This window comes from Candidatus Neomarinimicrobiota bacterium, from assembly GCA_017656425.1.
Taxonomy (GTDB): Bacteria; Fidelibacterota; UBA2242; order UBA2242; family B5-G15; genus JACDNV01.
On record JACDNV010000012.1, the window covers coordinates 1 to 57,671 of the forward strand.

The 57,671-nt window shown below is 33.6% G+C and carries 53 protein-coding genes, 1 tRNA gene and 1 other RNA gene (1 of these 55 running past the window's edge); 43 read left to right on the forward strand and 12 right to left on the reverse strand.

What is annotated here, in order from left to right; all coding sequences use genetic code 11:
• From H0Z29_08860 to H0Z29_08905, 10 genes are all read left to right on the forward strand, one after another.
• Window positions 1–308 (forward strand): hypothetical protein (locus H0Z29_08860; GenBank protein MBO8131608.1); only part of this gene is annotated, 308 nt, incomplete at its 5' end.
• Window positions 301–1,254: a type III-B CRISPR module RAMP protein Cmr4 gene (gene cmr4, locus H0Z29_08865; GenBank protein MBO8131609.1), complete on the forward strand. Its 954-nt coding sequence runs from the start codon at window positions 301–303 to the stop codon at window positions 1,252–1,254. The genes H0Z29_08860 and cmr4, both read left to right, overlap by 8 nt.
• A gap of 1 nt (window position 1,255) precedes the next feature.
• Complete coding sequence (cmr5, locus tag H0Z29_08870) at window positions 1,256–1,669, forward strand: type III-B CRISPR module-associated protein Cmr5 (GenBank protein MBO8131610.1); 414 nt, start codon at window positions 1,256–1,258, stop codon at window positions 1,667–1,669.
• A gap of 3 nt (window positions 1,670–1,672) precedes the next feature.
• Window positions 1,673–2,704, forward strand: a complete 1,032-nt coding sequence (gene cmr6, locus H0Z29_08875) for a type III-B CRISPR module RAMP protein Cmr6 (protein MBO8131611.1) — start codon at window positions 1,673–1,675, stop codon at window positions 2,702–2,704.
• A 449-nt stretch (window positions 2,705–3,153) separates the two neighbouring features.
• A complete protein-coding gene (locus H0Z29_08880; GenBank protein MBO8131612.1) occupies window positions 3,154–3,960 on the forward strand; it encodes a hypothetical protein in 807 nt (268 codons plus the stop codon).
• 482 nt (window positions 3,961–4,442) lie between these two features.
• Window positions 4,443–6,455: a hypothetical protein gene (locus H0Z29_08885; GenBank protein ID MBO8131613.1), complete on the forward strand. Its 2,013-nt coding sequence runs from the start codon at window positions 4,443–4,445 to the stop codon at window positions 6,453–6,455.
• A 107-nt stretch (window positions 6,456–6,562) separates the two neighbouring features.
• Window positions 6,563–8,203, forward strand: a complete 1,641-nt coding sequence (locus H0Z29_08890) for a peptidase (GenBank protein ID MBO8131614.1) — start codon at window positions 6,563–6,565, stop codon at window positions 8,201–8,203.
• A 99-nt stretch (window positions 8,204–8,302) separates the two neighbouring features.
• Window positions 8,303–10,552, forward strand: a complete 2,250-nt coding sequence (locus tag H0Z29_08895; GenBank protein ID MBO8131615.1) for a response regulator — start codon at window positions 8,303–8,305, stop codon at window positions 10,550–10,552.
• An 8-nt stretch (window positions 10,553–10,560) separates the two neighbouring features.
• Complete coding sequence (locus H0Z29_08900) at window positions 10,561–11,238, forward strand: MGMT family protein (GenBank protein ID MBO8131616.1); 678 nt, start codon at window positions 10,561–10,563, stop codon at window positions 11,236–11,238.
• 2 nt (window positions 11,239–11,240) lie between these two features.
• A complete protein-coding gene (locus tag H0Z29_08905) occupies window positions 11,241–13,160 on the forward strand; it encodes a peptidylprolyl isomerase (protein MBO8131617.1) in 1,920 nt (639 codons plus the stop codon).
• 2 nt (window positions 13,161–13,162) lie between these two features.
• Here the strand turns inward: H0Z29_08905 and H0Z29_08910 are convergent, their stop codons facing one another.
• The 6 genes from H0Z29_08910 to H0Z29_08935 all read right to left on the reverse strand — a co-directional run bounded on the left by H0Z29_08910 (window position 13,163) and on the right by H0Z29_08935 (window position 22,438).
• Window positions 13,163–15,925 carry a hypothetical protein gene (locus H0Z29_08910; protein MBO8131618.1) on the reverse strand — a complete coding sequence of 921 codons (2,763 nt, stop codon included), beginning with the start codon at window positions 15,923–15,925 and terminating at the stop codon, window positions 13,163–13,165.
• Entirely contained in the window at window positions 15,922–17,937 is a 2,016-nt protein-coding gene (ligA, locus tag H0Z29_08915) for an NAD-dependent DNA ligase LigA (protein ID MBO8131619.1), read from the reverse strand. Before ligA ends, H0Z29_08910 begins: the two co-directional genes overlap by 4 nt.
• Window positions 17,938–17,955: 18 nt before the next feature.
• Entirely contained in the window at window positions 17,956–18,717 is a 762-nt protein-coding gene (locus H0Z29_08920; GenBank protein ID MBO8131620.1) for a slipin family protein, read from the reverse strand.
• 15 nt (window positions 18,718–18,732) lie between these two features.
• Window positions 18,733–20,061, reverse strand: a complete 1,329-nt coding sequence (locus H0Z29_08925; protein MBO8131621.1) for a nodulation protein NfeD — start codon at window positions 20,059–20,061, stop codon at window positions 18,733–18,735.
• A gap of 71 nt (window positions 20,062–20,132) precedes the next feature.
• Window positions 20,133–21,449: a hypothetical protein gene (locus H0Z29_08930; GenBank protein ID MBO8131622.1), complete on the reverse strand. Its 1,317-nt coding sequence runs from the start codon at window positions 21,447–21,449 to the stop codon at window positions 20,133–20,135.
• The gene (locus tag H0Z29_08935; GenBank protein MBO8131623.1) at window positions 21,446–22,438 is read right to left on the reverse strand and encodes a hypothetical protein; all 993 of its coding nucleotides are present in this window, start codon (window positions 22,436–22,438) and stop codon (window positions 21,446–21,448) included. Before H0Z29_08935 ends, H0Z29_08930 begins: the two co-directional genes overlap by 4 nt.
• Window positions 22,439–22,607: 169 nt before the next feature.
• On the opposite strand from H0Z29_08935, the gene H0Z29_08940 reads away from it, so the two are divergent.
• Together H0Z29_08940 and H0Z29_08945 are read left to right on the forward strand one after the other, a co-directional pair.
• Window positions 22,608–24,023, forward strand: coding sequence for an LptF/LptG family permease (locus tag H0Z29_08940; protein MBO8131624.1), 1,416 nt, complete (start codon window positions 22,608–22,610; stop codon window positions 24,021–24,023).
• A 2-nt stretch (window positions 24,024–24,025) separates the two neighbouring features.
• Complete coding sequence (locus H0Z29_08945; protein ID MBO8131625.1) at window positions 24,026–25,327, forward strand: thymidine phosphorylase; 1,302 nt, start codon at window positions 24,026–24,028, stop codon at window positions 25,325–25,327.
• Between the two features lie 33 nt (window positions 25,328–25,360).
• On the opposite strand, the gene H0Z29_08950 is transcribed toward H0Z29_08945, so the two are convergent.
• Window positions 25,361–25,948: an HD domain-containing protein gene (locus H0Z29_08950; GenBank protein MBO8131626.1), complete on the reverse strand. Its 588-nt coding sequence runs from the start codon at window positions 25,946–25,948 to the stop codon at window positions 25,361–25,363.
• Window positions 25,949–26,044: 96 nt separating this feature from the next.
• Between H0Z29_08950 and H0Z29_08955 the strand changes: the two genes are divergently transcribed.
• Genes H0Z29_08955 through H0Z29_08965 form a run of 3 tightly spaced genes read left to right on the forward strand, consistent with a single transcriptional unit; the run spans window position 26,045 to window position 28,894 of the window.
• A complete protein-coding gene (locus H0Z29_08955) occupies window positions 26,045–27,088 on the forward strand; it encodes a type 2 isopentenyl-diphosphate Delta-isomerase (GenBank protein MBO8131627.1) in 1,044 nt (347 codons plus the stop codon).
• 3 nt (window positions 27,089–27,091) lie between these two features.
• A complete protein-coding gene (locus H0Z29_08960; GenBank protein MBO8131628.1) occupies window positions 27,092–28,183 on the forward strand; it encodes a hypothetical protein in 1,092 nt (363 codons plus the stop codon).
• 42 nt (window positions 28,184–28,225) lie between these two features.
• Entirely contained in the window at window positions 28,226–28,894 is a 669-nt protein-coding gene (locus H0Z29_08965; GenBank protein ID MBO8131629.1) for a LysM peptidoglycan-binding domain-containing protein, read from the forward strand.
• Window positions 28,895–29,273: 379 nt separating this feature from the next.
• On the opposite strand, the gene H0Z29_08970 is transcribed toward H0Z29_08965, so the two are convergent.
• Window positions 29,274–31,370, reverse strand: a complete 2,097-nt coding sequence (locus H0Z29_08970) for a S9 family peptidase (GenBank protein MBO8131630.1) — start codon at window positions 31,368–31,370, stop codon at window positions 29,274–29,276.
• A gap of 265 nt (window positions 31,371–31,635) precedes the next feature.
• Here H0Z29_08970 and H0Z29_08975 point away from each other — a divergent pair, with 265 nt between their 5' ends.
• Window positions 31,636–33,054 carry a hypothetical protein gene (locus H0Z29_08975; protein MBO8131631.1) on the forward strand — a complete coding sequence of 473 codons (1,419 nt, stop codon included), beginning with the start codon at window positions 31,636–31,638 and terminating at the stop codon, window positions 33,052–33,054.
• Between the two features lie 3 nt (window positions 33,055–33,057).
• Here the strand turns inward: H0Z29_08975 and H0Z29_08980 are convergent, their stop codons facing one another.
• From H0Z29_08980 to H0Z29_08995, 4 genes are all read right to left on the reverse strand, one after another.
• Window positions 33,058–34,290 (reverse strand): serpin family protein, encoded by a 1,233-nt coding sequence (locus H0Z29_08980; GenBank protein MBO8131632.1) that lies wholly within the window; start codon window positions 34,288–34,290, stop codon window positions 33,058–33,060.
• A gap of 1 nt (window position 34,291) precedes the next feature.
• Entirely contained in the window at window positions 34,292–34,495 is a 204-nt protein-coding gene (locus tag H0Z29_08985; GenBank protein MBO8131633.1) for a hypothetical protein, read from the reverse strand.
• 330 nt (window positions 34,496–34,825) lie between these two features.
• On the reverse strand, window positions 34,826–35,422 hold the full coding sequence (locus H0Z29_08990; protein ID MBO8131634.1) for a hypothetical protein: 597 nt from the start codon (window positions 35,420–35,422) through the stop codon (window positions 34,826–34,828).
• Between the two features lie 253 nt (window positions 35,423–35,675).
• Window positions 35,676–37,193, reverse strand: a complete 1,518-nt coding sequence (locus H0Z29_08995) for a right-handed parallel beta-helix repeat-containing protein (GenBank protein MBO8131635.1) — start codon at window positions 37,191–37,193, stop codon at window positions 35,676–35,678.
• A 353-nt stretch (window positions 37,194–37,546) separates the two neighbouring features.
• On the opposite strand from H0Z29_08995, the gene H0Z29_09000 reads away from it, so the two are divergent.
• From H0Z29_09000 to recJ, 27 genes are all read left to right on the forward strand, one after another.
• On the forward strand, window positions 37,547–38,578 hold the full coding sequence (locus H0Z29_09000; protein ID MBO8131636.1) for a 4Fe-4S dicluster domain-containing protein: 1,032 nt from the start codon (window positions 37,547–37,549) through the stop codon (window positions 38,576–38,578).
• Window positions 38,579–38,580: 2 nt separating this feature from the next.
• Window positions 38,581–39,408, forward strand: a complete 828-nt coding sequence (locus H0Z29_09005; protein ID MBO8131637.1) for an FAD/NAD(P)-binding protein — start codon at window positions 38,581–38,583, stop codon at window positions 39,406–39,408.
• On the forward strand, window positions 39,405–39,908 hold the full coding sequence (locus tag H0Z29_09010) for a 4Fe-4S binding protein (GenBank protein ID MBO8131638.1): 504 nt from the start codon (window positions 39,405–39,407) through the stop codon (window positions 39,906–39,908). The genes H0Z29_09005 and H0Z29_09010 overlap by 4 nt, the downstream gene beginning before the upstream one ends.
• Window positions 39,905–40,831, forward strand: coding sequence for an NADH-quinone oxidoreductase subunit H (locus H0Z29_09015; GenBank protein ID MBO8131639.1), 927 nt, complete (start codon window positions 39,905–39,907; stop codon window positions 40,829–40,831). The genes H0Z29_09010 and H0Z29_09015 overlap by 4 nt, the downstream gene beginning before the upstream one ends.
• 3 nt (window positions 40,832–40,834) lie before the next feature.
• Window positions 40,835–41,254 carry an NADH-quinone oxidoreductase subunit NuoB gene (gene nuoB, locus H0Z29_09020; GenBank protein ID MBO8131640.1) on the forward strand — a complete coding sequence of 140 codons (420 nt, stop codon included), beginning with the start codon at window positions 40,835–40,837 and terminating at the stop codon, window positions 41,252–41,254.
• Window positions 41,247–41,681 carry an NADH-quinone oxidoreductase subunit C gene (locus tag H0Z29_09025; protein MBO8131641.1) on the forward strand — a complete coding sequence of 145 codons (435 nt, stop codon included), beginning with the start codon at window positions 41,247–41,249 and terminating at the stop codon, window positions 41,679–41,681. The genes nuoB and H0Z29_09025 overlap by 8 nt, the downstream gene beginning before the upstream one ends.
• Window positions 41,678–42,856 (forward strand): nickel-dependent hydrogenase large subunit, encoded by a 1,179-nt coding sequence (locus tag H0Z29_09030; protein ID MBO8131642.1) that lies wholly within the window; start codon window positions 41,678–41,680, stop codon window positions 42,854–42,856. Before H0Z29_09025 ends, H0Z29_09030 begins: the two co-directional genes overlap by 4 nt.
• A complete protein-coding gene (locus H0Z29_09035) occupies window positions 42,857–44,674 on the forward strand; it encodes a hypothetical protein (protein ID MBO8131643.1) in 1,818 nt (605 codons plus the stop codon). It abuts the gene before it with no gap.
• 16 nt (window positions 44,675–44,690) lie between these two features.
• Window positions 44,691–45,239: a DUF4040 domain-containing protein gene (locus H0Z29_09040; GenBank protein ID MBO8131644.1), complete on the forward strand. Its 549-nt coding sequence runs from the start codon at window positions 44,691–44,693 to the stop codon at window positions 45,237–45,239.
• Window positions 45,232–45,681 (forward strand): hypothetical protein, encoded by a 450-nt coding sequence (locus H0Z29_09045; GenBank protein MBO8131645.1) that lies wholly within the window; start codon window positions 45,232–45,234, stop codon window positions 45,679–45,681. Before H0Z29_09040 ends, H0Z29_09045 begins: the two co-directional genes overlap by 8 nt.
• Window positions 45,678–46,025 carry an NADH-quinone oxidoreductase subunit K gene (locus H0Z29_09050; protein MBO8131646.1) on the forward strand — a complete coding sequence of 116 codons (348 nt, stop codon included), beginning with the start codon at window positions 45,678–45,680 and terminating at the stop codon, window positions 46,023–46,025. The genes H0Z29_09045 and H0Z29_09050 overlap by 4 nt, the downstream gene beginning before the upstream one ends.
• On the forward strand, window positions 46,022–47,503 hold the full coding sequence (locus H0Z29_09055) for an NADH/ubiquinone/plastoquinone (complex I) (GenBank protein ID MBO8131647.1): 1,482 nt from the start codon (window positions 46,022–46,024) through the stop codon (window positions 47,501–47,503). Before H0Z29_09050 ends, H0Z29_09055 begins: the two co-directional genes overlap by 4 nt.
• Window positions 47,504–47,506: 3 nt before the next feature.
• Window positions 47,507–48,013: a Na+/H+ antiporter subunit E gene (locus tag H0Z29_09060; protein ID MBO8131648.1), complete on the forward strand. Its 507-nt coding sequence runs from the start codon at window positions 47,507–47,509 to the stop codon at window positions 48,011–48,013.
• Entirely contained in the window at window positions 48,010–48,348 is a 339-nt protein-coding gene (locus H0Z29_09065; GenBank protein ID MBO8131649.1) for a multiple resistance and pH regulation protein F, read from the forward strand. Before H0Z29_09060 ends, H0Z29_09065 begins: the two co-directional genes overlap by 4 nt.
• Window positions 48,341–48,682 carry a Na+/H+ antiporter subunit G gene (locus tag H0Z29_09070; protein MBO8131650.1) on the forward strand — a complete coding sequence of 114 codons (342 nt, stop codon included), beginning with the start codon at window positions 48,341–48,343 and terminating at the stop codon, window positions 48,680–48,682. Before H0Z29_09065 ends, H0Z29_09070 begins: the two co-directional genes overlap by 8 nt.
• Window positions 48,682–49,284 carry a 4Fe-4S binding protein gene (locus tag H0Z29_09075; GenBank protein MBO8131651.1) on the forward strand — a complete coding sequence of 201 codons (603 nt, stop codon included), beginning with the start codon at window positions 48,682–48,684 and terminating at the stop codon, window positions 49,282–49,284. The genes H0Z29_09070 and H0Z29_09075 overlap by 1 nt, the downstream gene beginning before the upstream one ends.
• On the forward strand, window positions 49,274–49,735 hold the full coding sequence (locus H0Z29_09080) for a hydrogenase maturation protease (GenBank protein ID MBO8131652.1): 462 nt from the start codon (window positions 49,274–49,276) through the stop codon (window positions 49,733–49,735). The genes H0Z29_09075 and H0Z29_09080 overlap by 11 nt, the downstream gene beginning before the upstream one ends.
• 2 nt (window positions 49,736–49,737) lie before the next feature.
• Entirely contained in the window at window positions 49,738–51,063 is a 1,326-nt protein-coding gene (locus tag H0Z29_09085) for a HAMP domain-containing histidine kinase (GenBank protein MBO8131653.1), read from the forward strand.
• 173 nt (window positions 51,064–51,236) lie between these two features.
• The gene (locus tag H0Z29_09090; GenBank protein ID MBO8131654.1) at window positions 51,237–52,418 is read left to right on the forward strand and encodes a pyridoxal phosphate-dependent aminotransferase; all 1,182 of its coding nucleotides are present in this window, start codon (window positions 51,237–51,239) and stop codon (window positions 52,416–52,418) included.
• 11 nt (window positions 52,419–52,429) lie between these two features.
• On the forward strand, window positions 52,430–52,768 hold the full coding sequence (locus tag H0Z29_09095; GenBank protein MBO8131655.1) for a 4Fe-4S dicluster domain-containing protein: 339 nt from the start codon (window positions 52,430–52,432) through the stop codon (window positions 52,766–52,768).
• A 16-nt stretch (window positions 52,769–52,784) separates the two neighbouring features.
• A complete protein-coding gene (locus H0Z29_09100) occupies window positions 52,785–53,837 on the forward strand; it encodes a 3-methyl-2-oxobutanoate dehydrogenase subunit VorB (GenBank protein MBO8131656.1) in 1,053 nt (350 codons plus the stop codon).
• Window positions 53,834–55,273, forward strand: coding sequence for a 2-oxoacid:acceptor oxidoreductase family protein (locus H0Z29_09105; protein MBO8131657.1), 1,440 nt, complete (start codon window positions 53,834–53,836; stop codon window positions 55,271–55,273). The genes H0Z29_09100 and H0Z29_09105 overlap by 4 nt, the downstream gene beginning before the upstream one ends.
• A 102-nt stretch (window positions 55,274–55,375) precedes the next feature.
• Complete coding sequence (locus H0Z29_09110) at window positions 55,376–55,759, forward strand: hypothetical protein (GenBank protein MBO8131658.1); 384 nt, start codon at window positions 55,376–55,378, stop codon at window positions 55,757–55,759.
• 150 nt (window positions 55,760–55,909) lie between these two features.
• Window positions 55,910–55,983, forward strand: a tRNA-Val gene (locus tag H0Z29_09115).
• Between the two features lie 106 nt (window positions 55,984–56,089).
• Window positions 56,090–56,902: a hypothetical protein gene (locus tag H0Z29_09120; GenBank protein MBO8131659.1), complete on the forward strand. Its 813-nt coding sequence runs from the start codon at window positions 56,090–56,092 to the stop codon at window positions 56,900–56,902.
• Window positions 56,901–57,307: RNase P RNA component class A (gene rnpB / locus H0Z29_09125), an RNA gene on the forward strand. The genes H0Z29_09120 and rnpB overlap by 2 nt, the downstream gene beginning before the upstream one ends.
• A 15-nt stretch (window positions 57,308–57,322) precedes the next feature.
• On the forward strand, window positions 57,323–57,671 hold the 5' end (the start) of the coding sequence (recJ, locus tag H0Z29_09130) for a single-stranded-DNA-specific exonuclease RecJ (GenBank protein MBO8131660.1). Its footprint extends 1,367 nt past the window's final position; 349 of the gene's 1,716 nt are visible here — the first part of the coding sequence; its start codon is at window positions 57,323–57,325; its stop codon lies beyond the right edge, outside the window.

The window sequence follows — 57,671 nt, forward strand, 5'->3', positions numbered from 1 at the left end:
TTATGTCTTTTTGTGAGGTATATTATATACATGAAGAGTTTGATGATGTAATAGTATTCCCTCCTCTGTTTTATATACCAAAAAATAAAGAGAGAGAACTTCTAGAAATACTTAAAAAGAAAAGCATGGAAGATGATATTAAATATGAAATGTTAGAAAATAAATATTCGAAAGAGATAGAAAGACTGGAACATTATGGACTTATAGTAAGGGAACTGGATAGATCGACGGGAAAATTTAGCAGAATAAATATAACTAATAGAGGAATTTTATACTTAGAACTTACAAAGGAGGAAGGATATGTATAGAAAGTTTTCACCATTAATTTTAATTGCAGAAAGTCCTATCCATGCAGGTAGCGGTTCTGAGTTGGGAATTGTGGATTTACCAATACAGAGGGAAAAATACACAAATTTCCCGAAAATTGAAGGATCAGGACTTAAAGGATGTATAAGGGAGGCTTTTAGGTTTTCTAAAAAGGAAGCAAATGTAGAGTCTTCTCTAGAAAATATGAGTAATGATGATCTTATATCTCTGGTATTTGGTCCAGAAGAGGGAGATGCGCACGCTGGTTCAATTGCTTTTACTGACGCTAAAATTTTATTATTCCCTGTAAAGTCTTTAAAGGGTGTTTTTGGCTGGATTACTTGTCCGATGGTTTTGAATAGGTTTGTTGAAGATATGAAATTTGCTGACAAGGTAGATAGTATAAAGGAATGGAATTTAGAAAAAATCAGGTATACAGTACCGGAAGATTCGGACCTTGTTATTTTTGGAGATAGAATTGTTCTTGAAGAGTTTACTTTTAAAATAGAAAAAAGTAATAAGACAAGCAAAGTAGCAAGCATACTTTCTAATATTGTTTTTAATGAAGATACGGCATATGAGTATTGGAAGGATAAGTTAAGGAAAAACCTTGTAGTACTATCTGACGATGACTTTCAACAATTTGTAACACATTCAACTGAGGTCATTACCAGAACAAAGATTGATTCTGAAACTGGTACTGTTCAAAGTGGTGCACTTTGGACGGAAGAGTATCTACCTCAAGATAGTATTCTTTATTCAATTGTAATGACTACACCTGTTAGAGTTAAAGAAGAGAAGAAAGGGCCCTTTAAAGGAGAGAATCCAGATGAAGAAGCAGAGAAAGTTATGAATTTCTTCAAATTGAAAGTACCTGAGGTCATTCATCTTGGTGGAAACCAGACCATAGGAAAAGGTATTGTAAGAATAAAGCTATTGGAGGATTAAAATGGGTGAGAAAGGGAATATTATATATAAAATTGAAAAAGGGAGAGCGGAGTTTGCTTATAAATGTGTTGAGGATGTTATAAAAAAATCTGATCAAAAGAAGAAAAAAGAATATCAATCTCATGTAAAAAGAATTCCACAGATGATACTTTCAAATGGGCTTGGGCAAACACTTGCTTTTATTAAGGCCAAATCTAAAAAAGGGAATTCTTATGATTTAATTTACAAGCAATTAACTGACTATATGAAAAGTGATTGTACTTCTAGAATATCTATGCCAGATAATGAATCGGATTTAATAGAATGGGTTATCTCTTGTGATTCAATTGATTATAGATATATTACTCAGGAAGTAATTGCATTTTTAGGCTGGCTCAGAAGATTCGTAGAAGGATTGATAAAGGAGGATAATTAAATAATGAATATAAAAAAGAGAATAGAGGAATCCTCTAGGAATTATAAATTTTTTAATTGTAGGGATACATCTGAAATTCTCTATTCTTTGATTAATATGAAAATAGTGCGGAATGGGAGAAAGATAGATTGGTTTTATGAGTTTCCTCAAAGTTTTGAGAAAAATATCCATCTTCTTTTTGGTAGATTGATACCAAAAAGCAGTATTTCTGAAAATGAAAATAAGGATAAGTATCTGGAGCTTGTTATAAGAGAATTTGATAAAATGAAAAATAGTATTATACCCAGGATAGTGGCAAGACAGAAAAGGGTCATAAATCATTTGAAATATTCAGGATATGAGAGTAAGAATTTTGTTCTTTTATGTCCCTGGAGACTTGTCATTGGCCTTGGATCTTCTCATCCACAGGAAACATCTATGACTTTTCATCATATTTATGGAATACCGTATATACCTGGAAGTGCGATAAAAGGAGTTACAAGATATTGGTTATTATTGAAAATTTATGAGGAAATTGGTTTAACTTATTTTGGACAGATAAAATCTCTTGAAAATATTCTTGAATCAGCTGAATTGAATAATAAAGATGAAAGGCTGGATGAATGGGATTTTGAAAAAAAGTTTAGGGTAGAGGAAATCAAAAGGGATAGAGATGAGACATCATTAAAATTTTATGATTTTTTAAAGCAAAGACAGGATTGTATTAAAGAATTTCAGAATATTTTTGGTACTCAGAATCATAAGGGTGAAATAATATTTTTTGATGCTTATCCAATAGAAGAAGTAAACCTTAAAGTTGATATAATTAATCCCCATTATTCAAGCTATTACGATGGGAAAGAACCACCAGCAGATTGGCAGGATCCTGTACCTATTAAGTTTTTAACAGTTGAAAATACGAAGTTCCTATTTCATCTTGCAAGTAAAGAAAATAATTTGCTACAAAAGGCTGAAAACTACCTTAAAGAAGCTGTCAAGGAATACGGAATTGGGGCTAAAACTTCTCTTGGTTATGGAATTTTTAGAGAAGAATAATGCCTACCCCTCTATGCCCCTACAACAGGTTTCCAAAATTTAGAGATTAAGATTGCGTAAAGGTTGTTGTAAGTAGTAATTTAGGCAGTTGGGGGGAGTGTCCATTCAGATGAGAAATTGAAAAAAGCGAGCAAGCTATCAAGCCAGTCTCTATGAGACCCTCCGAAGGAGTTCTATCGAACCTTCGGGGCAAGCCAGCAAGCAAGTAAAGTTGTATTGCTATTTTTGAGGAAAATATAACCAGTGAACAAGCTAACAAGCTTGCAAGCCTTTAAGCCTGCTAGCTATTAATGTTTTAAGCCTACTTATTTTGATTAAAAAAGCAGGGTGTGTAAAACACTGGAGGAAAACTTCATTACCCAATACCAAAGATATAAAATTGTATTATTCTACATGAAAGATTACATTTTGATTGTGAATGTATTTTGGTAAATATAATAGGGGAGGGGATGTATGAGAATCAATTCATCAAATCTTTTTATTTCTTCAATGATTTTTTCCTTATTTTTATGGTATCTTCGTGTTCAATCATAGTGGACTCTGTGATTAGAGGTGTTGAAAAGGGTGTAAGTCAGACAGTTGAAAAGAAAGTTGAAGAAGCTGTTTATTCCGGACTTGCTCCGAAGAGCGATATACCTAAACCTGCGACTGCACAATGGGGGCGATTTATGGCTTTGCAGGCACAGGTGCTTTTTTCATATACCTTTTCACCAGGTGGTTATTGGGTAGGTAAGATAGTATTTAGTCCAGGAGAATATGTTAAATATGAAATGTCTGAAAATGATGGATCAAAGGTTATTATTGAAAAAGCATTTTTAAAGAAACTTGACAATAGAAACCGATGGTGGAGAATTTCGTGGGTAAGCGGTGATGAGACATGGATATATGAAGCTTTACTCTCACCCGCTGAACAAAGAATTGTTCGCCTGAGAGCACGCGATACTAATAGGAATGAGGGTGAGGTACCTATCATCGAAAAGATTGTATATATACAGCCAGCAAAGATTACAGATGAAAGTATACAGGGTGCTACTGTTGGAAAGGAAGTAGTTGAAACGCCTGCTGGTAAGTTTGAATGCGATTATGTGGTATTCGTGTCTGTTTCCAGTGAAGGCAAGATTGAGTGGTGGATAAATGACAGTATACCCGGGGGTGTTATTAAATACATGTTGACTGATAATGAAGGAAAAGTTGCCTGGTCAGCTGTGCTAAAGGAATATGGTAAAGGTGCAACTATTGTTCTGGAATCATATTAGTTATTTCCAAAACGTTATATTATTCTGATGAAATAAATACTGATTTGTGGGTAAAGCTTTTCAATATTTCCATAGAAAATTCAGGATTACATAAAGAACTAAAAAGAATAGTAAAATGGCGAGGGTAATCTGCATACCAGGTGACAATCTTATTATTGAATTTCGTTTTTTTCTTTTCTTCTTTATTTTTCTTCTATTAGAACTTCCATTATCCATTTTAATAAATTTCCCTGCATTTTCTATTTTTAATACATATAAAACTTAGAAAATAAGCCTGTCTAAAAACCATCTTATAATTATTAATATAAAGTGAAAATAACATGTTGAATTTAAAATTATCTTTTAAATATCAAAAGATAATATCGTCTTTTTAAATTAATCGTGGATGTAATCACTTTCTTTATCGATATTATTTTTAATAATTGAAAATATTGAAATATAAGTTTAATTTCACTGTCAATAAAATCATTGTGAGGGAGGCTATGAAGCGAGCGATTTTTTTCATTATAATCTCAATTCTATTATTGATCATATCATGTCCTAAGAAAGAAATCAAAAGTTTTGAAATTGCTCCGGTTTTCTCTGACAATATGGTTCTGCAGAGAAATATGGAAGTAAAAGTTTGGGGTTGGGGTAGTCCAGGTGATAAAGTAGTGGTTGAAATTGCAGGTCAAAGTTATGAGACAGTTGTTAATAAGAATGGTGAGTGGTCAGTAAATTTAAATAGAATGAAGGAAGGTGGACCGTTTGTACTAAAAGCGTTTTGTGGGAAGGATACAATCTCAGTGAAAAATGTAATGATTGGTGAGGTGTGGTTGTGCTCAGGTCAATCCAATATGGAGATGCCTCTAATTGGCTTTCCACCGAAGGATACCATTAAAAATGCTCAAGAAGAGATAAAAAATGCCGATTATCCTGAGATAAGGTTATTGACGGTAAATCGCCATGTATCATTTGCTCATGAATATAAATTTTCAGGACAATGGAAAGTATGTAATCCTGAGAATGTTAGGAATTTCAGTGCCACTGCCTATTTCTTTGGAAGAGAGTTGTATGAGAATTTAGGTGTTCCCATTGGACTGATTAGTTCCAGCTGGGGAGGTACTCCTATAGAAGCATGGACGGGTGCTAATTGCCTATCCAGTGTTGAGGGATTTGAAGATATAGTAGATCGGATTGAAAAAGGCAGCAATGAATATTTTGTGCTGAAGAATTGGTGGGAAAAATTGAAGAAAATAAATGTGCCGTCTGATGATACCTTCTGGGCAAATCTAGACCTTAACTATGAATTATATATCGATGAAAAAACAGAAGGATGGTATGAGATAGATCTGCCCACACTATGGGAGAGTTCCGATCTTGGTGAGTTTGATGGAGTCGTATGGTTTAAGAAAATTGTTAATCTGCCATCAGAATGGATGGGAAAGAAGCTTGTCATTGAACTTGGTCCAATTGATGATATGGATAGGACGTTTTTTAATGGATTCGAGATTGGAAGAATTGAGAAAATGGGATACTGGCAGGAAAAGAGGAGATATGAAATCCCGGCAGATATTGTAAGAAAGAACAATGTAATTGCTGTTAGAGTAATAGATACCAGAGGAGGTGGCGGAATTTATGGTTCAAAGGAAGATATGAAAATATATCCATTAGACAACCCGAATGATTACATTTCAATTAGTGGTGCATGGTACTATAAACCTGTTGCGGAATTTGTGAACAATACCTTATATGTATTTGGTAAGGGAGATAAATCTTTTGAATCCAGACCGAAGTTAACTCTAAATCTTACCCCGTACACTCCATCGACGCTTTTTAATGGGATGATCTATCCTCTTGTAAGATTTCCAATAAGAGGCGTTATATGGTATCAGGGTGAGTCAAATGTTGGTAATGCCAGTAAATATTTTTCACTTTTTTCTACAATGATTAATTGCTGGAGAAAATTCTGGGGTTATGATTTCCCGTTTTATTTTGTTCAAATAGCTCCGTACAACTATGGTGGGGGGTCGCAGTCTCAACTGCTTAGGGAAGCTCAGTTAAAAACAATGCTGGCGGTTGAAAACACAGGTATGGTTGTTACAACCGATATAGGAGATGATGAAAATATCCATCCAGCTAATAAGCAGGACGTTGGAAAAAGACTTGCATTATGGGCACTTGCAAAGACATATGGATTTATGGACATTGTTTGCTCGGGTCCAATATACGAAAGAATTGAGATTGAAGGTGATAAAATCAGAGTATTTTTCAAATATGCAAGGAATGGGTTGATATATAAACCAGAGGATGGGAAATCTTATTTCCAGATAGCTGGAGAAAATAGGGTGTTTTATCCTGCTGAGGTGAAAGTTGAAGGTAACACTTTGATTGTCTTTAGCGATAAAGTCAAGAATCCAGTAGCAGTCCGATATGGATGGTGCAATACTCCACATGCGACTATATTCAATAAAGAAGGGCTACCTGCTTCTCCATTCAGGACAGATAGCTGGTAATATTTTTGTCCGATAACAATTGATTTGTAGTGAGAGGTAATTTTTTATCAAAATAGAGTAGAAAGGAGATTATCGTGTGTAATTTTCTAAACTTAGATAATACTTTTATAAAATCTCTTACGTTAGTATTGATACTAATGTTTTTATTTTCCTGTTCAAAAAAGATAATAACAAGTTTGGCTAAAAGGGAATATGTAGAGCATCAGTTAAAAAGATTGTCACCAGTACATATTAAGTTTGATCGGAATTCGGCTACAGAGAATGATATTAAGGTAATTAGAAAATTAGCTGAAGCTGCAAAAATAATCGATGAGCTATTTCTACTACAGGTTTATGAGAATAATCCAAGGATCAAAGGAGAATTGGAAGGAAATCCTGAATATGCACCTTACCTTGAATTGTTTAATATTATGTTTGGTCCATGGAATAGAATTGATGGGGATAAACCATTTATTAATAATATTGAAAAGCCACTCGGTGCGGCTTATTATCCTGAAGATATGAGTAAAAAGGAATTTCTGAACTATATCAAGGAAAATCCCGATCAGCGAAAATTATTTGAATCCAATTTTACAGTAATCAGAAGGCGTAATGTTATGCTGGTTGCCATACCCTACCATGAATATTACAGAGATAAAGTTGAATCAATTGCAAAGCTTCTAAAAGAAGCTGCAAGCATAACCAATGATTCGAGCTTGAAAAAGTACCTGAACCTGCGTGCTAAAGGGTTTCTTACTGATGATTATTATGAAAGTGATTTAGCCTGGATGGATCTGAATGGGAATCTTGAGGTTGTTATTGGTCCATATGAGGTATATGAGGACAAACTCTTTGGTTATAAAGCAGCTTATGAGGCTTTTATCTGTGTTGTTGATAAAGAAGAGAGCGAAAAACTTAAGATTTTTCAAAATTATATTTTTGAGCTTGAAAATAATCTGCCGATACCAGATAAATATAAGAGTTTTAAAAAAGGTAAATCCTCACCTATAAAAGTGGTTAATGAAGTATTTTCTGCCGGTGATACAAAAGCTGGCATACAAACAACTGCATTTAATTTGCCAAACGATGAAAGGGTACGTAAAGCTAAGGGCTCTAAGAAGGTAATGTTGAAGAATATAGCTGAAGCAAAATACGAAAAATGCTGGATTCCTATTGTTCAGAGGATTTTGGCAGAGAAGCCTCTTCAAAATGTTTCATTTGATGCATATTTTAACCATGTCTTACTGCATGAGATTAGTCATGGGCTGGGACCTGATTATATTAAGGTTGATGGAAATAATCGGATTACCGTCAGGAATAAATTAAAAGAACTGTATCCTATGATCGAAGAGTGTAAAGCTGATGTACTTGGTATATATAATATGATTTACTTAATAGATAAAGGTGTTATCAAGGATATTAGCGATTATCAGGCTTTTTCAACCTATCTTGGAGGTATGTTCAGGTCAATTAGATTCGGTATTGATGAAGCTCATGGTGGCGGAGTGTTGATACAGTTCAATTATCTAATGAAAAAAGGTGCTATAAGTGTCAATAGAAACGGTAAGTTAGATTTTGATATGGATAGAATGAAGGAAGGAATAAGGTCTCTGGCAAATGAATTACTAGTAATTCAGGCGGAGGGTGACTATAACAGAGCGAAAAATTTTATTAATACATACAGGGTAGTTACGCCACTGGTCAAAGATATATTAATAAAGCTTGAAGATCTGCCGATAGATATTAAGCCGATATATCCTAAATTATAGAAGTGCTTACCAGTGTAATAATTGTTTGTGCTATTATATTTAAAAATTTAACTTAAATTAATTTTATTTTTGAAATTGTAGGCATATCAGGAATTATCAATGTCAAAAAGAATTAAAATACTTTTAATAGATGATAATCCTGACGATAGGATTATTGCGCGTAAATATATTATACAGGAACTGAGGGAGATTGAAATTACAGATGTTAGAAATAGGGAAGAATATAAAAAGGCGATAAAAAATTTTGACTATAATGTAGTTATAACTGATTATAAGCTGAACTGGGGAGATGGGCTTGAGGTATTAAAAGAAATAAAGCGCATTAATCCAGATATACCAGTTATTATGTTTACTTCTACAGGTACTGAAGAGATTGCGGTGAGTGCTATAAAAGAGGGACTTGATGATTATATAGTAAAATCATCGAAGCATTTTAAGCGACTTGCTCCATCTATAATTAATGTATTGAAAAGTAGTGAGGAGAGGAAAAGAGCCAGAGAGCTTGAAAGTTTATATCAGGAGTTATTTGAATTTGTCCCTGTTGGATTATTTAAAATCTCACTTGATGGAGAATTTATTGATGTGAATCCAGAATTTGTGAGGATTCTTGGATATAAAGATAAAAATGAATTGATAAGTAAAAAAATCAAGGATTTTCACCTTGACATCAATGATTGGCTGGACTGGAAAAGTGAAGTTGAAAAAAAATCGACTTTGGCGGGAGTTCAGGTTAAATTGCTAAAAAAGGTTGGTAAAGAGATTACAGTTTTGTTAAATGCTAGGCTAATTGAAAGCCAGCGAGGTGAATTATATATTGACGGCAGTATTCAGGATATTACCAAAATTATGGAATACAGCAAAAGATTAGAGAGAAGTGAAAAAAAATACGAAATGTTGTTTAATAATTCTAATGATATAATAATTCTTGTAAAGTATAATGAAGACACAGGAATGCTGGATATTATCGATATTAATGAAGCAGGGAGAAATTTCTTGGGTAATGCTAAAGTATTTAATGACATTGTTGAAGTTCCGTCCCATGTAGATTTGGACTTGGTTATAGATGAAGTATACAAAAATAGGAATGTGATATTTGAAGCAATGCTGAAAGGTACAGGTGACAGAAAAATACCATTTGAAATAAATGCCAGCCTGTGTTTACACGGCTCGGAAGTTTTTGTTTTTATGATCTGTCGTGATATAACCATGCGGGAAATATTAAAACAGGAAACAATTAAGGCTCAGAAACTGGAATCTCTTGGAATACTTGCAGGTGGGCTTGCTCATGATTTCAATAATATTCTTACTGTCATATTGGGAAATCTCTCACTTATAAAGCTGTTAAATAAAGATGAGTCTTTTAAGAAATATATTGCGGATATAGAAAAGTCAGTTACTCGTGCTCGGGAGATCACATCAAAACTCCTCACATTTTCACGAGGATATGCTCCCATAAAAAAGGTAACAACCATTGTCGATATTATAAAAGAATCAGCCGATTTTATCTTAAGTGGATCAAAGTCAAAAGTGGAAATAACATCTAACCAGAATTTATTTCCTGTAGAAGTGGATGTAGGACAATTTCATCAGGTATTCAACAATTTTTTTCTTAATGCTGATCAGGCTATGCCCGAAGGTGGGATTATAAGAGTAGATGTAGATAATGTCATTTTGCCTGTCAGTAGTCAAATACCTTTACCACCTGGTAAATACGTAAAAATTGAGATTGAAGATAAGGGTATTGGTATCCCTGACAATTTAGTCCAGAGAATATTTGATCCATATTTTACTACGAAAAAGAACGGGAGCGGTCTGGGGTTGACCACAGTTTATTCTATTGTAAAAAGTCATGGAGGTCATGTAGAAGTGAAATCGGAGGTGGGTAAAGGGACAACTTTCATTATCTATATACCTGCTACCACCCAAGAGGCGGAGGAGAAAGAAGAGGAGGTTGAGGAAATAGTCAAAGGATCGGGAAGAATCCTTGTTATGGATGATAATATTATGATTAGAAGGGTAGCAGGAGATATTTTGAGGCAACTCGGTTACTCGGTTGATTATGCCAGTGATGGTGACGAAGCTATTTTGAAGTATATAAAGGCAAAAGAGATGCGTAATCCCTTTGACCTTGTTATCCTTGATCTGACAATTCCCGGTGGCAAGGATGGTATCGAAACATTAAAAAATTTGTTGGATTATGATAAAGATGTTAAGGCAATCTTAGCAACTGGATATGCAGATAAGATTTCAAGGGAAGAGGCTGAAAATTTAGGTTTTTGTGACATTATTTTTAAACCATACAGTATCGCCAAGTTGAGTAAAGTGATTAAAAAGATACTCATCGATTGAGTTAAAATATGGGACACATTAGTTCTGAAGGTATTTTGAATATTTTAAATAAAAAATTATCGTTGAAGGATGAGGTAGAATTTTATAACCATTGGAGGAATTGTAATATATGTTTAAAACGAATTTCCAGCTATATGGACAAAATGCTTGAAAAAGGGCTGTATCAATCGGGCAGGAAAGCTAAAGTATTCTTACATTGCTTAGATGTTGATGCTCTGAATATTAAAATTTATATTTATTACAGTGTAGATTTTATATTGGCTATAAGTATAAATAGTAGCTGTTCTTTTTATAAAAGTGCTGTTGATGTAGGAAAAGAAATGTTTATCACTTGCCATGGGGATTTTCTGGATCAACTAAAATCGTATTTTAATCGGGGAACACCTATAAGATATAGTAAGTTTTACCTATATTTTGAAAATAGCGTTCTTGCCAGGAAAATATTATACTTTGTTTTTTTAATTCCCCATTCGATGACATCTTCATATCATGAGGTATCATGTATGGTTGGTCTGGAAAATGGAGCGAGATTTGTTGGTAGGGTTATGTCCAGAAATAGATTGCCCATTTTAATTCCCTGTCATAGGGTAATAAGGAAAGATGGGGCACTTGGAGGGTATTCAGCTGGTGTACAAATAAAAGAGAAGTTATTAGAACTGGAGAAAAGACATTTGGAAAGGGAATAGTGGTGAAAATTCTTAAACAGGGATTGTTTTTTACTTTATTCATTTTTCTTTTTCTGTGTATGTGTGAGCAATCTCAAGATGATCAATTAAAAGAATTATATAAATATTATATAGAAGGGCGGCTAGAGGATAAATGTAAGAAATTTCTTAGCAGCAAATTCCCTGAAGTTAAAAGCAGACTTGCGTATATATTATCGGCTGAGGCTGATACTTGTTATTTGAAAATATTAAGTGAGTTCATAAATGATAAGATAGCATCTGTAAGATTGGCATCTGCTTATAGTCTTGGATATGTTAATTCCTTCGAAGCCAGGAAGATTTTGTTTGAAAGATTTAATACTGAGTGGGATTACGATATAAAAGTGGAAATAATGAAAGCAATTGGTAAAATTGGTACGGAGGCTGATCTGAGATATCTGGTTCTAGAAAATTATCCAGAAGATGATTTACTATTTGAGTCACTTTATTACTTTTTCGCTCGTGGTATATACACCGAAGGAAGAATAAACTTTTTAATAAATACAATTGTAAATGGCTCTTATAATAATAAAAAATTAGCATTGAAGATTCTGTCAGAAGCCAAAATCCCTGGAATAAGTTTTAATCTCAAACCAATATTTAATGAATTGTTAAAAAATGATTTTATGAAATTTTCTCCTCTTATAATCCCTGTCGCAACAAAATTTAACCAGGTTGATAGTAATATTATAAATACTGTTATCTCTATTAGCAATAAGAATAGTTTACTTAGATTTATGAGGTACGCTAATAGCTACAAAAGGTATAAAAAATTCTGGAATTATTGTCTTGGATCTGATGACGAGGTAATAAAATCGAAGGCAATTTACTTTTTATCAAAAAACTGCCGTGATATAGATTTGGAATTAGTAGAACGTATAGAAAATATTTATAATAATTGCGGAAATTTAGATGTTAGATTATCATCTATTCAATTTTTAGCTTCGGTTTATCCTGATAGTTTGTTATTTGTCTTGTATAATGAATGTTTGCGAGAGGATTATTTGCCATATTTTCTTTCTGGACTATCCATCAGAGAGGATAGTCTTGGTTTTTACTTTTTTAAAAAGATATTGAATTCAATCGACAATAGAACTAAATACTTATCTTATAATCTTTTAATGAATTATTTAACTAGAGATAGTTGTAATCAGGAAATTATTTCAAAGTATATCTCTTGGGGGTTGGAGAGAGAAAACCCCATTATCAATCTTATCGCGATTAATTCAATTGGTAAGTGCGGTTACTACAGTAATGAATTAACCCCAATTTTAGTTAATTTAATGAACGAAAACCTAAATAGAGGTTCGAGTTTTCTATTTTTCGCTACTTTATCTGATATTAGTAACTATATAAGTGCCTCAGCTATGTTTTCAATTAATAGGAGGCTATTTAGAGAGAATTTTGGATTATCATATAGAAATATAGAGGAAAAATTTATTGATAAAGATATAGTAAAAAGAATTGTTGATGAAAAAAGTTGTTATTATGTGAAAGTAAAAGCGGATAAAGGAGAAATAGTAATAAAGTGTGAAAGTGATTTTGCCCCTTTTTCTGTAAAGTTTTTTATAGATTCGATAAAAAAAGGTGTTTATAACAATAGTATTATAACCTTAGGCGATGATAATAATACTGTTATTTTCGGGGATACAACTTATGTTGGGTATACTTTCCCTGGAAGGATAATTAAAGTAGAACATTCCCCTTTAAAATTTAGCCGGAACTCCGTTGGACTATTAAATTATAACGGCGTTTATCAGTCTCATCAATTTTTTGTTACTCTTTCTGATAACGCCAACCTGGATATGGAATTTACAAGAATTGGAGAAGTAATAGAGGGATTCGAAGTGTTATACAGATTAAATAATTATGAAAAAATAAAAACAGTAGAAATTATTGATTAGTACTATTTGAGTTTAATATCAGTTGAAATAATAAATCTGGCTTTGAATTTGTTTTCATTTTTCGGTGGATGCGATATGAAGATCGGAGAGAACACGCCTATTTTTATATTTTCAAATAGATTTAATCTAATTCCTAACCCTGCATCAGACATCATATCGTTTATATGTATCTTATTAAACTGCTTCGGGATAATGCCAAAGTCGGTGAAAATAAGAATATCCAGGTCTATCATATTGTATAGAAATAAATTGTATATAAATTCATTATTGGTTGTTAAAATGTTTTTCCCGCTTAGGTTTCTTTTGCCATAACCTCTCATATCACCAGAACCCTTTATTTGGTAAAAATTACTAAGCAATGTATTTTCGAAAGTGTTTTTCCCGAAGATATAAAATAGGTTTTGTTTTGGCACTACACCTATAATATTCCCAAAAAATATTCTGTTAAAGCTCCATATTCTTCGAAATATTTTATATCTAAGCTGTAAGTCCATGCTGTATTTCCTATAATTAAATTTACGGTCATTTATGCATGGAGTAAATTCATAGTTTATAATAAGCATATGCCTGAGCACAATCCAGTTATGGTAATTAATAAATTGTACATTTATTGAATTATATCTTCCTGTTTCCCATTTATTTGCATCTAAATATTTCAATGATTTTACACGGGTTTTGCTGTAAGTTAATAGTAATTTTTTGTACCCATGAATTTTACCGAGAAGCAGATAGCCGATTTCTCCTAAATAGTAATCTGTTGATATTGAAACATTTTCAACATTATTTGTACTTTTAAAATTAAAATCAATACGCGGAGATCCAGGAATTATAGGGATTGCTGTACTGTAGCCTATGCTGTAACCGGGAAGTTTACTCAGTATACCATAGTTAAGATTTATATACCAGTCGTTTCTTTCTTCTGAAGGTAGCAATGGTCTTAAACCAATCCAGTGTGATCCTTTGAATGTAACGCCAATTCGAATATATTCTTTTCTATTGAACTTGATGTCAGGATAAAAAATGATATGATAAGCTTCAGGTTTTGGTATAAGGTAGAATGGAGTAATATGTATTTTCCGTGGCAAGTAATTATCTCTGAAATATACTTCATGGTAGCTATTGTCTGGATTTACTTCAATTGAACTTATGGGTTGTGTAGTAACTACTATTAAGGTGTCTCTATATGGTTTGAAATCCTTAGTTAGGTTAATCTTTTCCTTACTATTTTGTGACTTAATTCTGATATCTATTGGTATAGTTGCATTATAATTTTGACAGACAATAATTTTATTTATGAATTTATTATTTGATTTTTCTACAAGGAGCTTATTTATTCTTATGTTGAACTTTTTATTGCTTTTGAATACCTCATCAATTAAGGACGCCTGAGCTGAATCGCTTATCTGTTTAAAGTACTTTATCAATTCAATATGTTGATTTTTATATGAGTTGGTTGCGAAGTATGAGCTGAGCATACTGTAAAAATTTTTATCTCCTATTATGTTTTTGAATGTTTTTAATTTGTCATAGTATTGTATAGCTATAAGTTCCTTAGTGAAAGGTAGGAGATTTTTGCTTGAAACAAGAGTATGGCTAGTATTAAAGTTATAGAATTTTTCTATATTGGGTATGATGTATGTAAAAAATCTAAATTTCAGCATCGTTTTAAAGTCCTTGGATTTTTTTATAGGGAATTTAGATAAATAGTTCTTTACTAGTAACAGTTTCAAAGCCTCTATTATAAAATTATCCTCACTAGTCTGCATTTTTGTCTTTACATACTGTGTGGTTATATAAAACAGGTAATTTTCAATTGAAGGTATGAAGCTGTTGGTAATTTTTTGAATTTCAGTCTCGGGGACAAATATTAAGCCAGTTTCAAAGTGGTAGTTTTTGTTGCTTACAGGGATTATTATCAAATGTTTCTCATTGAGGTTTATGTTTTTATTAAGCCATGTAACATAATCATTTGTTATTTTAATTAATTTGGTAACAGAACTTGTACGTTGTTTATTTTTATGAAAGTATTTTACAATGTCTGATTGGGTAATTGTCGAAAGCCTTCTTGTTTTTGAAAGAATTACAGTAAAACTTTTTGAAATACACTCTTTGAAATTAAAGATGTTTTTCCTTTCTTCTTTATCAATAATCATTTCAGATGATCCTGCAATACTTACTTTCTTTGGAATTTCTGCCGAGACTTTAAATATATTGAATGTAGGTAATTCTTTCTGATTCCAACGTATATAGGGATAAAATCTGTTTAATATGGTAATATCACCATACTTTACAGGTAATTCTATAATCTGCCCTACAGGTATTTGTATACTGTATTTTATTTTGATACTTATCGTATCGTTGTAACCTCTAGCAGTGATAAAAATGGTCGAATCGTTTAAAAAATTATATGTGCAGGGTTTATTATTTAATAAAAGATCCGTGATTGTGTATTTTATTGGGCTTTCAAGCCGGGATTGGACTTTTTCAAAATATGATGACTTTGTTGATGAATAACTGAAGAATGGGAATGTTAATAAGACTCGATTATGATGAGAATAATAAGATGGCATTTTTATGTATGCCTCTATATCAAGATTGCTTAGTGTTGAATCAATTTTTATAAAAATATAGTAGAGAGGATATTCCTCTGGTGGTGTAGTTTGACTATTTATTTTTAATGTTACCAGTAATAGTATTAGAACAGTTAGATATTTTTTTTGTGAAATAAAATTTACAAAAGCTGTTTTTATATATGAATATTTCACTTGGATTTAAGTTTATCTATTAATGACAAAAATTCCTGTTCGCTGATTATTTTTACCCCGAGTTGTAATGCTTTTGTATATTTTGAGCCCGGATTTTCGCCAACTACAACATAATCGGTCTTTTTGCTTACGGAATTGGATGGATTTCCACCGAGTTTTCTGACGAGTTCCTGAGCCTCTTCCCTTGTCATACTGCTTAATGCGCCTGTGAAGACGAAGGTTTCTCCAGCAAGTGGTTTTGCAGTTTCTTCTTTCTCTGGTTCTTTAATTTTTACACCACCTTTAATGAGCTTTTCTGTGGTTTCTAAGTTGGATTTTTCTTTGAAGAAATTGTAGATGCTTGAAGCCACTAATGGACCTATGCCCTCTATTTTTTCCAGTTCTTCAAGTGTTGCATTTTTAAGTTTTTCCAGCGACCCAAAGTGATTAGCAAGAAGATTTGCAGTGTGTTCGCCCACATTTGGAATACCGAGAGCATATATGAAGCGTGCGAGTGTGGTTTCTTTACTTGATTTTATTGCATCAATTATATTCTGAGCTGATTTATCTGCCATCCTATCCAGTTTAAGTATATCCTCTTTATTTAGAAAATATAAATCAGCAATGTCCTTTACAAGTCCTTTATCAACAAGCTGTTCAATAATTTTAGTACCAAGTCCCTCTATATTCATAGCTCTTTTGGATGCAAAATGCTCAATTCCTCCTTTTATTTTTGCAGGGCAGTTGATATTCTGACATTTGTGAGCAGCTTCTCCCTCAATTCGTCTTACGATTCCACCACAGACAGGGCATCTACCAGGGATATTATATGTCTTTTCATTGCCAGTTCTTCGTTCTTTTATTACCTTTACCACCTCTGGTATAACGTCACCAGCTCTTTTTACAAATACCCAATCACCAATTCTGACATCTTTTCTGTCTATTTCATCCTGGTTATGTAAAGTAGCGCGAGATACAATTACTCCGCCGATGTTTACCGGTTTTAGTATTGCCACTGGAGTTATTATACCAGTCCGACCGACGCTTGATTCTATATCAATGATCTGAGTTACTTCATACCTTGGTTTGAATTTACCTGCGATAGCCCACCTTGGACTACGTGTCTTTATGCCCAATTTTTCCTGATGGCTAAAAGAATTTACCTTAATTACTATACCATCTATTTCATAGGGAAGTGTATCTCTAAGTTGTTCCATTTTTTGGTAGTAAGCGATGACTTCATCTTCATTCTTAGCAAGTGTTATATTAGGATTTACACGAAATCCCCACTTTGGAATAATTTTTAAGAATTCGTATTGTGATTGGAAGCTATATCCTTCACATACTCCAAGACTATAGCAGTATATTTTTAATGGTCGGGAAGCAGTAATTGAGGGGTCAAGCTGACGTAAGCTACCTGCTGCTGCATTCCTGGGGTTTGCAAAAAGTGGTTCACCGCTTTGTTCTCTTTCTTTATTTAATTTGTTGAAATTTTCTTTTTCTATATATACCTCACCACGAACTTCAAGAAGGGTTGGTATTGGTAATTCATCCGACCTTAAAGAGAGTGGGACTGATTTAATCGTTTTTAAATTCTGGGTTATATCCTCACCTGTAATGCCATCGCCCCTTGTGGACCCAGCGACAAAAATACCATTTTCATATACAAGCTCAACTGCTACACCGTCTATTTTTGGCTCACATACAAATGAAACGTCTTCTCCTGAAAGGTTTCTTTTTATTCTTTCAATGAATTCCCGTATTTCATTTTCATCCATTGCATTATCAAGACTTAGCATGGGGATTCTGTGTGTAACAGTTTTAAATTCCTCAAGTGGCTTTGCGCCAATTCTCTGGGTTGGTGAATCAAGAGTTATATATTCTGGATATTTTTCTTCTAATTCCTGTAATTCACGAAGGAGTCTATCGTATTCAGCGTCACTAATTGTAGGGTTATCAAGGACGTAATAGTTATAATTTGCTTCGTTCAAAATTCTACGTAATTCTTCTATTCGTTCCTTTACCCCACTCATTATATATTACCACAGTTATTATTTTTTCCCTTTTAATAAACCATCAATAAAAGGTTTGAATAGTTCTATAGGTATCGGGAAAACAGTAGTAGAATTGTTTTCAGCTGCTATTTCTCTAAGAGTTTGTAGGTATCTCAGTTGTACCGTAATGGGTTGTTTTTGCATTATTTCTGCTGCTTCCAGCAATTTGGTTGCAGCCTGAAATTCACCCTCGGCATTTATTATTTTGGCTCTTCTTTCTCTCTCGGCTTCAGCCTGCCTTGCCATAGCTCTCTGCATATCCTGAGGTAAGTCTACGTGCTTTATTTCTACTTGTGATACTTTAATACCCCATGGGTCAGTATGCTGGTCGAGTATTTGTTGTAAGTTGGTGTTTATTTTTTCTCTTTCTGATAATAATTCATCAAGTTCCGACTGTCCAAGGATGCTTCTCAATGTAGTTTGAGCCAGCTGACTGGTGGCGAAGAGATAATCCTCAACTTCCACTACAGCTTTTGCAGGGTCCATAACTCTAAAATATACTACAGCATTTACCTTAACAGAAACATTATCCTTAGTTATAATATCCTGTGGTGGTACGTCCATAACGACTGTTCTTAAACTTACCTTTACCATTTTATCTATTAAAGGGATCAGGAGTATCAAACCGGGTCCTTTTGCGCCGACAAGTCTTCCAAGTCTGAATATAACGCCCCTTTCGTATTCTTTAAGAATCCGAATTGCACTGGACAAAAGAAGCAAAAGGAAAATGATTATCGATATTATTGAAATCTGGCTCATTTTTGCCTCCATTTATTATGTTAATTTTTCCACTTTTAATACCATTTGGTCTATTCCAATAACTTTTATCTTATCTCCTTTATTTATTTTAATATTGGATTTTGCCTTCCAGTATTCCCCGTGTACGAGCACCATTCCTTCCTTATCAATATCGGTAATTGCAGAACCAACTGAACCTATTAATCCTTCACGTCCCGTTGAAACCTTCTTTTTATGTGTTTTTAACGCTAAAGAAAGTGCTAATATAAAAAGGATTGCTGTAATAACAACAATTGGGATTATTACCTGTAAAGAAACTGAGAACAATTGTTTTGGTGCTTCTTGTGTATTTATTAGCATCATTGATCCTATTATCATTGAAATTATACCCCCTATTGTTAATAAACCATAGCTTGTTATTTTTACCTCCAAAATAAATAGGATAATACCTATAGCAATTAGTGCAAGGCCGGCGTAATTTATCGGTAATATCTGAAAAGAGAAAAATGCAAGTATTAGGAATATCGCGCCTAATACACCTGGAAATATTGATCCAGGATTTGAAAGTTCGAAGAACAGACCATAAAAACCAAGGATTAGAAATAGATAAGCAATGTTAGGATCACTTATTGTATTCAGAATTTTAAAATGCCATCCTATAGGTCTTTCAACTATTCTGGCATTAGTTGTTTTTATTATTTTTACACTAGATTTTACTTTTACCTTTTTACCATTAATTCTGGCTATCAGATCTTCAGTATCGTTTGCTATTATATCTATAACATTTTTTTCGAGAGCTTCGGTTTCAGTTATTGATACGCTTTTACGAACAGCGTCTTCTACCCATTGTTCATTTCTGCCTCGTTCGTGTGCAATGCTTTTTATGAATGCAACTGCATCGTTTGTTACCTTTTCCATCATTGTTTTAGTGTTTGCTGAGTCGGGTTTTCCTCCAAAAATACCCCCACCACCAAGATTTACCGGGTGTGCAGCGCCAATATTAGTCCCTGGTGACATTGCGGCTATATGTGCTGCTACTGTTATAAATACCCCGGCAGATGCTGCTTGTGCACCACGAGGGTAGATGTAAACAACAATTGGGATATCACTATTTAGGAAACCTTTTATTATATCTCTCATTGAGCTCATTAAACCACCAGGGGTGTCAAGTTTGATAATCAGGCATTCAACTTTACTTGTATCTGCTTTATTTAGATTGGATAGAACGTATTTTGAAGCTATTGGATTTATAATACCATCATATTCCAATATCCATATTTCTTTCCCGGATAAGTTAACACAAATTATTGAAAGCATTATTACTGAAATTTTTATGGTTTTTGTTATCCTTCTCATTTTTACCATAGTAAAATATAATTTAATATTATTTCTTACTCAATAAAATAATATGAGCTATTTTATTTGGATATAGACTTTTACATATTAAGAACCGTTGTAATGTTGAATCTGTGTTTTTGTAATCTTTGACTTGTTTGAGTGCCAAAATAATAAATTTCGATTAAATCTTTTGAAGTTATAAATTTATAAGAAGTGATTATATCAAGATTTCCTATAGAAAATTTTATACCCATTGATATCTGATTTATATTTCTAAATTCGCTATTAATATCTTTATATGGTTTTGTTCTTAATTGATAATTGAAAAGGAAATCGACATTAGTGGTCGCATGAAATATTAATCCGAAATCTATATCGTATGTCTGTTTCAGATTCGATCTTATTTCTCTATTGATTCTCCTGTCTATTTTTACTGTGTCATTGTTATCATCTATTTCGTAGAGATTACTGAAAAATTTTATATCATTCCAGCTATGAAATGTGGTATTTAATGATAATTCGAGAGCGGTTGATTTATAACCAAATGATACAGAATATTCGATAGGATATTTCATTGAATAATCTGTTGTATCGGAATATGAGTTTAACAATAGGATGTTTTTATTATCATCTTCTATCACTCTTTCTTCAATTTTGAAATTCTCTGTCGAATTTAATTTTAAAGGTGAGGATATTCTTACACCATAAATAAAAGATTTATAAACGTACGTCATACCTGCTGTAATATTTCTCCCTGTATAGGTTGGTTCAATTTTTTCGATATAATTCCAGTAATAGTGAGCGTAAATATCAAGAGTATCAATCTCGTATCCATTGAAATCATAATTTCTATACCCATCATATTTGTTAAAGGATGCTCCGAGGAACAGATTTTTTCTGAACTCTACCGATGTTCCAATGCTAAGTACATATAATAAACCATTTTCAGAAATTGTATAGTTATTGTACACATTTTCAGTTCCGTTATTAACAGGATATATTCCTTCTGATTTTAATAGCATATCATAGTTTGATACAGAGAAATAGGATACCCCTATTGCAAGGTTCCCCCGATAAACCGGGACATCCCATATCACCCCTACACCTGAGAAATTTGAATAATCCGATTGTTTGAATGAACTATTTGCTATGCCATAGGGTTCAGCATATTGTTTTACAGTGTTATTTTGAAATGAGAAATATATTTGGCTTTTATTAATAAGAGCTAAATTTGCAGGATTTGTATAAAGGGATGAAATATCTCTTATGAGTGTTGCATTGCTATTAAAAACTGATGAATAGCCAATTTCGGGAGAAATATACTTAAAAGGTCTTAAAGCATCTTCAAAACTCTGACTATATATTAAGTTATATGTAATAACAAGTACACATAATACAATTTTTTTTATTTTCATTTCCTTCGTCTATTTATCTTTCCGGAACTTCTTGATCGATTCCGAGAAGATGATCCACTGGATGAAGAAGTGCTTATGGATGAACTGGGTGATGAAGATGATGATGGTCTGCTATATTCGGCTGTAGAAGTTCGGCGTATAGGAGGTGGTGATGGCGGATTGTAAATTCTACTTGGTCTATTATTTGGAGTAGATGGCGGACTGATTTTTTTCTGTTTCTCAATTCTTGAGACATTTTTCCGGTAATCCAGGGACCTTGGGGGTTCAATCTCCCCTTTTGGTTTTCTTAAAATACGGCTGGTTTCCTGATCATTTTCCTCATTTTTAAATGTCACATTACTTGCGGCTGCTTGGGATGTTAATGGTAGATATTTAATTGAAGTGTTTCTATCAACAGTCTGTTCAGTATAGTTCTTTTTTACCCTTGTAATTTTTCTATCTTCTTCACGTGCAAATTTACGTTTGCTTTTATATTTTTCCTTCCAGTCATATATATACGGAGGATAGAATGAATTGTAGTACGATGGATATCCGGAGTAATATGGATAATAGTATGGATTATAATAATTGTAGTAATATGAGTAAAAATAAGGATCATAAAAATATGGATTATAGAAAATAGGGGAGAATGGGTCGTAATACCAGTTGTAGAAGTATGAGCTTGCCAAATAAGGAGGATAACCCCAATTTAGGAAGCTGAAATAAAGATAGTTATAGTATCTGTTATAAGAATACCATGGATTATACCAGTTATGGTAAGCATATGGCGGATAGTAGAAATCATTCCAGTAACCGTATCTCAGTCCAAAAAAGAAGTTTGGATTGGTAAAGGCGTAATTGCTGTATTCGTTGTGTTCGTATTGTCTTTCCCTTTTTTCTTCCTGAACATATTGACCTTCTTTTTCTGTAGGTGGAAAAATCTTTGTATAGCAGCCAGTTATCATTATTATAAAAAGCGTTAATGTGAGTAATAAATAAAATCTTTTCATTTTATCACCAAGCTTTCTAATCTCAATATAATCATTTTTTTAATATATATCAACAAACCTAATTGTTTATACTAAATTACATTTATTTTGTTACATATTATTTAAAATTGGTTGTCATGGAGGTAAAAAATGATTATATGGATATAAGGAATATGCTTAAATTTATTTTGTGAAATATATAGTACTTGTAATTAAAAATATCGGCAAATATACCTTTGGTTGGATAGGCAGTAGATATATTTATAAGGAAATACTTTTTCCATTTTTTTATTCTATACTTGTTGTCACTTTTGTTTTACTGGTTAATTTTTTAGTAAGGACAGTTGATAAGTTGTTAGGAAAGGGTTTACCAATTAGTATTATTTTTGAATTTTTTTACTTAAATCTCGCTTGGATAATAGCGTTATCTGTGCCTATGGCTGTACTTGTAGCTACTCTGACAACTTATGGGAGGCTGGCTGAAGATAATGAAATGACAGCAATGAGAGCAAGCGGTATTAGTTTCTGGTCTATACTAACACCGGGAATAATTTTTGGAAGCGTTATGTGTCTCTTTATGATATATTTTAATGATAATATTTTACCAGATTTTAATCATAGAGCCAGGATTCTTGGAAGGGATATTTATAAAAAGCGTCCTGACCTTGATATTGAGCCAGGGTATTTTATAGAAAATATTTCAGGATATTCCATATATGTAAAAAGTAAAGAGGGTGATAAATTAAATCAGGTGGTGATTTATAGTTCCTCTGAGGGTGAGTATCAGGTCAATATTTATGCAAAATATGGTTTTATAAAAGTTGTGGGTAACTCTGTTATTTTTGATCTACACGATGGTGAGATACATGAGTTAAATCGCAACAATCTTGAAGATTATCGCATATTGAAATTTGATAAACATCGAATGGTATTGTCTATAGATAATCTTGTTCTTGAAAGATCTGATGTTGAGAGACGTGGTGATAGAGAAATGACTATAAAAATGATGATAGAGAAGATAGAAAAATATAATAATGAAAAGGAAAGGGTGAAAAATAAAATAATCTCAATGGTAAGTGAATACCTGCCTGAGGTTAAACACAAAAGCATGAAAGATTTAATTAAATTGATAAAGGAAAGGAAGGCTGAAATAAATAAGGGGAATCTGGATGTTCAAACGAGCAGATTTTTAAGTGTAGCTGGAAGGGTTATTGGTGAATTCCAGTTATATATGGTTTATCAGCGGCAGGTTAATAAATATCTGGTAGAAATACATAAAAAGTTTTCAATTCCCTTTGCATGTATAGTTTTTGTTCTTATTGGTGCACCATTGGGTGTTATGGTTAAAAAAGGTGGTATTTTTATGGGAGGGACGTTGAGCATAATTTTCTTTATTATTTACTATGTATTTTTGATTGGTGGGGAGGAGCTTGCCGATATGGCATACATCTCGCCTTTCTGGGCTATGTGGACTCCCAATATTTTACTTTTCATAATTGGATTATACCTTATTCACTATATAAGATGGGAGCAGAGAACCATTGAATTTAAATTCATTACCAATTTGTTAGCAAAATTAAAAATAGTTGTAAAAGAACAGGAGTGAATATGGATCCAGTAGAATTTATTGAAGCCAAAAAGGAGGGCTTAGAACATAAGCCTGATGAGATAAAAGGATTCATTGCTGGATATGTCAGGGGAGATATTCCTGATTACCAGATGGCTGCCTGGCTGATGGCTGTAAATTTTAATGGAATGACCGATGAAGAAGTGCTGGCACTTGTTGAAACAATGATAGAATCAGGTGATAGGCTTGATCTTTCAAATATTGAAGGTATAAAAGTGGATAAGCACAGCACTGGGGGTGTGGGCGATAAAGTATCGCTTATACTGGCGCCTCTTGCTGCTTCCTGCGGGTGTATTGTGCCAATGATTTCTGGAAGAAGCTTAGGACATACGGGAGGTACATTGGATAAATTAGAAAGCATTCCTGGAATGCGAGTAAATCTTACAAAAGAAGAATTTATAAATCAGATTGAAAAAATTGGCGTTTCGATGATTGGTCAAACTGAGGAACTTGTCCCTGCTGATAGAAAAATGTATGCACTCCGTGATGTTACTGCTACTGTTAAATCAATACCTTTAATATGTGCAAGTATTCTAAGTAAAAAAATAGCTGAGGGAATTGATGCTCTCGTATTGGATGTAAAGACAGGAAGTGGCGCTTTTTTAAAGGAATATGCATTAAGCAAAAAGCTCGCATATAAGCTAAAAAGTGTAGGAGAGAAGTTTGGGCTGAAGGTTCGTGCTGTCATTACCGACATGAATCAACCGCTGGGTAGTACGGTAGGGAATTGGTTGGAAGTGGTGGAATCAATTGATGTCTTGAAAGGAAATGGACCACGCGATCTTGTGGAAGTTACAGTTTATTTGACCTGTTGGATGCTTATATTATCAAACCTGGCTTCTGATATCAAAACTGCAGAGGAAATTGTGTTGGAAAAATTGAGAAATGGATCAGCCTATGAAAAATTCCTTGAAATAGTAAGCAGTCAGGGTGGTGACGTAAGTTTCATTGAAAATCCACAGAAATATAAGAAAGCGAAAGTTATTAAGGGTGTTAAATCTACAAAGTCTGGATATGTTATTTCGATAGATACAGAAAGAATCGGTAAGTGTGTGTTTGAGCTTGGTGGGGGGAGAAAAAAAATTGAGGATAAAATTATGCCGGAGGTTGGGCTGGAGGTAAAGGCAAAGATTTCTGATTATGTACATAAAGGAGATGTTTTGTGCATAGCGCATGCTAATTCTGAAGAGAAATATCAGAGAGTCAGTGATATGATTTTATCATCTTTTGAAATTTCACAGCAGAAAACATCTCAGCCGCCTCTTTTTTATGAAACATTATAATTTAAAACATTGGTAACCTATAAAGGCTGTAATTTATCTTACCGGCAGAAACTCGATTTCCCTTTTGAATAGATAGCAAAAAAGTTCAGAATTCTTATAGGCTAATATTAGCTCTTCATCGATGCTGAAATCGCTTCTTAGGTAAACGGTTATAGTAGTGGTTTTAATGTCACAGGTAAGGTCTCTGATTGAACTTCGATGAGTTTTATCAAGACCATTAGCTATTCTAAGGATGGATGCTAGTCTTAGAACAAGGAGTTTATCTTCTGCTGATAGGGATTTAAATTCTATACAGAAATCCGGCGGTACATTTCTTTTATGAAGACAGGCAACATAAGCTATTATTGATATTTCCTTTCTTGTGAAACCTGTTATGCCGTTTTTTAAGATAATTGATGCAGTATATAAGTGGTGATTTTTATTATTACCTGTGGCATATCCAATATCATGAAGCAATGCAGCAGCAATAAGAAAGTCTTTCGATGAGTCACCAAGATTATGTACAGGTTCCAGATGATTAAAAAGTTTTATAGAAAGTTTTTTTACCTGCTCGGAATGTGAAGGATCAACATCATATCTATCCCTTAATTGATAAATGAATAGTATTTGCTCTTCCCTCACAGAAATAGCCTTATTTCTTAATAGGTAGAATTTAAAAAAATCGTATATTCTTTAAAAAATGTTTTTTTGCAGTCTATTTATTATATTATTGTTGTTATGGGTACTAATAAGAAAATTATCCAAAAAAGAAAAATAGAGCATCTTAATATTGTGAAAGAAAAAGATATTACCTATGAATCATCATTTGACGGTTTCGATCGTTTCAATTTTATAAATAATTCTCTGCCCGAAATTGACTATGATATTGTAGATACAGGTACTGAGTTTCTCGGATACAGGTTGTCTTTTCCTCTAATAATTAGCGCCATTGGTGGTGGGGAAAAGACTGGAGATGGATTAAATAGAGATATGGCTCATATATGTAATGAATATAAAATTGCTTTCGAGGTAGGAAGTATAAGACCATTTATCGATGGTAGGATAGAATTATCATTTTTAAAGGAATTAAGGAAAATTTGTCAAAATAATCCCATAATAGCCAATCTGGGGGCAGTGCAGATTAAAAAGTATAAAAAAGATTTGCCGTCGATTCTTAATGATCTGGGATATGATTGTTTTTGTGTTCATTTAAATCCGCTACACGAGGCAATTCAGCCTGAAGGCGAGCCATATTTCTCAGGTGTTTATGAAGCACTTATTGAATTAAAAAGTACGATAGAAATTCCAATAATGGTCAAAGAAGTTGGAACTGGTATATATCCTGGTGTGGTTGAAAGATTAATGAATATTGGAATTAATTATATAAATATTGCAGGAGCTGGTGGTACATCCTGGGCAAAAGTTGAATCTGAGAGAATAAAGGATCCGATAAAGAAGGAGGTTGCAAAGGAATTTTTCTCATGGGGTATTCCTACAGCTGAAATTCTTACTGGATTAAAAGAGGTATCGAATGAAATTGTTATAATTGCAACCGGGGGTATAGATTCTGGAATTAAGTTTTCTAAGGCTTTGGCATTGGGAGCATATCTTGCTGGTGGGTCAAGAATATTTTTACAAAAATGGTTCGAAAATGGGAGAAAATCAGTAGAACAATTGATTAAAATATGGAATGAGGTTTTGAAAATTTCCATGTTCTGCACGGGTTGTAAGAATATTAATGAATTTCGCGGAAATGATAACATAATATTCAGGAGAGAATAGAAAATGTTAAAATTCAAAAACGTATTTACTTTTTTCATTATCCTGATAATTTTTTCATTTATTTACGCAAAAGATTCCTTAGTTAGGATAGCTATTTTGTATACAGGTACCTTATCTGGTGAAATTGAATCATGTCCTACTTGCAGAAGAATTGCAAAAACTGGCGGTCTTGCCCGTAGATTTACAGCCTTTAAAAAATATGGTAAAAAATATGATTACAAATTAATACTAGATGCTGGAAGTATTTTTTGCGTTGGGGCTGATGTTAATAAAAATGTTAATTTGATTCAGAAGAAAGCTAAGCTTATTTGTCAGATTTATGATCTTTTGGAATATGATATTTGTAATTTTGGTGGATATGATTTGATATTACCTTCAGATTTTATCAAAACATTAAACGATAGTGTTAATTTTGAGTTTATTTCCTCTAATATCGTAGATAAAAATACTAGCGATCTGGTTTTTAAACCTTATACTATAAAAACTGTTAGTGGGATACGAATTGGAATCATAGGTGTAAGTTCAAAGTTCGGGTTTGAACCGAAGGATTATATAATTCTTGATCCTGTTGAATGTATAAATAATGTATTGAGTGAGGTTAAAAATAAGGTAGATTATATTATTTTACTTGCAGATGTGACAAATGATGATCTTATGAAAATCGCAAATTTATCAGATATTGATCTTATATTACGAGCTGGTAGTATAATTTATAGAAATTATCTAGAAAAAGTAAAAAATTGTTTTGTTTCCAGTGTTGGGGATAGGGGTAAAAAATTTGGTATTATTGAACTTAACATTAAAGATATTAGAGATGAGTTTATAGATGTGTCATGGATGAAATTAAGAATTGATAATATAGATAAACAGATTAACAAATATCGTAAAAATCTGGAAAAGGCTAATAGTACAAGGGCTTCTTCAGGTGTTATTGAAAGGTTAAAAGAAGAAAAGAGGGAACTTGAGGATCAGTTAAAACTAAAAAGAAACTGGTATGAGTTGAAGCTGATTACTCTTGATGATAAATTTAATGAGAGCGAATATATTAAAGAAATGATTAAAAATTATAAAAATAGCCTTGATAATGTTCGATAGTTTTTTGAAATTATCTTCGGAACTTATTGAAGGAGGTGAATTATGAAAAAATTATATTTAATGATAACGATTATTCTTTTTTCAATGTTAATAATGAACTGTGGTAAACAGGCTGTTAGGGAGGAGCAAGTTTCAGAAAGTCAGGTCGTACAGCAGGGAGAACAACTACCTGATACGACAATAAAAGAGGCAGAAACATTACCCACAAAAGTCGAAACAACCATGGTTGAAACTACCGCTGTTGTTCCATCATATCCTACAGAAGCAGAGACATCAAAGATTCAGGAAAAAGAAGGCAAATTAGAGGAGGTATTGGAAGTAATAACACCTGGCGATAGCATTGATGTTATGTATATGGTGAGACCAAACGATTACTTAATAAAAATTGCAAAGAATGAGTACGGCGTGGCATGGATGTGGAGACAAATTTATAAGTGGAATATTGATAAAATAGGAGATAATCCAGATTTGATATATCCATTTAATGAATTTTTACTTAAAAAACCCAAAGATAAAGCAAATCCTGTTGAGTATGATTTTTACGACTATGTTGTAAAATCTGGAGAGACACTCTGGTCAATCGCAGAGAAGGAATATGGGAATAATTACGCATGGATAGTGATTTTACATGATAATGCTGATAAACTGGATTTTGATCTTCGAAAGTTGCAGCCAGGAACTGTACTTAAATTAAGAACAAGACTCTGGTAATAGATTAAATAGTGAGATTAATCATTTAACAAATTGCATGTGAAAAATCGGGATAGCTGTTAGGCTATCCCGATTTTTTTATTATGGCATAAAATCTTTTAAGATATATTGCGTTGCGTCAGTATTGATATATTTTTATTTTGCAAAACTATTATAACAGAATCATCTACTTTTTCAATCTTCGTCAGTTTTTATGTTTTTTGAAACATGAGGAAGTATAAAAATGAAATTCCTCTAAATAGTGTCTGGTTGGGATATAGTTTTGTGTCATAAGATAGTTTGCTAAAGAATTAAATATGAAAAAATATTTTTTAATAGCGCTGAGATTTGTATATGTGCATGATGATGGAGTATACTGTACCTGACCGCTATAAATCCTTTAGAATTTTATTATTTGATCTATTTTGAAAATTTCATTATAAATTAGCTCTTCCATACTGAAAGGTGCTGGTTTCCCTCCAAGAAATTTATGAAACCAATAAAGATGAGCATTATAATATAAAGGCATCGATTTCAGATAATCGGGCCAATGGCCGTCATTTTTAAATACTATAAGTTCAGAGGGGACACCCATCTTTTGCAAAGCAGTGAAGAATTGCAGGCTTTGGGTATACGGTACTCTATAATCCTTTTCACCTGTTATAACTAGGCACGGGGTTTTAAAGTTTTTTGCATACGATGATGGGCTCCATTTTTTATATATTTCAGGACTTTCCCAGGGTGCTCCGGCAAGTTCCCATTCAGGAAACCAGAGTTCTTCTGTTGCTCCATACATTGATACAAGATCATAGACTCCCATCATTGCTACAATTGCCTTAAATCTATCTGTATGACCTTCAAGCCACATCATCATATATCCACCATATGACCAGCCCATAGCACCTAATTTATCTTCATCAATATATGGTAGATTTGCCAGCGAATCTACCACTTTCATTATATCTTCGCAAACTTTTCCACCCCAATCTTTTGAAATAGCTTCAACAAATTTTTGTCCATATCCAGGTGAACCATGAGGATTGCAGAATGCCACAGCGTAGCCGTGTCCAGGATAAATTTGCCAATCACCTCTAAAACCGTCATACCACATCTGTTGTGGACCGCCATGAACATTTATAATTAGTGGATATTTTTCATTTGGGTCAAATCCATAGGGAGTTATCAGCCAGGTTTGTATTAGCTTGCCTTCAGCTCCAGGTATCCAAAACTCTTTTGCCTGTCTTAGATCATATTTTTCTTCTATTTCTTTATTAAAAAAAGTAAGCCTTTTAAAACCTTTGCCATTAGAATTAATTCTATATAATTCATAGGGTTTGTTAATGGTACTTCTTGTGAATATGAAGTATTTTCCGTCAGGGGTTAAAGATAGGTAACGTAATGTTTTTACATCAAATACTTTTTCTATTTTACCTGACTCTATATTCACTTTATAAACTGGGTAATGGCCCTTTTCCTCGACAGTAAAATAAATATGCCTGGAATCGGGTGACCATACATAGTCATCAACCCAGTTATCGATTTTCCCCTCGCTTAAAATTTTACTTTTGCCAGTTTTTAAGTCGCAAATGGCAAGCCTGAATAAGTCACTTTCATATCCGGGAGTCTTCTGTGTCTTGTATGCTATATATCTTCCGTCTGGTGAAAATAGAGGTTGACCATCCCACGCTCGATTGTTTTTTGTTATATTTTCTGCTTTTCCTGTTTCTATATCTACCAACCATAAGTCTCCGTTGGTAGAACAAGCTTGATTTTTATCATGATTTGATACGACACAGATTTTCTTGTTATCAGGTGATACATCAAGATGGGTGCCGCTAAGTGCGAACATGGGGGCGTCGAATTTCCATGGGGTCAGGTTGATTGCTGTATCTTTTTCGATATCATAGATAAATACATTTTCATATTGTCCGTCTCGATATTCATCCCAGTGTCTGTATAGAAGTTCTTTTGTATAGTGTGCCTGTATAGGACCATTTTCCATTTTTTCTCTTTTCTCTTTACTGCATTTTAAACAGTTACCACATTCGGGGAAAATTTTTGTGGAAAAAATTATTTTTCTACCATGATCAACTATATGAATGTTTTTAAATCCATTTAATTCAAGATTTGTAATTTGCTGAGGTTCTCCACCATCAATAGCGATTTTCCAGAGTTGAGTACCATCATTTCTTGTTGAAAGGAAATAAATATGTTCACTATCGTCGGACCAGATTGGACTGTAATCAGAAGCTTCGTTATAAGTTAATCTTTTTAATTCTTTTCCATCAATTGAGATAATGTATATATCGGCATTTTTCCTAGATTTGTATAAATCATACTCTGTGACTACAAAAGCTATCCATTTCCCATTAGGGGAAATTTCCGGACTGCTAATACTTTTTAACTGGTATAATGCATCAATAGAAAAAGGTGCTTTTTCAGCATAAGAAAAGGTAATTAGTAATAAAATGATCACTGTTAGAAATAATTTTTTCATGGCTCAACCCTTATTTAAAAAATCAGTTATTGTATAAATAAGATGAGAAAAATTCAAGTTAATTTTTTAATTTGTTAGAAAATGAATGTTTATTTCTTAATTATTTATTACTATCATTATATAGTAATATGGGATTATAAACGATAGGTTTGATCTTGTTTAGGATTAATCTGCCATTGTTGTAAATCAATTATTTGCTATATTTCTTTTATCAGTCTAATTTCAAAAGATATTTAATTTATTATAAAAGTGAAAGTATGAAACCATGGTTAGCCGCACCTGGAGGAATATTCCTCAAGAAAAAGTAGAAGAAATAAAAGAGTTATTACTATGTAATAGTGGAGAGAAAATAGACATAAAAAGTGATTCCGAGTTATGGCGAATAAAAATATTAAATGCAATCTATATAATGTATAGATCCCGGACACTTTATAGAACTCCTTCGGAAGAAAAGTTTGTAATTGAATTAGATAAAACGGTAGATAATATTTTAGGCAATACGGATATTATTGAATATGAATATTTTATTGGTCTGGATGAGACGGGGAAAGGTGAAGTATTTGGAAATATAGTACTTGTCGGGGTTTTGATACCAGTTGAAATAAAAACTGAATTATATCATGTAATTGGGTCAGCTGATACGAAAAGTAATCATCAATACGAATACTGGCAAAAAATATATGATAGGATTATGATGTATGGAAAGGATAAGGTTAAATATTCTGCTTTTGAAATTTATCCTGCGCTTATTGATGAGTATAATTTGAATCAATTGATGGATGTTTTTTACACAAAAATAATCATAGACCTTTTAAGGAAAGTTGAAATTAATAAAACAAAAATAATAATTGATGATTATGGTGTCGGTGAATTTTTAAAAGGCATATTAGCAAAAATTAATTCAAATGTTGTAATAGAAAGACAGTCTGAAGACAAATATATAGAAACAAGACTTGCATCAATTATTGCTAAAACGATTCAAACAAAGAGAATAAGAAATATTTTTTCCAAAAAAGAATATCATATTGATGAGATAGGTATTCCAAGCGGTAATCTCAGTGATAAAAAAACAATTGAATGGTTAAGAAAATGGCATGAGAATTATGGTGAATTTCCATGGTTTGTCAGGAAATCATATAAAACAGTGAGAGAGATAGAGAAAATACAGGGAAAATTGATAAAAAAATCACCTACTCTCTGTTTCGATATGGTATTTAAGCCTGATTTAAAAGAATTTTTAAACAGGCAACAAGGAAATCATCAATTAATCGTAAAATGTTCACATTGTGGAGGCACAGTTTCGCTTTTGTTTTTAAAATCAGTAGATGATAAAAAGTTTGAGTATATCTGCGCTCTCAGTGATTGTGGTGGAAAAGTAGACTGTTTGGAAATACTTTTATTGTTTTATTTTGATTATGTCTTAATTGATATAGATAGAAAAAAAATTAGCATAATTTCACAATTAATTAGGAATCAGCAATTTCCGGCTGGGCTTAAGCTGATAATAAACAATTATGCATACAAAGCTATGAGGGAACTTGAAGAGATTGTAAAGCCAGATTTGATAAAATATGAGATTATGAATGACGAGAGATTTAATTACAATAATACTATTCTGTTAACTGATAAACAGGACATAAAAAACATTAAAAATTTTGGTTTCCTTATAATTTTAAGTAATTAATTGTCAGGTCTCCTCTGGTATTTCAATTACCTTACCTATAAACAGGATAGCTCCTGTTAGCTTTTCGTAAATTGCGAAGATAAAGGGTCTGTCAACATTTATGTATATTAATTTCTCTTCACCTAATCTATAAAATTCAACGATTGTAGAGGCACTGGCTTCTGTTCCCTGTTCATTAACCTCAATGAAAGTGTTATGAATTACCCTGCTTATCCAATAACCTGTTTTGCCAAATATTTTCGTAAAATCAGCTTTATAAAAGTCAAAACATATACCCATTCCGAGGTTTTTTAATGCGTCATTAAGGAGGGAATTATATTCCAATTTCATCCTTGGCATTTTTAACAATACCGAATCTTCTGGAATTTCGAGGTTATTAATGATTTCATTCCATTTTTCAATTGTAAAATTTTCCGAAAAGGTATTGATATCGGTCGAACAATCGGGCAGTATAATAATCATATAAAATTTTTCATCATTATATGGTAAACTTATTGCTGTGTACTGATCAGTAAGATTGATGGGGAACTTATTTTTTTGTGACATCATTTTACATTTTATAGCTTTATTGTTAATAGAAAAGAAATAACCTGGTTTAGTGTTTGATTCGTCAAATTCATATTTCCATATCCCTTTGTAATATAATGTATTAATTAAATACAAAACTGCAAGAGGTGGAATTCTGTCAAGGGCGTTCTTGATTGTGCCATGTGTGTTTTCATATATCCAGTTATTTATTGAATCTAATGAATTTGGATCATTAAAATCTATTTCCCTATACTCAGCGTGATAATATTCCTGACATAAGTTTACAAATGATTGTAATATTGGAACAGGTATATGCTTCCATATAGAATTAGCAATTTTAATTATAGTTTCGGTATCAAGATTTGAAAAGTAGTCTAAAAGGTTTTTAAATGCTATGTTAATTTCCTCATCGTTATAATTTTCGAAATCAAGTACCTTTCTCATTGAGTCTTTCGTAGCACCATTGGCTCCATTATATGCCATAGCTAGTGGGATAGCAACGCTGAGTGGGGAGATAATTACGTTAGAGTCTGGTGAATTTCTGGAAATTTCTCTGAAGAGTTTGAGTCCAAAAGTGTTAGCATTGTAGGCAATTGATATTTCATTTGTTGTGATTTTTATTGAAGGCTCCCCCGAGTTATCGTTTACTGTCTGACATGAGAAGATTAAAGATAATACGATACAGCTTATTAAAATTTTTGTTTTCATTTTAATTTCCTCCTCTAATATTATGGCTTTTTTTAAATATTGATGTTCTTCTGGTTATTTCTACTATCTTTTCTGCAAATAGAATTGTTTTTGGGTTAATATCATAGGTAGCAAAAATAAATGGTCTATTAGTTTTAATGGTGAATATATCTAATCCACCAGGTAATTTAGCAGTGTGATGAATATATATAGCGATTGCAGTCAAAGCTTTAACACCTCACTTGTTAACATCGATGTAAGGTTTATGTACCTTTTTCAATATAAGGCTATCTATCATAGGAAAGTTGGCTTTAAATAAATCGAGGGTAATTTCCATTTCCATCTCCTTTAGGATATTTTCCAAATATTACTATACCCGGTTTCAAATTTAAATTTCGGGACATAGAATGCTATGTTTTTTTTGTTCAATAGAGTTAAGAAAGCTTATCTGTGAGTCTGTAATCGGGTTATCAATAACTGAGTCTAATTTTATATCTATTTTATGAAGGATGATAGTCATGTCAAGTTATTCATTACCACAAGGAAGATTGATGGCTTAAATTTTATTGCCTTCATAATATAGAAATTCATTGTTCTGATACACCATCTCACAAGATTGAGTGATTCCACCAAATTTATGAAATTTATTTATTTTCATGGGTGCATCAGGGGAGGAGAAATCTAAATCTTCTACTTTAGCATTAAAATACTTTTTGCCTGTATTCTCGAAGTTCTTGAAGACATTAAATCCTATTTTATACCAGACTGAGTTTGCAATCGAAAGAGACACACTGTTATCCAGGTATATTAAGTAGTACATTAAATTTTTATATGATTGATTGATTTCATCAATTGATAGTTCACTAAATTTCAAAGTGTCCCTCATTGCTTTTTCTGTTTTATCGTTTGATTCATTATAGGTCATACCAAGAATATAGTAAATGCTTATTGGTGAAATAAAAATATTCTCTGAATTAATGCTATTTGATATTTCTTTGAAAAGTTCTAATCTAGATTCGTTGGAATTTTCCGTCAGGTTGATTTCTTGAGGCGAGAGTTCTATGTTTTGATTTACAGGTTCATCTGAAGCTTTATAAAATGACAGAGATATTATTAGTAATTGAAATATCACTATTAGGTATATCTTTTTCATGCTTTCATTTATATTTACGATTTAATATATATTGTATGTTTCAAAAAATCAATAGGTTAGCGCCAATTTCTACTTTATAAAGATGGGATTATTTCAACAATAACATCTTCTTTCTTTTAATTAATTTGTTATCAATGGTTATTCTTTAAAATATATTCCGGTAAGAAAAAGTATAATCATTAAAATGAACTATGTAATGATTTGCTTCTTTATATTCGTTGATTAGTTTGGGCAATTATTCATACAAATATTTTTACTTATTGTATAAAACTTTTTTGATGTATATTTGATTGTTAATTTCTAAAGTTATTAAGTAAAGTCCCGAGGGAGTATTGTGATCTGGATACCATATCGTATTATATTTGCCCTTTGTTCTATATTCTGAAGTTAAAATTTTTATACTTCTTCCCAATATATCGTAAATGATTAGATTTACTTTTCCTGGCTTTTCCAAAAAATACTCTATGATGGTGGAAAAGTTAAAAGGATTGGGATAGTTATTTAATATTTCTTTATACTTTATATAACCTTCATTCAGCGCTATTTTTGTTTCATAATTCGTTTCGATAGCTCCAATATCTGGAGCATAACCGTGATATTCAATACCTACATCTACCCCTGCGTCGATTAAGTCACTTTCTGGTGATGGCTTTAAAAAATCTATGTCAGGTAGGCTTCCGTCTTCTTTTCTTGGTTTTTCAAGATCAGACGTACTGAGACTTGTAAAATCATCATCTGATAGGTGGATACCTCCAGTCCAGCTGTTTGCTGATTGGATGGCAAAATTACCCAATTCTACTTTTCCGTTGTAGGATAGGCAGTTCTTGATAATAAGTTTGTTACCTGAATCGAGTTCCTCTTTTATTCTATAGTTAGATTTAAGATTGCCATAACTAGAGCAATTATAGAGTGTCATTGAACCTCTATTATTATTTTGATCGAATCCTTTGTTTTTATTGTCAGCTGCAATACATCTAATCAGTGTGAAATGATACCTTAACTTATTACCACCCATTTTAAACCCATTGCCGTCACCGTTTTCTGGATTTGTTCCGTCTTTAAGCCACCCATTCTTAAAACTCCAGCAATTTTCCAATGTAGCAGATACACCAGTCGTACTACGAAGGTATCCATCCCATCCGTCGTCGCAATTTCCCCAAGCTCTGCATCCATAGAAGTAATTGCCTGTACCGACATCGAGCTTAGGAGCAAATCCGTCGGCATCTTCATAATCTGGTGGGTCGGCATTGTAGTAGGAATCGCAGTTTATGAATTTGTTATATGAAGCTCCATGTCCAAGTTGAACTCCAGAATCATTGTTATCATGGAAAGAGCAATTTTCAATAATATTGCGAGAACCATCGTCAATGTATAAACCGTTATCCCCTGCACCTTTTACTTCAAGCCCTCTAATATGCCAGTAGCTTCCTTTCAAAACAATTCCACGTGATCCAAAGCTTTCACCATAAAAATCTAATATTGGTTTTTCATTCTCATAGGCAAAAATATGAAAATATCTTTCCTGAACACCACTTTTTTGGATATATAATGTATTACTATAGTAGTAAACTCCATTGCGAAGGTAAATTGTATCGCCAGGGTTAGATATAGATATTGCTTTGGTAATTGTTTTAAATGGGCTATTAATTATACCTTGGTTATTATCATCGCCAGAGGGAGAGACAAAGACTTCTTTTGCATTGATGCATATTGAAGATAATATAAGTAAAAAAGCTAATGTGAGTTTTGCCGATTTGAGATTATAATACATAATTCCCCTTAGAAAAAATCGAGGTGTAATATCGGTAAAAATGCAGTCTAATTCCAATTAAATTTTTTAAAAGGTTTAATTTTTATTTAAATTGATTTACCAAAAGTTATTCATATCTATATTATTTTATCCAATTAATTTTTCTTAAAGTTGAGAAATAAATTCTAAAAAAATTATCAGTTTTTAAAAAATATTTTGTATTGTAATCTTGAAGAGTATATATTTCGCCGATTGGCATAGGAATTGAAACTTCATTATTCTGATGATAATAACTGTTTGCGGTAGTAGACTAAATCTAAAATTCATTGATTAAAAAATAAGTCGGATAAGAAGTCTAAGTAATTGGGGGTGGTATGCTCGTAAAGATTAAAGACTTTTTTGCATTTTTATATCTATGCAAGGAGAAAAATATTCTGGATGTTACAAGTGTATTACTTCCTGCAAATTCGGGAAATGATGAATTATTTTTAGATGAGCTTGCAAGCGATGGCGATTATATTATAGATTCATATAGACCTGTTGATCCTATAAAAGTTATCTTTTATCGAATAAGAGAGAGGATTTATCCTGAGGAGGAAGTAAAAGGCAAGAGGATAATTCTGGGTGTAAAGAATTGTGACCTGAAGGGACTACTATTGCTGGACAAAGCACTTATAAATGATGATTTTGTTGATCCAGTTTATAAAGAATGGCGTGATAACACGATTATAATAACGAGCGATTGTTTGCAAATAACCGATACCTGTCATTGTAACCTTGTCGGGGGTAAGCCTTATTCAGAGGAAGGTTATGATATCAATTTATCGAGAGTAGGAGATAGCTACTTTTTAACTATTGGAAGTGGAATTGGTGAAAAGTTTGTAAATGAGATGAAAAAAGTGATAAAACCTGTCACATATAGTGATGAGATTTTGAAATTGATTGAAAGTAATAGAAAAAAAGTGATGAGTAAACTTGAGGAACAGAACAAAGAATTTGAAAGAAAACCTGATTATGATAAACTTGAGAAAGCTGATATAGAGACATGGATAGTAGAGTCTAAGGATTGTGTCGGATGTGGTGGTTGTAACAATATCTGTCCCACCTGCTATTGTATAATAATTAATGATGAATCTGATGATAAAGATTTCATAAAAGTAAGGTCTTATGACTCCTGTCAATTGACCGGTTATGCACGAGTTGCAGGAGGTGCAAATCCGAGACCGAAGATATATCAGCGTTTTAGAAATAGATATCTGTGCAAATTTCTTTATATGAAATATAATTTTGATCTTTTAGGTTGTACAGGTTGCGGAAGATGTATAGATGTGTGTCCTGGAAATATAGAATTTAGAGGTGTTGTTAAAAGAATTATGGAAAAAGAATTAAGTACTCAGGAGGTATAGATATGCAGGCTAATAATCCATACAAAATAACTCGAGCAGAAGTTACAGATATAATAGAAGAATCTCCCACAATAAAGACATTTCATCTAAAGCCAGAGGTTCCAATTCCATTCAAGACCGGGCAGTTCATTCAGTTCTCAGTAGCAGGGATAGGGGAAGCTCCATTTACGCCATCCTCACCTCATCACATCAGTGAAGAGATGGATGTGACAATAATGAAGGCTGGTTTTGTTACCGAACATATCCACAATTTAAAAAAAGGTGATATAGTTGGTGTAAGGGGGCCATTTGGTACATGGTATCCTCTGGATAAATTTAAAGGGAAAGATATTTTAATAATGGGTGGTGGTGTAGGGATGGCGCCTACCAGATCATTATTTCTTACTTTATTAAATGATTTAGAGAATTATAACAGTATTACATTTTTATGTGGAGCACGGTCTCCTGAAGATATGATTTATAAATATCAGATAGATGAATGGAGAAAACACAAAAATGTTAGGGTATTGAGAACTGTTGATAGAGTATCTGATGGACAAAGCTGGGATGAAGATGTTGGGCTTGTTACCAAGCTACTTGAAAAGATTGATATAGATCCAAAGGGCAATCCTGTGGTAGTTTGTGGACCCCCAATAATGATGAAATTTGCCACCATGGACCTTATAAGATACGGTTATACTCCCGATAATATTTATCTATCTATGGAAAAGAAAATGTATTGTGGTATAGGTCAGTGCAGGCATTGTGTAATGGGAAAATATTTTGTATGTAAAGATGGACCAGTTTTTACTTATGAAACGATAAAAAATGAGGAGAATATTTGGGAATGAAGAGATTATTAATTGATATACCGAAGTTAATTGAATCAGGTAAATCGGTAGAAGATATTAAATGTGAATATTTTTATCACAGAAAAAATCCGGGGCATTTTTCGTTACTCGAGGTGGCAGAATTTGCGGTGTATTGCAGACAGTGTAAAGAGGCTTTTTGTGTGCTTGCATGTCCAAAGGAGGCTTTAGAAAGAACGGAATATGGTTTGATAAAAAGATACAATATGCGATGTGTGGGTTGTAAAAGTTGTGTGCTTGCATGTCCTTTTGGAACAATATTCCCCGATGTCATTAATTACATTACTGCTAAGTGTGATTATTGTTTAAAACAGCTGGAAAAAGATGCCGAATACCAACCTCTATGCGTAAAAACTTCTCCTGACGGTTCACTTCAGATGGTGGATATTGAGAAGGAAGATCCAGAAAATTACATTTTCTTTTATGGAGAACATTTAGCGATCAAAAGCAGAAGTTGGCGACATAAGGAGGAAAAGGTATGAACTGGTGGTATTTGTTTTATCTTCTTGTTTTCCCGGGTCTGATTTTTACGGCGGTTGTAGGACTACTTGTCGGGTGGATTGATAGAAAAGTCTCTGCAAGAGTACAATTTCGTGTTGGACCTCCTTTATTTCAAAACTTTTATGATTTTATAAAATTACTCGGAAAAGAAACGATAATAGTTAGGAATAGTTTAAAATCACTGTTTGTACTTTCACCTTTAATAGCGTTTGCAACGTTTGTTCTTGTTTCCACGATCGTAGGAGTACCATTATTCTTCGGTGAAAGTTTTTATGGTGATATATTTGTTGTTATGTATTTATTAATGATTTACTCTGTAATGGTAATACTCGGTGGAGCATCGACAGGGAATGTTTACTCAAGCCTTGGTGCTGGCAGAGAAATAAAGTTACTGCTAGCAGATGAGCTTTCATTCATTCTGGTATGTCTTATCCCAATAATCAAATCGGGATATAAAATAAAATTAGAGGAAATAGTAATTGCACAGTCATCTGTTCCTTTTATTGCTTCTGTATCGGGTGTAATTGCATTTATTTTTGGGATTTTGTGTATTCAAGCGAAAATGGTTTTACCTCCCTTTCATATACCAGAAGCTGAGACTGAAATTGTCGAGGGACCATTTATAGAATACTCAGGTCCTCTTTTAGGTTTCTGGAAATTGAATCAGTTTATGATGTGGGTATTTTACCCTTTTTTGCTAATCCTATTATTTCTTGGGGGATATAATTCTAATGGTTTAGGTCTTTTGTGGTTTATTTTAAAATATATCGGAATAGTGGTATTAATGATATTGATAAAAAATACCAATCCAAGAATTAGAATTGATACTGCTATAAAATTTTTCTGGCGGCTTGCTACGCCGATCGTTTTTATTGGTGTTATACTCGCTATATATGGGGTTTAAAAAATGAGTTGGTATACAAAAAAATTAGCAAAATCCATATGGGTGTTTCATGTAAGTGCATCACCCTGTAATAATTGCGATATTGAAATACTTAGTTTGTTGACTCCGAAGTATGATGTTGAAAGGTTTGGTATAAAATTGGTAGGTTCCGTCAGACATGCCGATGCACTTCTTGTAACGGGTATAATGAATAAAAAAGTCGCTCCAAGAGTTAAGTATATTTATGAGCAAGCTCCAAAACCTGTTTTTGTTATTGGAGTTGGAAGCTGTCCAGCGTCAGGTATCATGTTCAGAGACAGTTATAATTTCCCTGCCCAAGAAATGGAAGAAATTCCTTTTAATGTATATATACCGGGCTGTCCACCAAAACCAGAAGCTATGCTTGAAGGTATTGTAAAACTATTGGAGGCACTTAATGGGTAAAGATATTTATGAAGAATTTAAAGCAAAGTTTGGTGATATTATCCATGTAAGAAGAGAGAAAAGTAATCGATTGTACTTCTTTGTCCCTGAAAAGAATTTGCGTTCGGTAGTTAAATATATTTTTAATGAAATTGGTTGTAGGCTGTCAACTGCTACAGCTCTTGAACGTCCTGATGGTTTTGAAGTTATTTACCATTTTTCACATGATAAAACAGGCAAGTACTTTTGTCCAACGGTTTTTATTTCAAATAAAGACCAGCCTTCTATGAATTCCATTACTCCAATTGTAAAAGGTGCTGAATGGATTGAGAGAGAAATAATGGAAATGTTTGGAATACGGTTTAAAGGACATCCGAGGCCTGAGAAATTGCTTATGCTCAATAATCCTGGTAATTTGGACAGGCCATTAAGAATAGGAGGAAAGTGATGGAACGAGTTATTCCCGTTGGACCTTTTCACCCGTTGCTTGAGGAAGCAGAATTTTTTACTTTGAAGGTTGATGGAGAGTATGTTGTCGATATAGATATCGAGATAGGTTGGTTGCATCGTGGTCATGAATTTATATCTGAACAAAAGACCTTTACTCAATCAATATATCTTGTGGAAAGAATTTGTGGAATTTGCTCCACTTCCCATCCCATTGCGTTTGTGCATGCAGTTGAGGATGTAGCAGATATTGAAGTTCCTGTAAGAGCAAAAATAATTCGTACCTTAATTGGTGAGCTGGAAAGAATCCACAGTCATCTTCTATGGATAGGGCTTGCTGGTCATTTTATAGGATATGATACTGTATGGATGTGGGCGTGGAAATACAGGGAGCCAGTGCTTCAAATGTTTGAAATTATATCAGGAAATAGAAATCACTATGGTATGATGAGGATTGGTGGAGTAGGAAAAGATGTGGAGCCTGATTCCATTAGTGATCTTGAAAAAATATTAAGTAGTATAGAGAAAAAAATGTATATGTTTGCAAAAGTTGTAAAGGATGATCCTGTATTAAAATCAAGGTTAAAAGGTGTGGGTGTATTGAAAAAGGAAGATGCAATAGCATATTGTGCTGTTGGTCCAACGGCTCGTGCCTCAGGAGTTGCGATTGATGTTCGAAAAGACGAACCTAGGGATGCTTATGATATGGTAAATTTTAATATTATTGTTTTAGAAAATGGTGATGTGTATGATAAATTTGTCGCAAGAGTATTGGAAGTTATTGAATCAGCTAAAATCTGTAAACAATGCCTTAAGCTTTTAAGAAAGGAGAAGGGTCCTGTTTTAAACAATGTCAAAGAGATACCACCTGGTGAAGGAATTGGAAGATATGAAGCGCCTCGTGGAGAGGTGCTTCACTATGTCCGAACTGACGGTTCAAATAGAGCTGTTAGACACAAAGTTAGAGCACCGAGTTATGCAAATATCCCTACTTGCAAAGCTAGCTGCATAGGGATTCCTGTGGCTGATGCCTTAATTACCACTGCATCTATAGATCCATGTTATTGTTGCACCGAGAGGTCTGTAAAGATTGTGGATGAGAAGAATAGAGAGTTGCATTTGGATTTATTAAAATTATCATGGGAGAAAACAGAGCGAATTCGGAGGGGATTATAAATGCAATTTAATGAGCTCAGCTTATTAGTATTAATACCATTTTTGATAGGTCTGGTGAATATATTTATACCTGTATTTCTTAGAAAGTTATTAACTCTTGCGTGTATGATATATCTAATGGTTTTAACTATTGGAATTTTTGGAAATGAAAATATAACTGTTAGATTGATGAACATTGATTTACTGCGTGTGGACAGGCTTGCCTATCTTTCGTTGATATTCATTCAGATACTGGGTTTAATCATTTTAATTTTTAGTCTTACAGGTGTGGAAGGTGTAATAGAAAAGAGATTTTTTATTTTATTTCCCCTTACTGTATCTTTTTCTAACGGAGCAGTTTTGAGTATAAATGGATTGTCTTTTATAATTTTTTGGGGTCTATCCGGGGTAGTACTTTATCTTTTTGCATTACTTGGTACAAAAAGCGGAGCGCCATCCTCGGCAAAAAAGACGTTTATGATTGTTGGCGCAAGCGATTCAGTTTTGATTCTTGGATTTTTGTTGTTATGGTTTTTGGAACCGTCGAGCTGGATGAAGCTATGGGATATTAAAATGGAACTTGCAGGTGAGCTTGCCTATCTCTCATTTCTATGCTTGATGATTGCCTCATTCACAAAGGCAGGAGGATTTCCCTTTCATACATGGGTACCGGATTATTGTACAGATTCACCGATTGAGAGTTCTGCACTTTTACCAGCGAGTATTGATAAACTATTGGGTATTTACCTCCTTGCCAGAATGGTGTTGAATTTATTTATAATGAATACAGCTATGTCATTACTTTTGATGACTCTCGGTGCAATTACTATTATTGTAGCTGTAATGATGGCGATGATTCAGCATGATGGGAGAAGACTGCTAAGTTATCATGCAGTGAGTCAGGTAGGATATATGATACTTGGTGTAGGTAGTGGTAGTATATTGGGTTTTGTAGGGGGCTTATTCCATACAATTAATAACTCTTTATATAAATCTGGATTATTTCTCTCATTGGGAGCAGTTGAAAAAAGAACTGGGACGAGTGATCTGGACAAGCTCGGAGGCATCGGGAGAAATATGCCGATAATATTTATTTCAGCACTTTTTTGCTCTTTTGCAATCTCAGGTATACCACCTTTCAATGGGTTCTTTTCAAAATGGATGATTTATCAGGGAATTATTGAGATGAGCTCAATATCTGTGTCTGGTTATCAGATATGGTTACTAATTTTGCTTATTATGGCAGTATTCGGTAGTGCTTTGACACTGGCAAGCTTTATGAAATTTCTACATTCAGTATTCCTAGGTGTCCGACCAAAGGCATATGAAAAGATTAGAGAAGCTAGTTTAAATCAATGGATAGCTACCCTTACAATCGCACTTATATGTTTAGCTTTTGGTATATTTGCTAATCAACTGCCCATTAGATATTTATTTCTACCTATTCTTGAGAAAACAGGTATTCGATCGCCGAATTATATTGGCCTATATAATCCCATTTTTCTTACGATATTGTTTTTAATTCCATTTTTGATTGGTTTTATAATATTTTTAGTTGTGAAAAATGTACGGCTGGATGATGTATATCTTGGCGGTATGAAACCATCTGAAAAGTTCAGAATAATTGGTACTGAATTTTACAATGAAATAAGAAGAATGCAGCCTCTTAAGAGTCTGTATGACTGGGCGGAGAGGAAATACTTTGATATATATGATCTTGGGAAAAAGATTTCATTTTCTATCACAAAACTATTGAAATCTATTCATTCAGGACAATTACAACTATATAGCTTATGGATTATGATTGGGTTGTTAATTCTTTTGTACATTGTTTCTTAAAATTTTGGGGGTGTAAATGCCTGTAGAAACTTGGCTATTATTCTTATTATCCTATATGATAATTGGATCGATTGTAGCTCTGGAGCTAAAGAATATTCTTGCTTCTATTGTTTCAATCGGAATAGTTGGTCTTGGTGTATCGGTGGCATTTCTAATGCTTCAGGCTCCTGATCTTGCTATTGTTCAGTTTTTATTTGAGATATTCGCACTTATTATTCTGGTAAGAGCTTTTTCGAAAAAGGAATACCATGAAGAAAGAGCTCAAAGAGTAACAGGAGTGATGTTGGCTTTTACAATTATAGTTTTACTGGCAGTTCTGGCTTCAAGTGTTCCAATTTTTAAAGCACTTCCACCATTTGGTGAGCCTATAATGGGGATTGCGAAATACTATATAGAAAATGGTGCGGCACAGACTGGTTCAGCCAATGTTGTAACATCCATAATTCTTGATTATAGAGCCTATGACACACTGGGTGAGGTAACAGTGTTATTTACAGCAATACTTGGCGCATTAACCATTTTGAAGGTTCGTTCGAAGAAAGAAGAAGAGGAAGAAAATGAATAATAAAGAGGGAATGACCTTAATTGTTAAAACTGTGGCAAGAATAAGTGTATGGCTTATTATTCTATATGGAATATATATTGTTTTACATGGTCATCTAACTCCGGGAGGTGGATTTGCAGGTGGTGTGATAATATCTCTGGCGTTTTTAAATTTCATGCTGGCTTATGGAAGGAATAATACATCAAAATGGCTTAATATAAGTCTTTTAAGTGATATTGAAGCTTCCAGCGCTTCGCTTATACTGGCACTTGGAATTATGGGGATGGCCTTCGGAGGTGGATTTTTAGCAAATTTCATCACAAAGGGGAAGCTATTCCATCTTTTAAGCGCAGGTACAATTCCAATTTATAATATATTAATTGGTGCTAAAGTTGGAATGGCACTGTTTGTTGTTGTATGGACACTTGCAATTACAAGAATTGGTGAGGAGGTAGAGGGATGATTTCCTATTTAATATATGTTCTTTGTTTTGCTCTATTTCTTGTCGGAGTGTATGGAATTTTAACGAAAAGAGATCTTATAAAAATTATATTAGCTACTGGTATAATGGGTTATTCAGCAAATCTATTTCTTATTCTGTTTGCATATAAGAAGGGTGCTCTTTATCCTATATTGTCAAAAGGAGAGGAAGTCAAGGCAATGGTTGATCCTTTACCTCAGGCACTTGTTCTAACATCAATAGTTATAGAGCTTGGTATCACAGCGATGCTTGTAGCTCTTGCTATTAAATTATATGAGAGGTATAAGACATTTGATATTACTAAAATTAGGAGGCTTTCAGGATGATCCTCCCGTTTTTCATCATTATTCCGTTGTTAGCAGCGTTTCTAATAACGCTAGTCTCTGGTAAGAAAGATAACTGGGCTATAATATTATCCATACTTGCTGAGCTTTCTGTACTGGTGCTGGCAGTTTTTTGCTATGTATATCAGATCGATGATATATTTGTTTATAATATGAGTGGCTGGAAGATTCCCTTTACTATTTGCCTTGTTCAGGATGCCCTCTCGTGTTTTATGATTATGGTCGTAAGTATAATAGCGCTTACCAGCCTAATATATTCGGTTACCTATATAAGGCATCTGGTTTCTTCCTGGAGGTATTATGCACTGTTTATGCTTCTTGTTACTGGAATGAATGGTGTAATATTGACTGGTGATTTATTCAATCTCTTTGTATTTATGGAAATCGCTCTATTCTCTGCTTATGCACTTGTTTCCTATGGCAGAAAAGCGGAGGAATTTGAAGCAGCTTTTAAATATGCTATAATGGGTTCTATATCATCATCACTTATCCTTATTGGTATAGCGATAACGTATAGTTACACATCTTCGTTAACCATGGCAACAATTGCTGAAAGCTTAAAGAATAAACCAGCAGGGGTGACCTTCTGGCTGGGTAGTCTATTCTTAGCGGGGTTTGGACTTAAGTCAGCAATGGTGCCTTTTCATGCATGGCTCCCCGATGCCCATTCATCAGCGCCCGCTCCAATCTCGTCAATGCTGTCCGGTGTATTGATAAAGTCACTTGGTATTTATACAATTATAAGAATATTTTATAATGTTTTTGGTGCCCCTGAGCTTTTTAAAACTCTATTTTTAGTTTTTGGAATATTATCCATAGTTATTGCCTCTTTTCTAGCAATTGGTCAATGGGATATCAAGAGATTGCTAGCATATAGTAGTATAAGCCAGATTGGTTTTATACTTGTCGGATTGGGAGTTGGAAATTTTTATGGTATACTCGGTGCTATATTTCATCTTTTAAGCCATGCTATATTTAAGTCATTGTTGTTTTACAATACAGGTGCAATAGAGATGGCAATTGGAACAAGAGATATGAGAGATATGGGGGATTTAAGGAAAGCTCTACCAGTTACATCGTTCACGTCTATGGTTGGTAGTCTTGCAATAATGGGAATGCCCCCTTTTAATGGATTTTTCAGTAAGTTTTTCATAATAATGGGATTATTGCAAGCAAAGATGTATATAGTGGCATTATTAGTTGTGCTCGGCAGTATCTTAACTATTGCCTATTTTGTCAAATTTCAGAGATATGGATTCAGGGGAAAAAATGTGATAGAGAAAGAGATGGTTGCAGAACCTATTGGTTCGGGAATGAAATTTTCAATGGCATTCCTTGCTTTACTATGTCTTGTAACTAGCTTGATGTTAATACCAGGGCTAAGAGAGACAACATTAGATCCAGTTATAAATGTTATTCTTGATAAAACGGGTTATATTAAATCTGTACTTGGGAGGTAAAAGATGAGCATAAAGTTAAAAAGTAGGATAGTTGTATTTATACTCTCGTTTTTAGTCTGGGTTGCTCTTACAAGTATAAGAGATTTACAGGAGGTAGTAGCGGGAATATTTATAGCTTTAATAGTGAGCTTACTCGCTGGTGGATTCTTTATTCAGGAGAAAAGTAGAGGACGTCTTTTAAAAAGAATTTTTTATGGAGTAATATATATATTCAAATTTCTATGGGAAATGTTCAAAGCAAATTTACATGTTGCGTATATTGTAATTAATCCGAAACTACCAATAAAACCAGGTATTGTTAAAATAAAATCTAAGCTTTCAAAAGATACAGGACTTACAGCGCTTTCGAATTCGATTACATTGACTCCGGGTACGCTAACGGTTGATATTAATAAAGAAAAGGGGGAGCTATATATTCACTGGATTGATGTTGCTTCTCCAGATGTGGATGAAGCAACAAAAGAAATAGGTGGTAGATTTGAAAAAATACTGCTGGAGGTGTTTGAATGAAATATCTTAGATGGTTTTTGGGACTTATTTTTATAGCTACATTTTTATATTTTAATTTCTTTATATATCAGGCTGATATAATACCGAAATTGATAAATGTGATTTTATTCAGTGCCCTTTTTGTGCTCTTCAGAGTTATTTTCGGGCCTTCGCCAGCAGATAGAATAGTTGCCGTTGATATCCTTGGGATTCTAATCATAGGCATGCTTGCACTATTTGGCTTATTTTATGAAAAATCATTCTTTATGGATATTGGTTTAATCTGGGCACTTTTAAGTTTTATAGCTTCTCTGGCTTTTGCAAAGATACTTGAGGGGAGGCAGCTTGATGATTAGAGAGATAATTGGGCTAATTTTTATAATCATAGGTGTAACATTTGATTTTCTCGGTGTATTAGGGCTTGTAAGATTACCTGACGTGTATAATCGATTACAGGCAGCGACTAAATGTGTCACTTTTGGTTCAGCAGGTGTTTTATTTGGAGTATTTATATTACAGGGATTTAATAGCTTTGGTTTTAAGGCTCTTATAGGAATTATATTTATATTTCTAACATCACCTGTAGCCGCACATGCAATTTCCAGAGCATCTCACAGGAGTGGAATTCCATTAACCAAAGAAACAGTTGTAGATAAATATCAGGAAGATCACGAGTTGAGGGAAGAGTAATGTATGCACCAAAATTAAGAGAATTAGTGGAAGCTCTGAGGTCTTTATTTTCAAGACCATATACGACGCGTTTCCCGAAGGGAAAATATGAACCTGTGAAGGAATATAGAGGTTTCCCCCAATTTTTTGAGGAAGATTGTGTAGGCTGTGGTACCTGCTATCAGGTTTGTCCTGCTGGAGCAATAGAGATGAACGATGACATTAAAAAAGGAGTTAGGGTTTTAAAAATTGATTATAGTTCCTGTATCCAGTGTGGTCAATGTGAAGAACACTGTATTACAGAGAGGGGGATTAGAATTACCACAAAATATTCTGTCCCAATTTTTAGTCTATCAGAAGATAATTATTTTAATGTCATAGAGAAAAAACTTGTTAAGTGTGAAATTTGTGGAAAGAGTTTTGCCTGTGAAGACCATTTGCATTTTATAAGAAAAAGATTGGGAGCAAAATCATATGCTCATCCAAATCTTTTGATTGGATTACAGAAAAAATTGGGAAGTATCCCTGAAGCAAAATATAAGGGGAGAATCAGAAGAGAAGACTACATAAAAGAGGTATGCCCTATCTGTCGTCACAAGATTGTTGTAGAGGATGAATTTTAAAGAATTATTCAGTATAATTGAAAATGGTGGATACAAAAAGATATTGATAATTGGAATTGGGAATGAACTTAGGGGAGACGACAGAGCAGGACTGATATTAGCTGAAAAGGTTTTTGAGAACCTAAGCATTTTTATCCCAACAATAAAAAAGATAATTGCAGGTACAAATCCAGAAAACTATATTGAGAAAATGATAAAATTCTCACCTGAATTGATAATAATTTTCGATTCATCCGATTTCGGTGCTGAGCCAGGGACGGTTCAATTATTTAGAAGAGAAGATATAAGTAATAACTCAATAAGCACTCATGCTTATAGCATAGGTATAATTGAAGATTATATAAAAAGGTCTATAAATTCTGATGTGTTTTATGTTTTAATACAGAAGAAAAATACTGAATTTGGCAGGAAAATATCACGAGAAGTTCTAAAAGGCATTGAGGAATTCTAAAATTGGAAAATTCGAATTCACTTTTTCCCTTCTATACAGTTAAGTCTTTAAGACACAGGATAGGCTGGATTATTAATCTTCGCTGGTTAGCGGTTTTTGCAATAATGACCGCCATTCCAATTGCCAGATATCTCTTTCGATTTGAAATTGATTATGAGAATATATATTTTATTTCCACCTTACTATTGGTTTTAAATATAATATACTTTTTCTTCTATAGATACTATCCTTTTACATCTTTTAGTCAGGAGGTTGTCTTTACAGAAATACAAATACTGCTGGATTTTGTAATTATTTCCTTTTTAATTCATTTTTCTGGCGGAATAGAAAATCCATTCTATTTTCTATATATAGTGAACATAATTTTGTCCGGTATACTTTTAAAGGGGATATTGCCATTTATCAATACTATATTTGCCTCTTTACTTTTAACTATGTGGACAATTCTCGAATATCTTGAAAAGGTCGATGTATACAACCTCTGGGAAAATGAACCAGATTTATCATATGTTATAGTATCCCTTGTGGCTTTTTATTTCCTTGCCTTTGCTTCAACATTACTTATTGTCGATTTTATGAAAAGGTACAGAAAACTTAAATCGATCATTGATGATAAATCGAGTCAACTAGAAGAAACAATAAATGAAAGAGACAAAATTTTCAGGTTTACTGCCCATGAATTGAAATCCCCCATTACTACTCTGAAAAGTACGCTATCTGTATTAAATAAAGTTTATTCAGAAAAAATTGATAAGGAGGCGAGAGATCTTCTTGATCGAGCTGAAAATCGAGTTGATCAGATACTGGATATGGTAAAGGATATGATTGAGATAACAAGGTACAAAAGACCAGAAGAAGAGGTTGTAAAACTTGAAGAGGTGGATTTTTGCAACTGGATTAATTCAATTCTTGAATCTCAAAAGATAGACGCAAAAAATAAAGGTATTGAGCTTAAAATTGGTCCAATCTCATGTGCAAGGATAGTTATAGATACTAATAGTTTAAGTAAAATCGCAATTAATCTTGTAAACAACTCAATTAGATATACCAACCCAGGCGGTAAAGTAACTGTAACGCCTTTTGTTAATAATAAAGAATATGGTGTCATAGTTGAAGATACTGGTATCGGAATACCTGAAAATGAGATCGATAAGATTTTCAATGAATTTTACAGAGGTAAAAACGCAAAAGAAATGGAACGATTGGGAACTGGACTGGGATTGTCTCTTGTAAAGCAAATTGTTGATAGATTGGGTGGGAATATTAGGGTAGAAAGCAAAGTAGGAGTTGGTAGTAAATTCATTGTTACATTACCTTTTGCTGAATAGTCCAATGGTTTCCCATAACTGAGAATAAATATTTGCAAATTTTCAAATTTAATCTTAAATACATAAAAACCCATACGTGGAGAATGTGGCATTATTTTTGTCGAAACTGGATATAGATGGTAGTTAAGTATTACAAAAAAAGATTGAATAAGTATTAGCAATAAAAGGCATAAATGATGTTATCCTCACAGGTAAAAGGTTTCTTAGAAAATGCTTCCTGGATAAGGAGAATGTTTGAAATTGGACATGAGTTAAAAAAGAAATATGGTTATCAAAATGTGTTTGATTTTACCCTTGGTAATCCTGATTTACCTCCACCGGCTGACTTTAAAAAACATTTAATTGAAGAAGCTAGTAAGGATGAACCATTTATACATGGCTATATGTCTAATGCGGGATATGAAGATACTAGGGAGGCAATTGCGAAAAATCTCTCCAATGAACTCGACATGGATTTTAATAAGAAAAACATTATTATGACATGCGGAGCAGCTGGAGGTATGAATGTTATACTGCGAGCAATTTTGAATCCTGGTGATAAGGTTGTTATTTTGTCCCCATATTTTGTTGAGTATAAATTCTATATTTTAAATCACCAAGGGCAGGTTGTTATTTCTGAGACCGATGAGACTTTTTTACCTAATATAGAAGATCTTGATAAAAAAATTGATGATAGGACGAAAGCAATTATAATAAATACTCCGAACAATCCCACTGGTAGAGTATATGAAGATATGATTCTTATAGATTTGGGTGATCTATTGTTAAAGAAATCAAAGGAGTTTGGTAAGCCTATATATTTATTATCAGATGAGCCATATAAAAGGATTGTTTACTCAGATCATAAATTTTATCCACCAATCAAATACTATAGGAATACAATGATTGTAAATTCCTTCTCAAAGGATTTATCAATCCCTGGTGAAAGGATTGGTTATATAGCAATGCCTCCTGATTTGGATGGGGTGAGAGAAATTATAGAGGCGTGTGTGTTGTGCAATAGGATTCTTGGTTTCATAAATGCACCGGCAATAATGCAGAGAGTTATTAAGAATCTTTTAAATTCTTTGGTGGATGTAAATTTATATATGAAAAGAAGGGATATTTTCTATAATTCCCTTATAGAGATGGGATATAAAGTTATTAAACCAGGTGGAACATTTTATATGTTTCCAGAATCACCGATTAAAGATGATATTGAATTTTCCAAGATTTTAATGAATGAGCAGGTTCTGGTCACCCCGGGTTCTGGATTTGGAAGAAAGGGTTATTTTAGAATTTCATATTGCCAAGATGAAAAAATAATTTTAAAATCCCTTGAAAGATTTTACAGTGCGATAAAGAAAGTAGAATAGGAGTTATTTCTATGGTTGAAAAGAAAATCGGAGGATATGTTGTTATTGATATAGAGGAATGCAAAGGATGTGGGTATTGTGTGGATGCATGTCCGGTGAAGGTGTTAATGCAGTCGGACAGATTCAATAGATATGGATATCATTACGCAGAATACATTGGAGAAGGTTGTACAGGTTGTGGTATATGTTTCTATAATTGCCCAGAGCCGGGTGCTATAACAGTCTTTAAAAATTGGTCAGATATTAAAGAGAAAGCATTTTGTAAAAACTGCAATCAGGAACAATTGGTGTTTAAGAAAAATGAGAAAAGTGATATATTATATTGTACTAAATGTTTAAAGCCTATATAAACGATTGGGAGTATTAATGACGATTCAATTTTTAAAGGGGAATGAGGCTGTTGTAAAAGGAGCGATACTGGCAGGTTGCAGGGCTTTTTTCGGATATCCAATCACCCCTGCCAGTGAAATAGCCCATGCGGCAGCTTATTATATGCCCCTTGTAGGGGGTACATTTTTACAGGCTGAAAGCGAAATAGCTGCAATAAACATGGTTTATGGCGCAGCATCTACTGGTATCAGGGTTATGACTGCATCGTCAGGTCCTGGTATTAGCCTAAAGCAGGAAGGTATTTCATATCTTGCTGGAGCAGAATTGCCATGTGTTATTGTCGATATAATGAGGGGTGGACCAGGCCTTGGCAATATTGCTCCTGACCAAAGTGATTACAATCAGGTGGTGAAGGGAGGAGGACATGGACCTTATAAGAATATAGTTCTGGCTCCCAATTCTGTCCAGGAAATGTTTGATTTTGGAATTTTAGCATTCGAACTTGCAGACAGATATAGAAATCCTGTTTTTATACTCGCTGATGGATTTATCGGCCAGATGATGGAGTCAGTTAGTGTATATGCCCCTGAAGTCAATGAGCCTGAGAAAAACTGGGCGGTAAAGGGAACTAAAGAAACAATGGATAACCTGATTACATCTATAGAACTGGATCCGGAGATGCTTGAGAAACATGTTTCGAAGCTACAGCAAAAATATAAGATAATTGAGGAGCAGGAAGTTAGATATGAAGACTACTTTATTGAGGATGCACGGATATTGATTGTTGCCTTTGGAATAGTGTCAAGAATAGTACAAACTGTCGTTGATGAATTGAGAGACGGTGGAGAAAGAGTTGGAATGTTCCGACCTATTACTTTATTTCCTTTTCCTTATGAAAAAATTGGAGAGTTGGCAGATAAAGTTGATGCTTTTCTTGTAGTTGAGATGAGTAATGGACAGATGCTTGATGATGTCAGGCTTGCAGTAAATGGGAAAAAGCCTGTTTTCTTATATAACAGGATGGGAGGAGTCGTACCAACTACAAGGGAGATAAATAATAAAGTTATGGAGATACTGAGGGGATTATGAATATAAATGTTTTAACAAAATCAGAATCTTTTTATAATGTATACGAAAGAAAGCCAGGGGCAGATAAACATGTCACTCACTACTGCCCAGGATGTGGGCATGGTATAATTCATAAGATAATTGCAGAAGCCCTGGATGATCTTGGAGTTAGAGACAAAACGATATTCATTAGTCCGGTGGGTTGCAGTGTATTTGCTTATTACTATTTTCACACAGGGAATATACAAGTCGCCCATGGGAGAGCACCTGCAGTGGCTACGGGGATAAAAAGAGCACTCCCTGATTCAGTAGTAATTAGCTATCAGGGAGATGGGGATCTGGCGGCAATTGGAGGGCTGGAGATCCTTCATGCTGCAAATAGGGGTGAAGGTTTTACTGTGATATTTATAAATAATGCAATTTATGGTATGACTGGGGGGCAAATGGCTCCAACGACTTTAATTGGTCAGACTACTGCAACCACACCTCGAGGTAGGGACCCTCAGAATGACGGTTATCCAATCAGGATGAGTGAAATTATTGCTACCCTTGAGGCACCTGTATATGTGGAGAGAGTAATGTTATCTGATTCAAAAAATATTATGAGAGCAAGAAATGCTATCAGGAAAGCTCTTAAAATACAGGTTGAAAAAAATGGGTTTTCTTTCATTGAAGTTCTTTCTCCCTGCCCATCTGGCTGGAAAATGTCACCGCTGCAGGCGAAAAAGTGGGTTGGTGAAGTGCTAAGTTCCTATTTCCCTGTAGGTGTGATGAAGGATATTTCATCAGAATTTAAAGGAAGAAATAAAGTAAAGAAGGAATTATCAAGAGATGAAATACTTGATGTACTCGGTGTTAATGTGACTGAAAAAATAAGACCGGAGATAAAAGAATATTCTAAAAGAGAGGTATCTAAAGAAATCAAAATTGCTGGTTTTGGCGGACAGGGCGTATTGAGCCTTGGAATAGTGCTGGCATATATGGGTGTGAAACATGGCTATAAAGTAAGTTGGCTACCTTCCTATGGACCTGAAATGAGGGGTGGAACGGCAAATTGCCATGTGAAGATTTCCAATAAAAAAATTGGTTCTCCTGTAGTTTCATATCCAACTGTTTTAATTGCCATGAACAGACCTTCTCTTGACAAATTCGAGAATGATGTAATATCTGGTGGTGTTATATTTTATGATAGCTCATTGATTGATAGTGCGCCATCGAGGGAGGATGTAACTATCATTCCAATACCTGCTACTAGGATTGCTGATGAGATTGGCAGTACTAAGATGGCAAATATGGTAATGATAGGAGCTTTTGTAAAGTATTTTGATCTAATGGATATCGATTACATAGTTATTTCGCTTGATGAGGTTATGAAATCAAAAAAATTGGTTGATATGAATAAACTGGCAATCAGAAAGGGTGTAGAATATTTATTCGATAACATTTTAAAAAGTTAAAGATTAAAGCTTAAAGATCTCGATAATTCACAATGTTTTACAAATAAATCTTGTGAGTCTTTTTATTTGTTTAGAAATTAAAAAGAAAATCAGGGGGATATGATGTCACGAGAGATTCATCCAAATCAATCTTATAAGGATAAGTTACTAAAATTAATACCCAGCGAGATTGTTGGTGCTTACATGGTTATACAGGGTATTTTGAGTGGACAAAATATATTAATCGGGGACAAGGATATTACGGCCAGCTTCAATTGGGCAATATTTATAATTATTTTCCTCTTGACACCACTATTTTTGCTTAGAGTTCACAATGTAAGAAAAACGAGCCAATTAATAATAACAAGTATATCTTTTATTATATGGGGATATTCTCTCGGTGGTCCCTTTGCTGTATCGGGTCTCTACCAACCTCAAATTGCATCGATTTTACTTGTCCTGTGGACACTGATTATTCCACTTGCTATAAAGACGAAAACGAGTTGATTGATATATCAAAATATTTTCAAACTTAAATCTTTTTTCATTCGTTTTACATCAAAATTTTATACTTCAGTGAATTAGCGAGAAGAATAATACCTGTTGATTTAGAATATTCTTATCAGTAAATTTTTTTGCTTTATTTAAAGATGAAACGGGCGATTAGCTCAGCTGGTTAGAGCGTCCCGTTCACATCGGGAAGGTCATCCGTTCGAGTCGGATATCGCCCACGTTATGTGTGGTAAACTAAAATTGATTGAATATAATTTTTTAAACATACCGATAGAGATTGCACCTTCGTGGTGCAATTTTTTTATATAAAGATAGGGAGGTGAGATGCTTAAAGAACTTGAAGACTTAGTTAAATTGCAGAGAATTGATAATCAGTTAATGAGAATAACTGGGTTAAAAGGTGATTTACCTCAGCTTGTAGATGCCTTAAGTTCGGAACTAGGAGAACTTGAAAAATCTCTGGATGCTGATAAGGAGAGAATGGAAGAGGTAAAGAAGATGATGAAGCAACTTGGGAGTAAAATTGAAGAAGATAAGGTCAAACTGGAGAAATATCAGGACCAGTTGTATCTTGTAACTTCCAATAAAGAATACGATGCAATAACTGCTGAAATTGATTATATGAAACAAGAAATAAGCAAAGCAGAATATGAGATACTTGAATTGAGTGAAGAGTTAGAAAAGTTAAATGAATCAATAAAAAACAAAGAAATCGCTATGACTGAGAAGAAAAAGGAATTAGAAGAGAAAAAAGCAGAATTAAAGAATACCGATGAGAAAACAAAGGAAGAGGAATCCAAGCTGAGAAAAGATAGAGAGGTACTGGTAGAAAGAATTCCTATAAGGTATTTAAGAGAATATGAACGTGTAGCAAAAGCTCGAAATGGAGTAGCGGTAGTCCCAATAAATCAGGTTTATGAGGTTATAAGAGACAAAAATGGGAACATTATAGACCAGATTGAAATGGAAGTATCATGTGGTGGATGTCATAAGATAGTTCCACCACAGAAGTTTATTGAAATTAAAGCTGGAGATAAAATATTTCGTTGTGAATCCTGTGGTAGATTGCTTTACTGGGATGAAAAAGAGAGTGTTATTCTAAAAGATGATTTACATGAGGATGAAGAATTTATCTGAAGCTGGTCGGGTAGCCGCTCCAGCACGCTCTTTGAGCTGGGGAGGAAAGTCCGAACTCCGCAGGGCAGGGTGCTCCGTAATACGGAGTCGCCGTGAGGCGGGGAAAGTGCCACAGAAACAATACCGCCCCTATTAGGGGGTAAGGGTGAAATGGTGCGTCCTGCAATTAAGCGGGATATCCCACAAAAAGTGGGAGAGTAAGAGCGCACCGTCCCAACTGCGAAGTTGGGAGCAGGGCAAACCCCACCCGGAGCAAGACCAAGTAGGGAAGAGGGATTGCCCGTCCCGTTTGATTCCCGGGTAGGTCGCTTAATCCCGGCCGAAAGGTCGAGGGTAGATAAATGGCTACCATCCCGACAGCATATTGTCGGGATACAGAATTCGGCTTATAGACCAGCTTCAGATAATTTTTTTGATATTATGACATTAAAATATAGATGGAAAATTAAAGAACCAGATTATAGTAAATATAGAATTTTGGTTGAAAAACATGGGTTTCATCCTGTTATTGCAAGATTATTATCCTTAAGAGGTCTGTATGAACCAGATAAAATAGAAGTTTTTTTGAATCCTTTACCAAAATTTTTATATAATCCTTTCCTGATGCAGGATATGGAAAAAGCGGTAAACCGCCTTATCAAGGCTTTTTATAATAAGGAAAAAATACTAATCTATGGTGATTATGATGTAGATGGGATCACTGGAACGAGCTTGCTCTTAAGATTTTTTAGAAAGCTTCAATTACCAGCTTCTTTCTATATTCCTGATA

Coding starts and splice junctions, on each gene's coding strand:
- H0Z29_09025 (MBO8131641.1), top strand. CDS start 41,247: ATGGGTAAAGATATTTATGAAGAATTTAAAGCAAAGTTTGGTGATATT.
- H0Z29_09120 (MBO8131659.1), top strand. CDS start 56,090: ATGCTTAAAGAACTTGAAGACTTAGTTAAATTGCAGAGAATTGATAAT.
- H0Z29_08980 (MBO8131632.1), bottom strand. CDS start 34,290: ATGAAAACAAAAATTTTAATAAGCTGTATCGTATTATCTTTAATCTTC.
- H0Z29_08945 (MBO8131625.1), top strand. CDS start 24,026: ATGGATCCAGTAGAATTTATTGAAGCCAAAAAGGAGGGCTTAGAACAT.
- H0Z29_08935 (MBO8131623.1), bottom strand. CDS start 22,438: ATGAAAAGATTTTATTTATTACTCACATTAACGCTTTTTATAATAATG.
- H0Z29_08995 (MBO8131635.1), bottom strand. CDS start 37,193: ATGTATTATAATCTCAAATCGGCAAAACTCACATTAGCTTTTTTACTT.
- H0Z29_09075 (MBO8131651.1), top strand. CDS start 48,682: ATGTATGCACCAAAATTAAGAGAATTAGTGGAAGCTCTGAGGTCTTTA.
- H0Z29_09100 (MBO8131656.1), top strand. CDS start 52,785: ATGACGATTCAATTTTTAAAGGGGAATGAGGCTGTTGTAAAAGGAGCG.
- ligA (MBO8131619.1), bottom strand. CDS start 17,937: ATGAGTGGGGTAAAGGAACGAATAGAAGAATTACGTAGAATTTTGAAC.
- cmr6 (MBO8131611.1), top strand. CDS start 1,673: ATGAATATAAAAAAGAGAATAGAGGAATCCTCTAGGAATTATAAATTT.
- H0Z29_09090 (MBO8131654.1), top strand. CDS start 51,237: ATGATGTTATCCTCACAGGTAAAAGGTTTCTTAGAAAATGCTTCCTGG.
- H0Z29_09015 (MBO8131639.1), top strand. CDS start 39,905: ATGAACTGGTGGTATTTGTTTTATCTTCTTGTTTTCCCGGGTCTGATT.
- H0Z29_08880 (MBO8131612.1), top strand. CDS start 3,154: ATGTATGAGAATCAATTCATCAAATCTTTTTATTTCTTCAATGATTTT.
- cmr4 (MBO8131609.1), top strand. CDS start 301: ATGTATAGAAAGTTTTCACCATTAATTTTAATTGCAGAAAGTCCTATC.
- H0Z29_09050 (MBO8131646.1), top strand. CDS start 45,678: ATGATTTCCTATTTAATATATGTTCTTTGTTTTGCTCTATTTCTTGTC.
- H0Z29_09040 (MBO8131644.1), top strand. CDS start 44,691: ATGCCTGTAGAAACTTGGCTATTATTCTTATTATCCTATATGATAATT.
- H0Z29_08895 (MBO8131615.1), top strand. CDS start 8,303: ATGTCAAAAAGAATTAAAATACTTTTAATAGATGATAATCCTGACGAT.
- H0Z29_08970 (MBO8131630.1), bottom strand. CDS start 31,370: ATGAAAAAATTATTTCTAACAGTGATCATTTTATTACTAATTACCTTT.
- H0Z29_08955 (MBO8131627.1), top strand. CDS start 26,045: ATGGGTACTAATAAGAAAATTATCCAAAAAAGAAAAATAGAGCATCTT.
- H0Z29_09080 (MBO8131652.1), top strand. CDS start 49,274: ATGAATTTTAAAGAATTATTCAGTATAATTGAAAATGGTGGATACAAA.
- H0Z29_08960 (MBO8131628.1), top strand. CDS start 27,092: ATGTTAAAATTCAAAAACGTATTTACTTTTTTCATTATCCTGATAATT.
- H0Z29_08885 (MBO8131613.1), top strand. CDS start 4,443: ATGAAGCGAGCGATTTTTTTCATTATAATCTCAATTCTATTATTGATC.
- H0Z29_09070 (MBO8131650.1), top strand. CDS start 48,341: ATGATTAGAGAGATAATTGGGCTAATTTTTATAATCATAGGTGTAACA.
- H0Z29_08900 (MBO8131616.1), top strand. CDS start 10,561: ATGGGACACATTAGTTCTGAAGGTATTTTGAATATTTTAAATAAAAAA.
- H0Z29_09105 (MBO8131657.1), top strand. CDS start 53,834: ATGAATATAAATGTTTTAACAAAATCAGAATCTTTTTATAATGTATAC.
- H0Z29_08920 (MBO8131620.1), bottom strand. CDS start 18,717: ATGAGCCAGATTTCAATAATATCGATAATCATTTTCCTTTTGCTTCTT.
- H0Z29_09095 (MBO8131655.1), top strand. CDS start 52,430: ATGGTTGAAAAGAAAATCGGAGGATATGTTGTTATTGATATAGAGGAA.
- H0Z29_09110 (MBO8131658.1), top strand. CDS start 55,376: ATGTCACGAGAGATTCATCCAAATCAATCTTATAAGGATAAGTTACTA.
- H0Z29_09045 (MBO8131645.1), top strand. CDS start 45,232: ATGAATAATAAAGAGGGAATGACCTTAATTGTTAAAACTGTGGCAAGA.
- H0Z29_09035 (MBO8131643.1), top strand. CDS start 42,857: ATGCAATTTAATGAGCTCAGCTTATTAGTATTAATACCATTTTTGATA.
- H0Z29_09000 (MBO8131636.1), top strand. CDS start 37,547: ATGCTCGTAAAGATTAAAGACTTTTTTGCATTTTTATATCTATGCAAG.
- H0Z29_09005 (MBO8131637.1), top strand. CDS start 38,581: ATGCAGGCTAATAATCCATACAAAATAACTCGAGCAGAAGTTACAGAT.
- nuoB (MBO8131640.1), top strand. CDS start 40,835: ATGAGTTGGTATACAAAAAAATTAGCAAAATCCATATGGGTGTTTCAT.
- H0Z29_08990 (MBO8131634.1), bottom strand. CDS start 35,422: ATGAAAAAGATATACCTAATAGTGATATTTCAATTACTAATAATATCT.
- H0Z29_09055 (MBO8131647.1), top strand. CDS start 46,022: ATGATCCTCCCGTTTTTCATCATTATTCCGTTGTTAGCAGCGTTTCTA.
- H0Z29_08965 (MBO8131629.1), top strand. CDS start 28,226: ATGAAAAAATTATATTTAATGATAACGATTATTCTTTTTTCAATGTTA.
- H0Z29_09060 (MBO8131648.1), top strand. CDS start 47,507: ATGAGCATAAAGTTAAAAAGTAGGATAGTTGTATTTATACTCTCGTTT.
- H0Z29_08975 (MBO8131631.1), top strand. CDS start 31,636: ATGGTTAGCCGCACCTGGAGGAATATTCCTCAAGAAAAAGTAGAAGAA.
- H0Z29_09065 (MBO8131649.1), top strand. CDS start 48,010: ATGAAATATCTTAGATGGTTTTTGGGACTTATTTTTATAGCTACATTT.
- cmr5 (MBO8131610.1), top strand. CDS start 1,256: ATGGGTGAGAAAGGGAATATTATATATAAAATTGAAAAAGGGAGAGCG.
- H0Z29_08925 (MBO8131621.1), bottom strand. CDS start 20,061: ATGGTAAAAATGAGAAGGATAACAAAAACCATAAAAATTTCAGTAATA.
- H0Z29_08930 (MBO8131622.1), bottom strand. CDS start 21,449: ATGAAAATAAAAAAAATTGTATTATGTGTACTTGTTATTACATATAAC.
- H0Z29_09010 (MBO8131638.1), top strand. CDS start 39,405: ATGAAGAGATTATTAATTGATATACCGAAGTTAATTGAATCAGGTAAA.